Source organism: Spirosoma migulaei (assembly GCF_054776855.1).
The window spans coordinates 1-57671 of record NZ_BAAHBG010000018.1; the positions used below are offsets into that span (position 1 = coordinate 1).

The 57671-nt window shown below is 44.8% G+C and carries 48 protein-coding genes (1 of these 48 running past the window's edge); 24 read left to right on the forward strand and 24 right to left on the reverse strand.

Annotated features, from left to right (window positions below):
* The first annotated feature begins 305 nt into the window (after positions 1 to 305).
* Both ACYVGO_RS19895 and ACYVGO_RS19900 read left to right on the forward strand, forming a co-directional pair.
* Positions 306 to 1154 (forward strand): helix-turn-helix domain-containing protein, encoded by an 849-nt coding sequence (locus ACYVGO_RS19895; RefSeq protein ID WP_460970733.1) that lies wholly within the window; start codon positions 306 to 308, stop codon positions 1152 to 1154.
* A 158-nt stretch (positions 1155 to 1312) separates the two neighbouring features.
* On the forward strand, positions 1313 to 3691 hold the full coding sequence (locus ACYVGO_RS19900; RefSeq protein ID WP_460970734.1) for a S41 family peptidase: 2379 nt from the start codon (positions 1313 to 1315) through the stop codon (positions 3689 to 3691).
* 178 nt (positions 3692 to 3869) lie between these two features.
* Here the strand turns inward: ACYVGO_RS19900 and ACYVGO_RS19905 are convergent, their stop codons facing one another.
* Complete coding sequence (locus tag ACYVGO_RS19905; protein ID WP_460970735.1) at positions 3870 to 4469, reverse strand: phosphatase PAP2 family protein; 600 nt, start codon at positions 4467 to 4469, stop codon at positions 3870 to 3872.
* 165 nt (positions 4470 to 4634) lie between these two features.
* Between ACYVGO_RS19905 and ACYVGO_RS19910 the strand changes: the two genes are divergently transcribed.
* From ACYVGO_RS19910 to ACYVGO_RS19925, 4 genes are all read left to right on the forward strand, one after another.
* On the forward strand, positions 4635 to 4865 hold the full coding sequence (locus ACYVGO_RS19910; RefSeq protein WP_460970736.1) for a hypothetical protein: 231 nt from the start codon (positions 4635 to 4637) through the stop codon (positions 4863 to 4865).
* A 173-nt stretch (positions 4866 to 5038) separates the two neighbouring features.
* Positions 5039 to 5926, forward strand: coding sequence for an NAD(P)H-binding protein (locus ACYVGO_RS19915; protein WP_460970738.1), 888 nt, complete (start codon positions 5039 to 5041; stop codon positions 5924 to 5926).
* Between the two features lie 75 nt (positions 5927 to 6001).
* Entirely contained in the window at positions 6002 to 6916 is a 915-nt protein-coding gene (locus ACYVGO_RS19920) for a helix-turn-helix domain-containing protein (RefSeq protein ID WP_460970739.1), read from the forward strand.
* A gap of 98 nt (positions 6917 to 7014) precedes the next feature.
* Positions 7015 to 7236 carry a TMEM175 family protein gene (locus ACYVGO_RS19925; RefSeq protein ID WP_460970740.1) on the forward strand — a complete coding sequence of 74 codons (222 nt, stop codon included), beginning with the start codon at positions 7015 to 7017 and terminating at the stop codon, positions 7234 to 7236.
* Between the two features lie 119 nt (positions 7237 to 7355).
* Here ACYVGO_RS19925 and ACYVGO_RS19930 read toward each other — a convergent pair whose 3' ends face one another.
* The 3 genes from ACYVGO_RS19930 to ACYVGO_RS19940 form a co-directional block, all read right to left on the reverse strand.
* On the reverse strand, positions 7356 to 8258 hold the full coding sequence (locus ACYVGO_RS19930) for a helix-turn-helix domain-containing protein (protein WP_460970741.1): 903 nt from the start codon (positions 8256 to 8258) through the stop codon (positions 7356 to 7358).
* Positions 8259 to 8273: 15 nt separating this feature from the next.
* A complete protein-coding gene (locus ACYVGO_RS19935) occupies positions 8274 to 9137 on the reverse strand; it encodes an NmrA family NAD(P)-binding protein (protein ID WP_460970742.1) in 864 nt (287 codons plus the stop codon).
* 202 nt (positions 9138 to 9339) lie between these two features.
* Positions 9340 to 9795, reverse strand: coding sequence for a nuclear transport factor 2 family protein (locus tag ACYVGO_RS19940; RefSeq protein ID WP_460970743.1), 456 nt, complete (start codon positions 9793 to 9795; stop codon positions 9340 to 9342).
* Positions 9796 to 10149: 354 nt separating this feature from the next.
* On the opposite strand from ACYVGO_RS19940, the gene ACYVGO_RS19945 reads away from it, so the two are divergent.
* The 3 genes from ACYVGO_RS19945 (at position 10150) to ACYVGO_RS19955 (ending at position 14034) form a co-directional block, all read left to right on the forward strand.
* On the forward strand, positions 10150 to 11220 hold the full coding sequence (locus ACYVGO_RS19945; RefSeq protein ID WP_460970744.1) for an alpha/beta fold hydrolase: 1071 nt from the start codon (positions 10150 to 10152) through the stop codon (positions 11218 to 11220).
* A gap of 260 nt (positions 11221 to 11480) precedes the next feature.
* Positions 11481 to 12290 carry a helix-turn-helix transcriptional regulator gene (locus tag ACYVGO_RS19950; protein WP_460970745.1) on the forward strand — a complete coding sequence of 270 codons (810 nt, stop codon included), beginning with the start codon at positions 11481 to 11483 and terminating at the stop codon, positions 12288 to 12290.
* Between the two features lie 85 nt (positions 12291 to 12375).
* Positions 12376 to 14034 carry a serine hydrolase domain-containing protein gene (locus ACYVGO_RS19955; RefSeq protein ID WP_460970746.1) on the forward strand — a complete coding sequence of 553 codons (1659 nt, stop codon included), beginning with the start codon at positions 12376 to 12378 and terminating at the stop codon, positions 14032 to 14034.
* A gap of 681 nt (positions 14035 to 14715) precedes the next feature.
* Here the strand turns inward: ACYVGO_RS19955 and ACYVGO_RS19960 are convergent.
* The 3 genes from ACYVGO_RS19960 to ACYVGO_RS19970 form a co-directional block, all read right to left on the reverse strand.
* Positions 14716 to 14847: a hypothetical protein gene (locus ACYVGO_RS19960; protein ID WP_460970747.1), complete on the reverse strand. Its 132-nt coding sequence runs from the start codon at positions 14845 to 14847 to the stop codon at positions 14716 to 14718.
* A 37-nt stretch (positions 14848 to 14884) separates the two neighbouring features.
* The gene (locus ACYVGO_RS19965) at positions 14885 to 17353 is read right to left on the reverse strand and encodes a glycoside hydrolase family 9 protein (RefSeq protein WP_460970748.1); all 2469 of its coding nucleotides are present in this window, start codon (positions 17351 to 17353) and stop codon (positions 14885 to 14887) included.
* A gap of 216 nt (positions 17354 to 17569) precedes the next feature.
* The gene (locus ACYVGO_RS19970) at positions 17570 to 18808 is read right to left on the reverse strand and encodes an alpha/beta hydrolase-fold protein (RefSeq protein WP_460970749.1); all 1239 of its coding nucleotides are present in this window, start codon (positions 18806 to 18808) and stop codon (positions 17570 to 17572) included.
* 388 nt (positions 18809 to 19196) lie between these two features.
* On the opposite strand from ACYVGO_RS19970, the gene ACYVGO_RS19975 reads away from it, so the two are divergent.
* The gene (locus ACYVGO_RS19975) at positions 19197 to 19511 is read left to right on the forward strand and encodes a hypothetical protein (RefSeq protein WP_460970750.1); all 315 of its coding nucleotides are present in this window, start codon (positions 19197 to 19199) and stop codon (positions 19509 to 19511) included.
* 659 nt (positions 19512 to 20170) lie between these two features.
* Here ACYVGO_RS19975 and ACYVGO_RS19980 read toward each other — a convergent pair.
* On the reverse strand, positions 20171 to 20491 hold the full coding sequence (locus tag ACYVGO_RS19980) for a hypothetical protein (protein ID WP_460970751.1): 321 nt from the start codon (positions 20489 to 20491) through the stop codon (positions 20171 to 20173).
* A gap of 317 nt (positions 20492 to 20808) precedes the next feature.
* Positions 20809 to 21537 carry a hypothetical protein gene (locus tag ACYVGO_RS19985; protein WP_460970752.1) on the reverse strand — a complete coding sequence of 243 codons (729 nt, stop codon included), beginning with the start codon at positions 21535 to 21537 and terminating at the stop codon, positions 20809 to 20811.
* Between the two features lie 601 nt (positions 21538 to 22138).
* On the opposite strand from ACYVGO_RS19985, the gene ACYVGO_RS19990 reads away from it, so the two are divergent.
* Positions 22139 to 23248, forward strand: coding sequence for a RepB family plasmid replication initiator protein (locus ACYVGO_RS19990; RefSeq protein ID WP_460970753.1), 1110 nt, complete (start codon positions 22139 to 22141; stop codon positions 23246 to 23248).
* A gap of 304 nt (positions 23249 to 23552) precedes the next feature.
* Here ACYVGO_RS19990 and ACYVGO_RS19995 read toward each other — a convergent pair whose 3' ends face one another.
* Genes ACYVGO_RS19995 through ACYVGO_RS20005 form a run of 3 tightly spaced genes read right to left on the reverse strand, consistent with a single transcriptional unit; the run spans position 23553 to position 25247 of the window.
* Positions 23553 to 24470 carry an IS3 family transposase gene (locus tag ACYVGO_RS19995; RefSeq protein ID WP_460970754.1) on the reverse strand — a complete coding sequence of 306 codons (918 nt, stop codon included), beginning with the start codon at positions 24468 to 24470 and terminating at the stop codon, positions 23553 to 23555.
* Positions 24467 to 24859 carry a hypothetical protein gene (locus ACYVGO_RS20000; RefSeq protein ID WP_460970755.1) on the reverse strand — a complete coding sequence of 131 codons (393 nt, stop codon included), beginning with the start codon at positions 24857 to 24859 and terminating at the stop codon, positions 24467 to 24469. The genes ACYVGO_RS19995 and ACYVGO_RS20000 overlap by 4 nt, the downstream gene beginning before the upstream one ends.
* Positions 24860 to 24896: 37 nt before the next feature.
* The gene (locus ACYVGO_RS20005; RefSeq protein WP_460970756.1) at positions 24897 to 25247 is read right to left on the reverse strand and encodes a winged helix-turn-helix transcriptional regulator; all 351 of its coding nucleotides are present in this window, start codon (positions 25245 to 25247) and stop codon (positions 24897 to 24899) included.
* A 68-nt stretch (positions 25248 to 25315) separates the two neighbouring features.
* Between ACYVGO_RS20005 and ACYVGO_RS20010 the strand changes: the two genes are divergently transcribed.
* From ACYVGO_RS20010 to ACYVGO_RS20020, 3 genes are all read left to right on the forward strand, one after another.
* The gene (locus ACYVGO_RS20010; RefSeq protein WP_460970757.1) at positions 25316 to 26257 is read left to right on the forward strand and encodes an NmrA/HSCARG family protein; all 942 of its coding nucleotides are present in this window, start codon (positions 25316 to 25318) and stop codon (positions 26255 to 26257) included.
* A 192-nt stretch (positions 26258 to 26449) separates the two neighbouring features.
* Positions 26450 to 26728: a hypothetical protein gene (locus ACYVGO_RS20015; protein ID WP_460970758.1), complete on the forward strand. Its 279-nt coding sequence runs from the start codon at positions 26450 to 26452 to the stop codon at positions 26726 to 26728.
* Between the two features lie 239 nt (positions 26729 to 26967).
* Positions 26968 to 29352 (forward strand): ABC transporter permease, encoded by a 2385-nt coding sequence (locus ACYVGO_RS20020; RefSeq protein ID WP_460970759.1) that lies wholly within the window; start codon positions 26968 to 26970, stop codon positions 29350 to 29352.
* A gap of 262 nt (positions 29353 to 29614) precedes the next feature.
* Here the strand turns inward: ACYVGO_RS20020 and ACYVGO_RS20025 are convergent, their stop codons facing one another.
* Positions 29615 to 33337, reverse strand: coding sequence for a chemotaxis protein CheB (locus ACYVGO_RS20025; RefSeq protein WP_460970760.1), 3723 nt, complete (start codon positions 33335 to 33337; stop codon positions 29615 to 29617).
* A gap of 18 nt (positions 33338 to 33355) precedes the next feature.
* The gene (locus ACYVGO_RS20030; RefSeq protein ID WP_460970761.1) at positions 33356 to 33796 is read right to left on the reverse strand and encodes a response regulator; all 441 of its coding nucleotides are present in this window, start codon (positions 33794 to 33796) and stop codon (positions 33356 to 33358) included.
* A gap of 238 nt (positions 33797 to 34034) precedes the next feature.
* Between ACYVGO_RS20030 and ACYVGO_RS20035 the strand changes: the two genes are divergently transcribed.
* From ACYVGO_RS20035 to ACYVGO_RS20045, 3 genes are all read left to right on the forward strand, one after another.
* A complete protein-coding gene (locus ACYVGO_RS20035; RefSeq protein ID WP_460970763.1) occupies positions 34035 to 34307 on the forward strand; it encodes a hypothetical protein in 273 nt (90 codons plus the stop codon).
* A gap of 199 nt (positions 34308 to 34506) precedes the next feature.
* Positions 34507 to 34839 (forward strand): hypothetical protein, encoded by a 333-nt coding sequence (locus tag ACYVGO_RS20040; RefSeq protein ID WP_460970764.1) that lies wholly within the window; start codon positions 34507 to 34509, stop codon positions 34837 to 34839.
* Positions 34840 to 35015: 176 nt separating this feature from the next.
* Positions 35016 to 38003 (forward strand): PAS domain-containing protein, encoded by a 2988-nt coding sequence (locus ACYVGO_RS20045; RefSeq protein WP_460970765.1) that lies wholly within the window; start codon positions 35016 to 35018, stop codon positions 38001 to 38003.
* A 698-nt stretch (positions 38004 to 38701) separates the two neighbouring features.
* Here the strand turns inward: ACYVGO_RS20045 and ACYVGO_RS20050 are convergent.
* A complete protein-coding gene (locus ACYVGO_RS20050) occupies positions 38702 to 39253 on the reverse strand; it encodes a hypothetical protein (protein ID WP_460970766.1) in 552 nt (183 codons plus the stop codon).
* Positions 39254 to 39787: 534 nt separating this feature from the next.
* On the opposite strand from ACYVGO_RS20050, the gene ACYVGO_RS20055 reads away from it, so the two are divergent.
* The 4 genes from ACYVGO_RS20055 (at position 39788) to ACYVGO_RS20070 (ending at position 44362) form a co-directional block, all read left to right on the forward strand.
* Positions 39788 to 40996 carry an aminotransferase class I/II-fold pyridoxal phosphate-dependent enzyme gene (locus tag ACYVGO_RS20055; protein ID WP_460970767.1) on the forward strand — a complete coding sequence of 403 codons (1209 nt, stop codon included), beginning with the start codon at positions 39788 to 39790 and terminating at the stop codon, positions 40994 to 40996.
* 222 nt (positions 40997 to 41218) lie between these two features.
* Complete coding sequence (locus ACYVGO_RS20060; RefSeq protein ID WP_460970768.1) at positions 41219 to 41629, forward strand: BfmA/BtgA family mobilization protein; 411 nt, start codon at positions 41219 to 41221, stop codon at positions 41627 to 41629.
* A gap of 20 nt (positions 41630 to 41649) precedes the next feature.
* Entirely contained in the window at positions 41650 to 42471 is an 822-nt protein-coding gene (locus ACYVGO_RS20065) for a DUF5712 family protein (protein WP_460970769.1), read from the forward strand.
* Positions 42472 to 42517: 46 nt separating this feature from the next.
* Positions 42518 to 44362: a type IV secretory system conjugative DNA transfer family protein gene (locus ACYVGO_RS20070; RefSeq protein WP_460970770.1), complete on the forward strand. Its 1845-nt coding sequence runs from the start codon at positions 42518 to 42520 to the stop codon at positions 44360 to 44362.
* A 417-nt stretch (positions 44363 to 44779) separates the two neighbouring features.
* Here the strand turns inward: ACYVGO_RS20070 and ACYVGO_RS20075 are convergent, their stop codons facing one another.
* From ACYVGO_RS20075 to ACYVGO_RS20115, 9 genes are all read right to left on the reverse strand, one after another.
* Complete coding sequence (locus ACYVGO_RS20075; protein ID WP_460970771.1) at positions 44780 to 45058, reverse strand: hypothetical protein; 279 nt, start codon at positions 45056 to 45058, stop codon at positions 44780 to 44782.
* A 141-nt stretch (positions 45059 to 45199) separates the two neighbouring features.
* A complete protein-coding gene (locus tag ACYVGO_RS20080) occupies positions 45200 to 45406 on the reverse strand; it encodes a helix-turn-helix domain-containing protein (protein ID WP_460970772.1) in 207 nt (68 codons plus the stop codon).
* 455 nt (positions 45407 to 45861) lie between these two features.
* Positions 45862 to 46095, reverse strand: coding sequence for a hypothetical protein (locus ACYVGO_RS20085; RefSeq protein ID WP_460970773.1), 234 nt, complete (start codon positions 46093 to 46095; stop codon positions 45862 to 45864).
* Positions 46096 to 46121: 26 nt separating this feature from the next.
* Complete coding sequence (locus ACYVGO_RS20090; protein WP_460970774.1) at positions 46122 to 48350, reverse strand: hypothetical protein; 2229 nt, start codon at positions 48348 to 48350, stop codon at positions 46122 to 46124.
* 24 nt (positions 48351 to 48374) lie between these two features.
* A complete protein-coding gene (locus ACYVGO_RS20095; RefSeq protein WP_460970775.1) occupies positions 48375 to 49451 on the reverse strand; it encodes a radical SAM/SPASM domain-containing protein in 1077 nt (358 codons plus the stop codon).
* Positions 49441 to 49863 (reverse strand): hypothetical protein, encoded by a 423-nt coding sequence (locus ACYVGO_RS20100; RefSeq protein WP_460970776.1) that lies wholly within the window; start codon positions 49861 to 49863, stop codon positions 49441 to 49443. Before ACYVGO_RS20100 ends, ACYVGO_RS20095 begins: the two co-directional genes overlap by 11 nt.
* 5 nt (positions 49864 to 49868) lie before the next feature.
* On the reverse strand, positions 49869 to 50264 hold the full coding sequence (locus ACYVGO_RS20105) for a hypothetical protein (protein ID WP_460970777.1): 396 nt from the start codon (positions 50262 to 50264) through the stop codon (positions 49869 to 49871).
* Positions 50248 to 52890: a hypothetical protein gene (locus ACYVGO_RS20110; protein WP_460970778.1), complete on the reverse strand. Its 2643-nt coding sequence runs from the start codon at positions 52888 to 52890 to the stop codon at positions 50248 to 50250. Before ACYVGO_RS20110 ends, ACYVGO_RS20105 begins: the two co-directional genes overlap by 17 nt.
* Before the next feature lie 223 nt (positions 52891 to 53113).
* Positions 53114 to 53386 (reverse strand): hypothetical protein, encoded by a 273-nt coding sequence (locus ACYVGO_RS20115; protein ID WP_460970779.1) that lies wholly within the window; start codon positions 53384 to 53386, stop codon positions 53114 to 53116.
* Between the two features lie 1115 nt (positions 53387 to 54501).
* Here ACYVGO_RS20115 and ACYVGO_RS20120 point away from each other — a divergent pair.
* The 3 genes from ACYVGO_RS20120 to ACYVGO_RS20130 all read left to right on the forward strand — a co-directional run.
* Positions 54502 to 55884, forward strand: coding sequence for a replication initiation protein (locus ACYVGO_RS20120; RefSeq protein ID WP_460970780.1), 1383 nt, complete (start codon positions 54502 to 54504; stop codon positions 55882 to 55884).
* A 234-nt stretch (positions 55885 to 56118) separates the two neighbouring features.
* A complete protein-coding gene (locus tag ACYVGO_RS20125) occupies positions 56119 to 57063 on the forward strand; it encodes an AAA family ATPase (RefSeq protein WP_460970781.1) in 945 nt (314 codons plus the stop codon).
* Position 57064: 1 nt separating this feature from the next.
* A protein-coding gene (locus ACYVGO_RS20130; RefSeq protein WP_460970782.1) for a hypothetical protein crosses the window boundary here: on the forward strand, positions 57065 to 57671 show its 5' portion. It continues 245 nt past the right edge of the window; the window shows 607 of its 852 coding nt (coding positions 1-607); its start codon is at positions 57065 to 57067; its stop codon lies off the right edge, out of view.

Genomic DNA, 57671 nt, shown 5'->3' on the forward strand with positions numbered 1-57671 from the left:
TGGTTCGAACAGCAGCAACGTCTTGTGCTATTTTTACAAAAGGACCTATTTCACTAGGATAAGTCAACTATCGAACAGAATAAATCAAGAAAAGCGATAATTAATTGTAGCCGTTTTGGAATGAGTTTCGATGAGCTTTTCAGCTATAATTGTCGTCCTATAGAAACGGGCGTTTCTGGCGACACAGTTCAGTGAGAATTTCATAGAAAGCGATTAATAACAGGGAGGATGCAACCTATCGATCAAACAAGAGTCTATACTTATACGCCCTTTCTTCACATAAACTAGAACTGCGCTTGCTACTCATGCGAACACTTGTTATACCCGTCTCGCATCCGCGATTAAAGCCGTATGTGCAATCCTTCTTATTCTTTTGCAAAACAGATCAGGCTTCGTTCACCTATACGACCTTTCCCAATACCAATCTTTGCCTGGCCATTTATAAAAATAACCAGGTTACCTATAATCCTACTTCCGGCCTGAATCAGTGTGGGGTCAAGCCCGGCCAGCAGGTTAGTAGCCGCTTATATGGCTTTCACCAACAGCCCTTTACCGTCAACATTCAGGGCGAGATGGACCAGGTTTGTATTTTGTTTCGGCCGGCAGCCCTACGAGCGTTTACCGCTGAAGCCTACGACCAGCTCGTCCAATCCGAACACGTGTTCAGCGATCTGTTCGGCTCCGCTTCGATGTCACTGTTCGATCAGCTCTTCAGTCTGGACGAAGCCTCCCAACGCGCCAGCGTACTGGAAGCGTTCTTAGTGGCTCGAATCCTGTCTACGGGCTTGAACCCCCTGGCCACCGCTTCGTTGCAACTCATTGGCCAGCGACCAACCGGTCAACCCATTGAGCAGCTAGCCGCGACGCTTCGAATCCATCCCTCCACCTTGTATCGACTATTTATGGAGCAGGTGGGTCAGAGTCCTAAACGGTTTGGACAGACGGTTCGATTCCGTCATGCCTTGACGGGTTTACAGGCCCCCCTTCGTCCCAATTTGACCCAAGTAGCCTACAGCAGTGCGTACTACGACCAGGCACACTGCATCAACCACATCAAACAGTTAACCGGCTACACCCCCAGGCAACTCCAACAAAAAGCAACGGTTGAACAAAACGAGCTCATCTGGATCACTACCCAGATCCGGGCTGCATGATTTTTACAAGTTTAACCCCGTCAACGGAGGTAAGTTTGCAGTCTGTTCACCTCAGCGGAGACAAAAAGGGAAGCGGTTAGCCGGGGCAAATCACCTTGGCGACTGGCTTCACCTAAGCGTCAATCCGCTGATTCATGGACTTCTCCTGAACTCCGCTTATGAATCGTTTCCTTTCCTTGTCATCCGTTGGTTGCCTACTCGTTCTGGTCACCCAGGCACAACCCCCTATCCCGGCTGAAACCAGCTTATTTACCCCCTACAATACGGCGGTTTGGACTGCACCGGCTACCCAACGGGTGGCTGACATCGGCAAACTGTGGGGCACGCTTAAATACTTCCATCCCCAGTTGATGAAAGGCACGCTCCAGGCCGATGAGTTACTGCTCAAAACACTCGATCCCCTATTGGACAATCCATCCAGAGCCAACTTTGTCCGGACCATTCAGGGCATGCTCCGGCTGATCGGCGATACGACTACGCAGATTGAGTCAGCACCGGGCTTCAGTCAACCCGCTCGTACTAGGCCCGTCAAGTTCACGCAACCCTTACCCGCTCCGATGGGCTATATTGCCCTGCCGCAAGAGCGGTTTACGGCTCCTTTCTCACTGGACTCCTTTTTAACAGCCGCACGCCCTAAACCGTACTGGCTAGTTGACCTGCGCAATCAAGCCGAAAACGAACGGTTAGGGCGTCAACAATATACGGCTTTCGTGCAGCCCTTAGTGGCGGGCCTGATTGATCGCACCCTTATTCTACCCACGCTCCGGACGGCTTATTATCATGCCTACTTACGGCAAGACTTTTCCGATGACCTGGATGTGATCCCCGCCCGGGATCGGGGGGGCGATCCCAATTACTGGTATCAGGAACGCTTTGGCCTCAAGAATACCTCCCAGGGAGCGTATCTCTTGAAAGGCAAATCCCGTTTCAGCGGGAAGCGTTTCTGCTTTATCGTGAATCAGTATACCAACGCCAATACGCTAAAAGCCCTGCTGGCCCTGCGAAACCGGAATGGTTGTTACCTGATCGTTGAGGGACCTATGCCTGATTATCTCCAGGGGGACTACTACACCCTGCCGCTGGCGGATCAAGTCCGGGTGAAGATTAAGGTCGGCGAGCAAATCTACGAAGATGGGACGTTAGGCACACCTCCTGACCGGGTGGTAGGGATGGCCAATCCGTTGACAACCGAGGAATTGATCCAGTACTGTCGGACCCTTTTCCAGAAGCCACCGCGCCGAAATCCCACCCCGATTGCCAATACGGTTTATATCCGACTCCCCCAGCCAACCTACTCCGATACCTTGTATCCCAATCGCAAGCTTCGCCTGACGGCCTTGTTTAACTTTTGGAACGTGATCCACTACTTCTGCCCCAACAAACACTTGATCAAGGGGAATTGGGATACAATCCTGACCTACTTTGTCCCTCGTTTTCTGTTTGCCCGCGATTACAAAAGCTATTACTGGCTGCTACGCGAATTGAGTGCCCAGCTGAACGATGGCCATGCGGAGGTGCTTTATCAGCATGGGGTCTTACCGCCCCCGGGGATCAACGAGTTTTATGCGCCCTTCTGCCTCAAATACCTCGAAGGCAAAACCATCCTGGTCCAACTCATTGCCGACTCCACCCATCGAGGGGCCAACGGACAGGTCGGTGATCAACTAATCGCGATCGATGGCATCTCCATCGATACGCTCTATCAGCGCTGGCACCAGTATGCCGGCAGCTCCAATGAGGGCAGTTACCGCGATCTGTTGCACAAGATTCCCCTGGTGAGCCGGTCGGGGCCACAGCCGTTTGCCATCACGATTGTGCGGGCGGGCAAACCAATAACCATGCCCGTAACGCCGGTGGCTAAAAGCGCTTACTTAACCGCCTTCAGCCGCGTTTACTATCCGCCTGTCCCCCAGCCGTATTGGCGCAGCCTGAACGACAGCACGGGTTACGTGCGGGTCAACAGTGTGTATAGTACGCAGGTGGACAGCGTCTGGCAAGCCTTGAAGGGACGAAAATATATCATTCTCGATGCCCGGGGTTACCCCCGCGATGCCGCCATTGTGGGCACCATCGCGGCTCCTTTCATGACGAAAACCGATACGGTCTGCATCAATGCCTTTCCCGAGATTACGCATCCGGTATTGAGCCGTAATGCCGTTACCCTGGAAGCTGAAACGGTCTCCCCCTTGGGTTCGGTCGTGACCGTAGATCGAGATAAGCGTTTCGTGTTGCTGTGTGGGCAAAACGCCAGCCAGGCGGAGACCAATATTATAGCCTGGCAAAACGTGCTTCATCCCACGACGATTGGCTTGCCTACCGTTGGGGCAAATGGGGTGTCGAACACGATTCTGATGGCTGGGGGTTACGAATCTCATTATTCGGGTTTTGCGGTCTACTATCCCGATGGCACGCCGAATCAACGCCTGGGGGTCAAGATTGACGTTCCCGTTTCGCTGACCATTCGTGGCGTTTTAAGTGGTCAAGACGAAGTCTTACAGCGGGCCCTGCTCTTTATAGAGCAACAGGGGTACAAGTAGCTACTGAAGTAACGTCCTGGTAACTTTTCTCTCCTCTCGTCGCTACGGTCAAGTCCTTGTTTATATGACACGCTCACTCAGGATGTCCCATACTCGTTTGCTTATTCTCATGAAAACGCTGATTTTTTTCAAACTGGCTACTTCAATCAGTCGTGTACGTCATGTTGTCTACGTACTTTTATGACATTAAGGCAACTCTGTACAAGCAAGTACCGGCTATCAAGCCAATCAATGCCCCGACTAAGATCTCCAATAAAGTATGCCTCCCCAACACCAGCCTGGAGACGCCAATTAAGATAGCGAAAACCCCCATCAGTAAGCCCAAAGGTTGATTGATACTATAGATCGCCCAAGTCAGAAAAAAGGAGAGCGATGTATGTAAAGACGCTTTAACATACTGATTTACCCCATATGAACTAACAACCAACAGCAATGCGCAGGCTGCTCCGTAGCAGAAGTGGCGGGGTTGATGAGTAGCAAACAAAAGGCCTGTCAACAGAGATATGGCCCCAATCAAGACTGGATAGAATTGAGCGCGTTGTCGTTGATCGGACACATCAAAATTAGTGAATTGACCTCGCTTAACTTTTCGGTAATTGTACCATGAGATCGGTAACACCACCCCACCCAGCAGTCCTGCGGAGATAATAATGGCATTCCTGATGGACAACTGTTGGAACGTTACATAGAGAGCAAACAAGGTAATCGTAAGCAGGGGATGCCCTAGAATGGAGAGTGCCTTCGCTGTGCTATAAATGAAAGGGGAAACAGGTTTCATAAGTACGTACTCGACCACGAAACAGAAGGTGGCGGGTTTGTGATCTTGAGCTTATCGTCAAATTCTTCTGTGATATAATCAGCTATCGGTTTGCCAATCTACAGAAACTTTGAATCTAAGAATGAGATCTCATAAATCGCTCCTCCATGAGACGAGCAAACGTTCATGAATAGGCTCCCGCATGAGACGACGAAATATTCATACATCTGCTCATTAATTCGGGCGTTTGTTTTACACACAAATTTTCTAGTCGCGACCGCCATCGGTGTGTCGACCCAGGCCGGACCGTGGTTTGTCGGAGCCGCTGTCGATGCCGCAACGGCGGACCGGGCCGCCCGTTTATGCCGTACATTTTTTAAAGCACCCAATTTTTCAGCCTTGTTCCAGAAAGTGTAATGCCTAACCCTTTAAACCTGTGGATAGGCCTTCGCTCCATTGATCCGTTTACTTAACACCTCAATAACAGCCCGTCTGATCAGTCAAGAAATAACTACAACATCCTGAGATTTGGCTACGGGTGGGTAGGTCAGTCCAACCAACTTTGTACCCTAAGTAAATCGGAAACATTTATGAAAATCATTATAACCGGTTCGTTAGGCAATGTTGGCCAGCCGCTGGCTACCGAGTTAGTACAGCAAGGGCATGAAGTGACGGTCATTAGTCGCCAGGCCGGTAGGCAATCGGCCATCAACGAGTTGAGGGCTACGCCAGCCATCGGATCTTTGGAAGATGTTAACTTCTTAACGACGACGTTTACCGGAGCGGATGCGGTCTTTTGTATGATTCCCCCCAACATCCACGTACCCGATTCACGGGCCTATTATCAGGGCATTGGGCGTTGCTATGTACAGGCCGTTAAAGAATCGGGCGTCAAGCGGGTCGTTCACCTGAGCAGTTGGGGGGCCCATCTAAGCGAGGGCACTGGCTTTATTGCTGGCTCCCATGATGTCGAGCAGTTACTGAATACACTAATGGATGTCGCCATTACACACTTGCGGGCTGGGTCCATGTATTACAACTTATACGCCTTTATGGGTATGATCAAACAGGCGGGCTTTATGGGTACCAATTACGGGGATGATGACCTAGTAGCGATGGTAGCTCCGGTTGATATTGCCGCGGCTGCCGCCGAAGAACTGGTCCGCTCAGCCAACGGCCACGACATGCGTTATGTCGTCAGCGGGGAGTATACGGCTAACGAAGCGGCCCGTATCCTGGGCGCGGCCATTGGTAAGCCCGATCTGCGCTGGATGACGTTCACCGACGAGCAAACCCAGCACGGCTTGGAGCGGAACGGCATACCGCCCCACGTAGCGACTGGTTTAGTTGAACTGGGAGCCAGCATCCACAACGGACGCCTAGGCGAGCACTACCAACAAGACAAACCCCGTACGATGGGTAAAGTCAAGCTGACCGAATTTGCCCGGGAATTTGCCGCTGTATATGCGCGCGGCTAATTCGCAATTGGCAGCCGGTGAATCGAAAGTCGGCTGACCGTGTTCGGTACTGAAGAAAACAGTAATCGCTGCCTCGTGAAAAACGCCCAACCGCATAAACTAGATACTATCTCAGCGTTTCATCAGTTTTGGGAGCTTCCCAAACCCGAGCATCCGTTAATCAGCGTCATCAATTTTGACGCCCTCAACCACCGGGTGGAACCCTCCTCCCTCACGCTGATCAGCAATTTTTATTCCATCGCCTTAAAACGAATCTCAACGGGTAAGCTCAAATACGGTCAGCAGCCTTACGATTTTGACGAAGGCGTCATGATGTTTATGGCACCCGGTCAGGTGTTGACCATCGAAACGGATGCCCCCGGGAGCTCGGCGGGTTGGTTACTCCTGATTCACCCCGATTTCCTGTGGCATACGCCCCTGGCCAAAACCATTCGCCAATACGCCTTTTTTAGCTACGCGGTTCATGAAGCCCTGCACCTATCGGAAAAAGAAGAGGGCCTGTTGGTCAGCATCATCCACCAGATTGAGCAGGAATACCAGGCCCGGATTGATCTGTTTAGCCAACGCGTTATGCTCAATTTGGTTGAGCTATTATTGACCTACTCAGACCGCTTTTATCAGCGACAATTCATTACCCGCAAAATCACCAACCATCAACTGCTCAACCGCCTGGAGGCCATTTTGACGGACTACTTCAACAGCGATGCCCTAGCCCGCAACGGTCCGCCTACGGTACCCTACATCGCCGATAGGTTGAATGTGTCGCCGAATTATTTAAGCATTCTGTTAAAACTGCTAACCGGTCAGAGCACGCAACACCATATCCATGACAAGCTAATCGAGCGGGCCAAGGAGAAGCTCTCTACCACCGATTTATCGATCAGTGAAATTGCCTATGCGTTAGGCTTCGAGCATGCGCCCTCGTTCAGCAAACTCTTTAAAAGCAAAACGAATTTATCCCCCCTGGCCTTCCGACAATCGTTTAATTAAACGAACCACCCTGTTTACTGCCTAATGACCAAAACTCGATTACAAGCGTTCAGTGATGGTGTTCTAGCCATCATCACGATGATGGTGCTAGCATCAAATTGCTCGAAGGTGGCAACTGGACGGACTTAAAACCGCTGCTTCCCCAGACGCTAAGCTACGTACTGAGTTTCCTATTGGTGGGCATCTACTGGGGCAATCATCATCACCTGATACACACCGTAGTGCGGGTGAGCCCGGCCAGGGAGCTACCTTCTTGTTGTACTTACCAGCCTGGGGAGTGGTCGTTCTGGCTGGAAAGGATCAAAGCAATCTGGTTTTGACGGGCAATCATCCGTCTGCTTAATCTAGCAAAATACTCACGCTTAAGACGAAGAACTCTTCTCCTGAATAGGGCGTTTAGTGCCCCACCTATATACGAACCTGCCACACCACCGCGTGTCTAATTAAATGAGCTTCTGAAGGCAAGCGGAGTGGTGTTGGTTTTTGCTTTAAAAAGCTTACTGAACGATTGCGGATGCTCGAACCCTAACGCATAGGCAATCTCACTCACCGACAGGCCGGTGGTTGACAACTTTTCTTTCGCTTTGTCAATCAGTTTTTCGTGGATGTGCTGTTGGGTACTTTGGCCGGTTAATAGCTTCAGTACACGGCTCAGGTAGCTCACCGATATGTTTAACTGATCGCATACCGCCTGCACCGTAGGCAACCCGTTGTGCATACGCTCCTCATTGTTGAAATAGTCCTCGAGCAAGGTATCCAGTCGGTCAAGTAATTGATGGTTGCTGATTCTGCGCGTAATGAACTGGCGATTGTAGAATCGCTCTGCGTAGTTGAGCAATAGCTCGATTTGGGCCAGGATAATCCCCTGACTGTAAGGATCAATATTGGCCTGATATTCTCCACTGATCTGGGCAATAATTCCGTCAACAATCTTCTCCTCTTTTTCGGAGAGAAATAACGCTTCATCAGCACCGTAGTCAAAAAATTCATACGTCTTTATGGCTTTTGCCAACGGTGTTCCCCACAAAAAATCAGGATGAATCAGCAGCAACCAGCCAGTTGGATCTATAGGTAGGTTAGCTAGTTCAAAACCAATCACCTGACCTGGTGCGGTGAAGAACAATACACCTCCCGTGAAATCATATACCTGCTGTCCATAGCGATAGCGGGCGTCTGGGATGCGTTTAATGGAAATACAGTAGAAGTCGTTAATGCTCAAGCGATCTGGCGCAATGGTTATGTCCTTAATATTGACGACGCTAATCAGCGGATGCGCCGATTGGGGCAAGCCTCTCCGCTGGTGAAACTCCTGGATGCTTTTGACCCGGATGGGCTGGCTCATATCGCTACTAGTCTGTTATTGTTGATGGTACGCTTTAGCAAAGTCCTTGGCAAACTCGGCTAGTTTTGTTTTACCTAGGACCGGCTGATGCCGCAGGTAGTTTTGGTACACCACACCACTATGCGTCGCTGCCTGCATTTTTACCAGTTCATCCGCTAATTGCGCAGGCATGCCCATTTGTAGAAAGCCATTTCGCAACGTTTCATCCGGAACAACGACCCAATGTAGGTCAGGCTTTCCAATCGCTTTACCCAATATGCTGGCCACTTCGTTACAGGTAAGTTCTTCACTGGCTACATAGCGTACTCTATTCCCCGTAAATGAATCCGTTAGTTCTTCGGCTGCCGCAGCCGCAATGTCTTCTGGGGCAACCACCGCAATTGGGTCATTACCACCATAGTTTCCCACGATAGCCCCTTGCTGTTTTATCATGGGGATATACGAGTAAAAGTTGCTGTAAAACACAGTAGGACGCAGTTCAGTAAAGGCGACTTGGCTTAATTGGTCTGCCAACTGAGTTGCTTCAAACGAGCCTGTGAGACCGGCTGCCCAGCCGGTTAACAACACCACTTTTTGTACACCCGTTTGGTTTATGGCCTGCACATAATTATTAACTATTTTCTGGAAATATGCCTTCTGGTCGGCCGCCGTAAGATCAAAAGGGATCATGCAATACACGGCCTCGGCCCCCGTGAAGGTACTAATCAGAAAAGAGGCATCTTCTAATCGGCCTATAGCGGCTTTGGCTCCCAGTTTTTCAATGGCTTGTTGCTTGTCGGGCTTGCTGCTGATAATGGTTATCTGGTGCCCGTTAGCCATGAGTTGGGTGGCTAATGGTTTACTGATGTTACCGAGTGATCCGGTTAGAATAATGTTCATGTTTCTGGCTTTTTATAGGGCAAATTTCAGTGTAGGCAGGCTGATACCTGTAGCCTGATTTTGCTTTATTGTAGCCGAAAATGATTAAGGTGATTTTTAGGTAGGCTTACTTAGTAGGTGTCGATAGGTGCTTATTCTCAAAATACCATCACATATGAGATGAAGTGGCTTTCTCTCCCCTTTATAAACCTTTTTTAGTAGCCTAGGGTGAACAAATGATCGAGGCATGCCTGCCGATCTGTTTCCACTGCCCATTTTTCTTCATCCATACATTGGTAAATCGGCGCTTGGTGGGTTGACCTGCCTTGGCCTCCTGCAGGTCATGTTTTGCCACAAACAACTCATAGCCCATCGTAATGACCAGGTTCTCCTGTACCTGCATCTTCTCAATAACTCGCTCAAAGGAGCTGTAATCAATTAAGCCCTGCTGCTGATTCTTGAAGACGGCGGCTCGATTCTGGGCAATGGTATTGCGGGGCGTAGTGACCATAAATTCAGGGGCCCAAATTTGGGCCAGTAAGTTAGTATCGGCGGTCAAGATACCTTTGACTCCGATCTGCTCTAAATCGTTGATGGTTTTTGGGATGTCATCTGTAGACTGAGCTTGACTGATTAAACCCGTTAGCAGAAATCCATAAAGCAGTAAGTATCTACGCATGGCGGTTAGTGATGTTGAGCGGAATGGGGTTAAGCTGAAACCTGTTCATGCATTCATAGTCTTAAATATGGGTGATGGAGTAGCCGGTAATGAAATCGGCTTAGTAAACGGTAAATCAAAGGTCAACCCTGTTTTAAAAAAGGCCATTGGGTTGCTCAAGGATGACACGTCAGGCAACCTACTCCTGTATTGTTAATCTCTTAAATCGCTCCTCACAATGAGACGAGGACGTTTTCATGTATTGTCTCAGGTAACCGGGCGTTTTAATAGACTGTCTGTTATAATAACTGTCAACTACTATCCGTAGCATACGCAATAGCCCCAAACAGGGCGTCCCAAAAGATCGATACACTCATGGAGGTGGGTGGCTACAAGCTGCATTTTACCATCTGGAAAGGAAAGGGTATTCCTATCCTTTTTGAAGCGGGCGGAGGTGATGACGGATCTGTTTGGAATAAACTAGTAAGACCTCTTGTCCACATCACAGGTGCAACGCTCATTACCTATGACCGGGCCGGTTTTGGAAAATCTACGTTGGATACCAGTAAACATGGTATTGTGAATGGCATTAGAGGACTCGAAATTGGCCTACAAAAATTAAATTATACTGGCGATGTTATGCTAGTGGCTCACTCCCAAGGTGGCCTGTATGCTACGCTCTATGCCCATCGACACCCCGATCAAGTGAAGGCCGCCGTACTATTTGATGCCAGCACAAGCTGTTGGTTTGATGAAAAACGGCTGTCTGTTTTGCAATCGTCAAATGACTTGGAAAAGGAAAAATTTAAAGCGAAACGACCCGGTCTTTATTATCAATTTGGTGACCTGACTAAAAACGTATCCGTCGTTAGACAATCGCCATTTCCCCTGGTCATTCCCGTACTAGATCTGGTAGCTGAAAATCCGCCTTTTACGGACAAAATCGAGATTGAGGACTGGAAACGTTGCCATCAAGAATTTGTAGGCGCTGCAAGCAAACGTAATGGAACGGTTGCGTATGCCAGTGGCCATTATATTTTTGACGATAATCCGTCACTGGCCATTATCTCCATTGTAAAAGCGTATTCCTCAATAGTCGATGCAAAAACAAGGCTTGATGTATTGAATCGGGGGTTGGATTATGCCGTAAAAGCCGTAAACGAAGCCAAAAAAGAGGAAGCTGCTTACCGACATTCGGAAGGCGAGCTCAATTCCTGGGGCTATAGTTTACTCAGCAAAGGTCAACTTGAGCAGGCTTTGGCCGTGTTCAAATTAAACGTTGCGCTCAACCCAACCAGTTGGAATGTGTATGATAGTTATGGTGAAACGCTGTTAAAAAATGGTCAAAAGCAGGAAGCCATCCAAATGTATCAAAAATCAATCGAATTAAATCCAGGCAGTAAAAACGGAAAAAAAGTACTGGACGAACTTTTAAACAAGAATTGAGCTAGGTTTCCTCAGACGCCAACGGTTTGCTTCTACTACGCTGGGTGCCATAACGATTTTGCATTTTTCTAGTATTTCGCTACCGTACTTTGGGAAGTACAATACAAAAATAGTTTGTTACAAGTAAGCCGTCTTTGCCTTATTCTCAAAAAAGGCTCATTCCATGCGATCGCTGTAAGTTGAGCCACACACGGGGACTCATATCCCTAAAAGGCTGATAAAAAAATTAGCTATATTAGCCCATCAACTCGTCCTCCAGCATGATCAACCGGACAACCGGTCAGTTTTATGGCCAAACCAATGAGTTAATTCAGGTAGAAGGACTGACACTGACCGATACCGAGTATACCCATGATTTTGTCGATTGGCATTATCATCAGAACGCCTACTTCACCTTTATTCTGGAAGGGGGCGTGCTGGAAGGCAACAGACAGCAGACCTATCACTGCTCGGCGGGCAGTCTACTGTTTCATCACTGGCAGGAGGCCCACTACAACAAAAAGCCCCCAGGCTTTACCCGAGGCTTCCACCTGGAGCTGGAACCCCACTGGCTGACCCGTTTCGATTTAGATCTAAATCGGGTACAGGGTAGCCTGAATCTCGCCGATCCCCAGCTAAAAGTGTTGTTCTATCAACTCTTTAAGGAGTCCAAAGTAGCCGATATAACTCGGCCCTTAGCCATTCAATCGGTGTTGATTGAGGTGGTTTCCCGCCTGGTCCGAGATGGGCAGGCCACCGACCGAAATCGACCGGCCTGGGTCAACCAGCTAAGAGATGTCCTACAGGATACGCCTACCCAGAACTGGACCCTACCCGCCTTAGCCCAAACGGTAGGCATTCATCCGGTCCATCTCTCGCGCTCGTTCACGCAGTACTTTCACTGTAGCTTGAGTCAGTATATCCGAACTATCCGTATTCAGCACGCACTGGCGCTGATGCCCCAAAAACATAGCTCTTTGACGGATATTGCCTTGTCGTGTGGCTTTGCCGACCAGAGCCACTTTATCCGCTGTTTCAAGGCGTTATGTCAGGATAAACCGTTGGCCTACCGTCGCCATTTACTCCGCTAAGCACCCATGTTAATTTTATTCTATTTTGAGCTGGGCTTGACTCCTACTTTTGTTGGATGAAACTATTCAAACAACCTGCTCAATCGTGATTCGCTCGTTACTTCTTATCCATTTAGTGCTCATCGGCATCCTACCGGCATGGGGACAAGCCCTGGCGTTGGCAACCAATCATTCTCCTGTCTCATCGGTTCACCAAGCTCACCAAGGCCAATTGACGTTTGCGGCCAGTGACATCCGCCTGGAACACTACCAAGCGTCGGACTTTCTAACGGCTTACACCCTAACGCCAAAAAGTGAACTGTTTATCACCGCCTTTCTGGCGAAGCCGTTAAGCGACTATTTGGCGAAGCTAGCTCCTCAACAGTCGGCAACCGAGCGGATCGGTTTGGGCAGCTACCAATTTTCGTTTTATGTGGATCGCAAGCTGGTTTATACGGGCAACCTGCCACCCGATCATATTGAAGCAGTCGCCAAACAAACCCAAACCGTACTCCGCCAGCCCTTCATAGCTTATCCCCGGCAGCGCAAGTGGGGGGAATCGATCTGGAACCTGTTTCTGCGCAACGGTGGCCAGCAGGCGCTGACCGAAGGCAAGCATACGCTTACCCTGGAAATGCGTCCCTTTCTTAGTAATCCTACCCTAAAAGTAGGGCCAATCATAGCCCAGGGCCAATTAGTCTTGGATGTTCAGTTAGACCCCGTGATTGATCCGGCCACGGTTCAGTTAAGCCAGCTGACACCCTATGCGGGCATAGCCATATCCTCAGATAAGATCGATGTGGATCGTTTCAAAACGTTGAAGGGAAAGATTAATGCGTCCGTTTTCAAAGACATTACTAGTGTGGTTGTGCTGAAAAACGGAAAGTTGCTCATGGAGGAATATTTTAACGGGGCCAACCGACAGACGCTGCACGATGTGCGTTCGGTTGGTAAGTCGTTTGCCTCTACCGTAGCGGGCATCGCCATCGGGGAGGACTATTTGATGAGCGAACAGCAAGGCTTGAAGGATTTCTACCGGCTAAACGATTTTGCCCACTACTCGCCCCAAAAAGACAATACCACGCTGAAAGAGCTGCTGACAATGAGTTCAGTCTTCGAGGGGGATGATGATCGGCGGGCGTCGGCGGGTAATGAGGAAAACATGTATCCCACCGCGAACTGGGTCAAGTTTGCACTGGATTTACCCGTTGATTCAGTCCGAAAAGCGGGCGAATGGCACTATTTTACCGCCGGGGTTGTGGTGCTAGGCGACATTCTTGACAAGCAGGTACCCGGCGGCCTGGAACGCTATGCCGATCAGAAGCTCTTTGGTCCATTAGGCATTACGGCGTATAAATGGCAATATACACCCCAAAAGGTAGCCAACACGGCGGGTGGTATTCGGATGAACGCTCTTGATTTCGCTAAGTATGGCCAGTTATACAAGAACGGGGGGGCTTGGCAGGGCCAGCAACTGATTCCCAAAGTCTGGATTGATAAGACGTTCACTCGGCATAAAGCTATCCCTGGCCGCCCCGGCGAGTATTATGGCTATCTATTCTGGAATAGAACGTACCATGTAAATGACAAACTGTTAGAAACTTACTATTGTGCGGGCAACGGGGGCAACAAGATCTACATTTTCAAGGATCAGCCGTTGGTGGTTGTGGTCACAGCAACGGCTTTCGGCACTTCCTACGCTCACACGCAGGTTGATAAGATGATGGAGGAATACATCTTGCCAGCGACCCTAGGTTCTCGCTAGTAAATCGTGTTCCCCAACTCACAACTTTTGACAAATATAGGTCGCTGCTGATGTATGATAAAAGCAGTACGTGTTTGAGCTAACTAAGGCCTGACCACGAGGCTTACTTGCACGAAGTGGCGTTGACATCATTTAAAATAATCGTCTCAAAATATGCTCCTATTTACAGTACGCTCCGCTTCTCATCAGCCAAGTGAGGAATTGCCTACTCGGCATCGTAGTGGCGCTCCACCCCCTCCCGTTCCGCTCAACTACTTAGGCTTCAGCGATCGGTTCAGGTTGGTACGAGCCTGGTTTACCGTGATAACTAAAAGCAGGCCCAATACAGCTCCCGCCAGGAGAAAGGTTATCGACATGTTCTTCATCCGTTTCCATTAGTTAGTTAAAAAGGTAACTCAAAACGGGGTTACTTGTTAGTGGCGCATCCCCTTAAACGCTCCTTCCTGGGACAAACGGGCTTCTTCTCCTCTTTGTAAACCTGGTTTATTAACATCCTGGTGGCGTTTATTTTTTAAAAGGGTCGCCATGCTTGTCGGCGCTAAGCACCCACTTAAGCGCATTGATAACTAGCAGTTTCTGGGTTGCATCCGAGTATATCTCATCGCCAACCGAAAGCTTTTGCAGAAAGTTGATGGATTGGTGGGCAAAAATTACATGATCTCTTTCCGTCCGCTCACTAAACTAAATCAGGGCTTTGAACCGGGGTGCCTTGGCATAGTTGGCCGGGTAATTCGTCGGTACCTGTGCGCTCACTTGAATCAGTATCAAAACCAGCAAGGCTACCGTACTAATCCCTTTTCGATAATAAATCATTGATACGTATCTAGAGTTTACGGATTCTATTCAACCCTTAATATTCGGCTAGTAACGATAACCATTTGCCGGCTGAAGTTACCCACACCTCTTTGTAGGTGGCGTTATTGATGGCCGGCCACCAGGGAACATCCTCATTATTGGCGGTACGGATACCGACCGGTATTGCGCCGGTTATTTCCCCGGACGAGAAACTATCTAGTTGCGGATACCGGTTTCCTTCCCCATAAATGAGCGATTGACAAAAGGGGTTTTTCCCGACCGTCCAGTACAGTTGTTCGCGCCCAATTTGAAGCAACGTTTCATCGGTTAAAAAATGCCCACACAGGGCAGCCGCCTTGCCGGTGGCTAGATGGACAGCCGTATTCCCATTGAAAATGCTGAACCAAACGGGAAATCGCTTCAGGTAATGCGCCTCATCCAGCTTTACCCCTTTGGTTAGTTGTTCCGTATATAATTCTTTGGCGTTGGCGGGCGGAAATAAATGCAATGAATAGAAAGCCGCCGAATCAGCTGCTTCCTCTTTATGGTAGACCCCACTGGGTATCATACCATACGGAGCTGTGTAAACCAGGATGTCTTTGAGGTACTTGCCGTAAAGCTGCACGGCCCGATACCACTTTGGGTAATCGGCATGACTACGCTGGGTTTGGCACAATAAGATAAGGGCCTGCATGTAGACCTGATCCCGGGACTGATGCACGAAATGAACGATGGATTTTCGGGTCGTATCCCGGTAAAAAAAACCGGCCAGCCCCTTCACATCGCCCAGCGGAGTGGTTCGTTGGCACTCGAGTGTGTAGCGGATAAACTCGGCGGCCGTTTGGGCATACTGGGTTTCGCCCGTCAATTGGTACAGCATACTGGCAGCCCAGGAAACCGTGGCCATATACTGGCTTTGCGACGTATTGTAATTGTGTTCATACATCTGGGTGAAGCCCCCATACCCGCTTTTTCGATACGTCTTCATCGCCAGCGAAAAATCCTCGCGGGCTATCTTACCCAGATACTCGCTGTAGGCAGCGTCTCCATCCAGGGTCATGGCGGCATAAGCCTCGTAAGCGGCATAGAGAAACGCATCAAAGGCGTTATTCTGTACCCGCACGGAATGAATATCATCCAGCGTGCCAATCACCCCATCCTGCCAGATCAGCAAGCCCATGCTGCTGGCCCGGTAGCCATCGTCATAGCGGTTTTTCAACACGAAATTAAGCCCCCATTCGGCTTCTTCCCGCAAGCGGGCGGCCAGTAAGGGATTCTGTGTGCGCTGGTTCTTGAACGATTCCAGCAGGGCAAACGTAACATCGGCCGTTTGCAAGGTTTGCTGAGAAAGATCCCCTGCGTCATGCCAGCCACCACTATAGGAAATGCTTTTACCCTTATGTTCCGAAAACAGATCTAGGTGACACTGCCCGTGGATGTTGGGCACCGCATACCCGCACCGCTGGCAGAAAATATAATTTAATACCCGCCACTGAGAAGCGGTCCAGATGCGGGTGCCAATCTCAAAGGCAGCGGTTTTCATGGGACCCAGGACGAGATGGTAGGTACCGGCTTTTTTGAAATCGCTAAAGTCAAGTACCTCATAGGCTCCCGTAGACGTTTGTACTGGCTTTGCGTTTGATTCATACGCTACCTGATGAGTCGCTTCATTAATCAGTTGAAAACGGGAATTGGGTTTATCTTTTGTCCAATTGGTAATAGCCGTTTTTTGGCCCTGAGCCATGTAGCCCGATGTTGAATACACAATACTATTGGGGGCTGGTAGCCACCCATGGCTTATTTCCTGGGTTTTTACCTGTTTTAAAACGGGCTGATCGATATAATAGATGACGGAGTCACCAGTAGTGATGTTTTTTCCTTTAAGCGAGACATAAAAGCCAAGTTGGTCTACCTCATCTCGCCGTATGTCCGACAAATCCAGATAACAGCGGTTCCATTGATAGTTGGTCAAATTAATAAGATGATCAGCCGATGCCATCAGCGTTCCGTTTTTGGCGGATCGGTTTTTATTTCGAACATCCATATTGATGTTTACGACCTGCGCCCCCTGGGCCTGTGGGTAAATAAAAAATTCAAGTCGGTTATAGGCTTCCCAATTCGCCCCATTCAGGTTTAACTGCAATCGGCAATTCCCATACGTAGCATAATCTGGGTCATTGACCGAACCCACTGCCCGCTTTCCGGTGGTTGTCGGCAAACTCAACCGCAACGTAGGCTGCCCTGTCCTAGTGTGATCCGTACTGATGGCCAGTTTTCCATAGCCGATCTGTTTCCAGTTACTGACAACAGACGCTTGGGTCAGGGGCTGCGCTGTTAGAACGGGTTTTGCTAGCTCAATAGCATCGTAAGACCGGGATTGATCAAGGGGTAAGGGCCGATGAATGACACCACTTCGAACAATTTCATTGAATAATTTTATGTCGATTCCACTTGTTGGGGCCTGGGCCCGAAGGATAGAAGCTGTACAGGCTGCTAGAAGCGTAAGGAGTACTCGTAAAACCATTTGTGCTTGTTACTAGAATATGCCAATCAAAAGTAACTATTTAACCCATGTGTGCCCTCCGTCTTTACCAGGGAAACCTCATGCACCAATAGAAGGAGGCAAGAAAGGCCGGTTTAAGAGGCTAGCCAGTTAACGAATTGCGTATGCGACTAATTGAGTTGGACAGGTATTAAAAAGTAGTGTCTCTTAAAACCCTCCCTCATGAGACGAGGGATTTTATTTGGTTATCTGTTTTAGTTTCTTTAATGCGGCTTTTCCTCCCTCATTAGCCGGATTTAAAGAGACTGACTTTTCATAATTCTCAATCGCTAATGGTTTGTCTCCTTTCACAAGGTAGGCCTCTGCCAGACTATCATAGGCGTTCCAGGAGGTTGGATTGTTCTGAATATTCCGTCTGAATAGGGCAATAGCCGCATCCAGATGACCTGCATTCAGTTGCTTGTATCCCAAGTTGTTGACCAGCTCTTCGGGAGGAGTCATGGCATAGCCAAACTCGGTTGACAAGCTATCGAAATGAGCCACCATCTGTTTTTCGGTCAGTAAGGCTGGGTTATAATTGTCCATGAACCAATGCCGATAAATAAACTTTAGCCCATCATACATACTTTTGTAGGTCACCGAAAAATGATTTTCATCGGGGTATTTTTGAAAAGTCCAGGCTAGTCTGGCGGGTGAAAACCTTCTCAGTACTGCAACCAGTGAATCGACGGTTTGCGTATCTTCATGGCCAATCGATATAAATAGTTTCCCGGATAGAGTCGGATGCGTCTGCAGAAAGGGCTTGAAGCGAGTGAGTATTTCAGCATTCCCCCCGTAAATGGCTGGACTCATTAAAATAGTGGATTGAAATAGCTCAGGGGCTGCTTCTTTGGCATACAGACCAAAGAGTCCACCCAACGAATGGGCAGCCAGTACTCGATACGGCTGGGTTCGATACTGGCGGTCAATAAAGGGAACCAGTTCATGCTGGATGAATGTCAAAAATTGAGCACCACCGCCAGTCGTCTTCATGCGCAGGCTGTCCACTTTACCCCCAAACAGTAAGGAATGGATGGGTGTAAAGTCGTGGGTCCGATCCCCATTTAGAATGGCCACCACAATCATGTTGGGCATTCGATTTCGATCATAGCTGGATAGATAGTTTACTACTTCAGACACGTAGTTGAAATGGCCTTCTCCATCCAGTAGGTACAGGACGGGATAGCGTTGGGTGGAAGTAGTATACTCCTGGGGAAGATGGATCCAAATACTCCGTTGTTGGTTGAGGACTTTGGAGTTGATTAAAAAAGCTTTTTCATTGGGGATGGGGATCGGCTCTAGTTGGGCATAACTGCTAGCAGGTTGTATGAATAGAAGTAGTAAAAAGAAGGGGCACTTCTTAATCCAATGGAATAAATAAAACGTTGGCGTTGACAAACTGGGTAATACGAAACCCTTTGGATCTAGCTGATTCATAGTCAAGTTTAGCACTGATCGTAGGTTGTTGATTGAGTCAGGCCACAATAAGTATACCTTTGGCGCAAACCGGCTCAATTAGGCTCCCAGAGTCCTATTTCATGACGGGTGGAGTACAATTTCGGACGTCTCCTGTCCGTTTGAGTACAATTAATGAGATGCCAAACCCCATTAAATCGATCATAATTTCTTAGTCGGCAGGCCTATCTACCCAAAGATCCATGATCTCATAAATCGCTCCTACTTGAGGCTGGACTTGCTACATTATACTGGACAGTAAGTTAAGCATGGTCTTACTGTCCAGTGTAATGTAGCAAGTCCAGCATTAACGCGCAACAAAGTCCCTGAACAGTGAGCGTGTCGCCTGGGTTGTTATAGAAAAAACAATATGCAAACACCCTACGAGTATCTACAAGCACACTTGGTATCTCAGCAACCCCTAATGGAGACCGAAGAAGGGGGGTATTTAGTCTCGGAGGTGACGGTAGTTGATGAGACCACGAATGCCATTACCTTTAGCCTGGCTGGTTATGGTATGATGGCTGGCAGAACGTTGGCCGGAAGCGTAGAGGATTCCCAAGATGTCAACTATCCAGGCACCTACAATTTTGTGGCTGGCGACGTTGATGCAAACAAGCCCGTGCACCAAAACTACAGCCATGACAATGTCCTGTTGTTCTTTACGCAGGGAGTCACCGTCTAGCTTTACACCGTTGCTCGATCAACCAAGCGATCGTCAGCAGCATGACGGTCTTAAGTGACTTCGTCAGTGCGTCCAGCTTCTTTATACGCCCATTCTAACTATAGAGTGGGCGTCCCTGTTTTAAGCCTTCTTCTTCCAACAGCCAGAATGGCCAGACTAGAGCGTACCAGCCGTTGCGAAACCAGTGATACAGGATACCCCAGGCCTCTTAGTAACCTACTTCAAGAATGAACGAAGGGCTTTCATTCGCATGAAAATTAAAGGGTAAATAGGCTACTATTCAGGAGCTTTTGAGCGTTAATTACCCCATTCTAATTACGAGTAAACCCCCGTCAAGGTTGATGGGCTGGTCTGCTGTTGGCTTATCCAATAAGCTGACTCTATTGAAACCATAACGTGTCTGCTTTACGCAACTGTTCAACTAATATATCCTCTCTCTATAGACGCTGTGCAGCTGGAAACGGCCAGAAGTTAGAAAAGCAACTAAGTGTCAAACTTGAGGCTTATTTCACTCCATAAAAGCGGTTTAATGTATGCCGGAGGGCCTGAATTTAGCCTAGGTTAACATAATGAAAGTTATACAACAGGCCGTATGCTACTGGAATTAGTGGTTTATGCCTTATATGACTAAATACAAGAAGGCATTTATTCTGGAAAGTTCAACCCTTTTTTTCGGGTAATATAGTGCCGAGTAATGATCCATTCGATTGAGCCTGACCACTCATTCGTGTATCAGACGCTGGTCGATGGAAACTTAATTGTGGCTGGAGGGCCTTTGACGTCTGGGTGTCCCGTGCTGAGGTTTTTGGCTGCTTTACCTTATCCATCCCCAGTGATTTAGCTAAATATTTATTGCGGTTCTTCACGTCTGGACGCATGCCATTCAGAAATTCAGAATGCAGTCGGAATAAGGTTTCCAGCAGCTCAGGATCGGTTATGATTAGGTCTTTTTGCCAAGGCTTTAGTTGATACTGTGCCATTACTTCATACCCTTTAATTACTACCTCGTGCGGAGCTAAAGCGCTCAACTTTTCAGCATCCTCCTGTACCCCCTCCACTGCCAGCTGCTGGGCCGTTCGTATTTGAAATTCGAGTTCTACCCTTGGCTAACAACCTAAAATAGGTCAATGGCAGGGGCAATCCAACTCGAATTACGTTGCCCCACTCTTATTGTCCGCTGAAGCTACAAGATAGACATTAGGCGGTTGTTTCCCCAAGAGAACTAAGTCTACGAGGCACTTATAAGGACCTGTTAATCAATTGCTTCCCTCCTACCCTAGCGGCGTTAATTTCCCCATTAAATTTCCCGCAGATATAAGGTGGTGATGCCCTGTCGGAGGTGAATAGGAAAGCTTTTGAGTTCTCGGTCAATGATTTTATGGTCATGGGGAACTGCTTCATTGATGTATTCAGGATCAATGAAAATGATATTAAGCCGTTCATGGACCTCATGGCCCACTCGCTCGGTGTGCTTGAGTAAGTGTTCGCTAGACGTGGTCGTTTTCATACTGGCTAGATCATCAAAATAGCGGTAGGTACAATACCAGTAGTAATATTTGTGGTGGTAATTCGAAAAGCAGGCCTGGTAAGTATCGGGTCGCTCCCGTACAGTACGCAGCAGTTCGTCCGTTTCTCGAAGTTCTTTGAGTTGGCTCACACTGAGCTGCTCCATCAGGGATCGGTTTAGTAATTCATCCCGGTAATTTTTGATGTGCTGTACCACATCCCCATGAGTAACTTGTCGTTCAATGGAGTATTTGTGCTTGTAAAAGAAGGAAAGGGAAATAGCGGGCTTGTCATAATTGACCAGTTTGAGGTTTTTCAGAGGCTTACCAGGCCGGTTGTAGGCCTGATACTGCTTCATGAACTGCATGGGAATGAAGTAATACTCCAGGTGGGGATCGGATGGGGGCGGATTGCTAATCTGGTTGATTCCCGGAGAGAGCGCAACCGCCTGGGTTTTGAGGACGGTGCGCAGGCCCTCCAAGGGGGCCTCGTCATTGCGTTTGGCAGGTTTTCTTGGCATGAGTACAAGCTTAAAATGTACGTGCTTTATTTACTATAAAAGTAAATAAGTGATTCTACTTTCACAAATATCTTTTTCCCCTTTTACACAAATTTTTTCGTTTTGATCCTTTATCCTTTTATCAATATTTTATTTGATTGATTTTAGGCCACATAACTATCTGTATATCAATAATTTATTTGTCAAAAAACGAGGTTTAGGCGGTATAAAAACGAGGTTTAGGCGAGAATATACATAGTTTATAACGAGGTTTAGGCGAACAAAAAACGAGGTTTAAGCGAGATCAAAACGAGGTTTGGGAGGGGTAGTTATATGAAAAACGAGGTTTAGGCGGAGCAGAGAATTTGCATGTCTGAAGTAGCAAATTAAACCCGAATCTGACCTTAGTTGGGTCTTTTTGACAATTCGTCCGACAAAAACACATTAATATAAGAAAAAAACAGGTGAGAAAAACGAGGTTTAGGCGGTGTACCTAAATGTAAAAAACGAGGTTTAGGCAGCAAAAAATAAAGCAAAAATCTATAAAAACCAGTTTGTAAAAGCGAACTGGTTTTTATAGATTTGACTAAACTTACTGATATTCACCCTACTTTTTCAGAAAATGCAGCAAAATCCTGAAGATCAGCTGGCCCCTTTGTTTACCAAACGTCCGACGAATTATCAACCAAACTTATTCACGGAATCGAAACAGGAGTTTACCGAGTTGGAAAAGAAAATTGTCGTCCTGGTCGTCAATCAGATAGGCCACATGACTTTAAAAGGAGAATTGCAGGAAAAAGCAAACGTTGTTTTCAGTATTCCATTTTCTGAATTAACCCGTGATCATCATAAACAGATAGCAGATGCAGCTGAATCCCTGCAATCAAAACGCCTGATATACCGTAATGACGCAAAAGGCAAGTTTGATTTTATTACCCCCTTCCCACGGGTTCGTTCCGAAGTGATTGATGGTAAGCGAGTGATTGAGCTAACTATGTTTGCCGATGTAGTTCCTCATTTTGCTGAATTGGGCCAGCGTTACACAAAATATGATATTGACGTAATGTTGTCCCTCTCTTCGGTCTACGCACAACGTATGTTCGAAATCGTTAGCATGTACCATAATCGTGGGCAGCGTGAATTCTCTTATTCAGTAGACCGATTGATGATGATGCTTAATTGTCCCAGCCGGTATACCTTCAATGATTTTAAAAAGAATGCCTTAGAGGTAGCCCAGCGTGAATTGCAGCAGAAGGCAAACCTTTACCTGGAGTGGTCAGCTGCTAAAAAAGTTGGAAAAAAAATTGTTGAATTAGCGTTTATAGTTAAAACACAACAGCAGCTAGCTGCTGAAGCCGTTAGTCAGGATCAACGGACGGTTAATAACATGTCCATTAATGAAGCCTACACAACAGCATGGCAATTAATGAAGAACTATAAGCTAAAGGGCTTTCAAAAAGATCGTATTTTGTCGGATCATAGCCTGCTGGATACCTTTTTCCGGATTGATTCTGAATTAGCCAATGGGGTTCGCCAAAATGTCAAGAATCCAACCGCTTATCTGGTCAAATCGCTGGGGATCGATCAGTTGAAAGACCCCAAACCCAAGACCAAGCCGGAGGCTAAAACAGCCCAATCAACGCTTTCACTTTTTCCTCAGGGGCCAGCTCTTCGCAGTGGATCGGTCAAATCAATAGGGGCCATTTTTGGGGATATGATTATGAATGAATGATAACCCAATTACGAATAGAATAATAGAAAGAATAGTAATCACTTGTACAAATAGCGCGTCCTTATGGTCTAAAAATTGACCAATTTTTAGATAAAGTCTGAATGCCTAGTCAACTTGTAAATTAGTTAACTTGTAGATTTGTAAACCATTCAATTAGTTAACTAATTTACAAGTTGACTAGCACTGTTTTTTCAATAGAAAATTCTACGTTTTATAAATTAAAGTGCTTTATATCAGCTTATTAAAATTTTTATTTAATTAGATTTATTCGTATGCTACTGATTGAGTTGGACAGATATTAAAATCAGCGAAATAAGCCATCGTATTGTACATTTCCGTACCTCACTTTTTTATAAGGGTACCAGCGAAGCTTGGGCTTTCGCTTACGTTGATGCATCTGATGCGGAGTCAAGTAATTCAACGATGCATGGGGACGAACTGTGTTATAAGCATTGATCGCTCTGGACACTGCTTCCTCGGCTGATGAAAAAGAAGTAAACCCACGAGCCAACTTACAATCATCTTTCAGCGAGCGAAGCACCCGCTCGGCCATTGCATTTTCGTTTGGGTCACCTGACTCAGTCATACTGATGGTAGCGTTGGCTTGACGTAACCGCTGCACATATGCCCACGAACAGTACTGCACGCCCCGGTCTGAGTGGTGAATCAGTGGCTGACTGATGTCTTTGCGAGCAGATAAAGCCATTTTCAAGGCATTGAGTGCTCCTTGGGCATGCATCGTCTTTTGCAAGGACCAGCCTACAATCTTACGAGAAAATGCATCCATAATAACATACAAGTAAGCATAGTTGACTCCAACGGGAATATATGTCAAATCACTGACCCACAGCTCATTAATTCGAACAGGCTTAACGTCTTTCGCCTTATTAGGATATTTGTAATGCGGGTGGTTGGACTCAGTCGTCACCACTTTGCTGGCTTTTTTCTTGGCCAGCATGCCGTGTTCTTTCAAGAGCAAGTGCAATCGATCTCGACCTAACTTAATGCGATGGCGAGTTAGAAACTGCTTCAACTCATTATGCAATTTGTGCGTACCCATCCCCGGTACTTCACGTCGTATTCGTCTGACCTCCTGCAAGATAGCATCAGTCTGGAAATTCGTTCTTTCCGCTCGCCTGGTAGCCGCATACCAGGCTTGACGCACCCGGCCAAACAGTCGACAAATCAACTCCATACCCACTAAGGGGTAGCGACGAGTCAATTTTTCGGCCGCTTGGCGCCAGGCTTTTTTACGATAGGGATATGAAACTGCTCTTCAGCGATTTGGATAACCGTTTGATAAGCCTCGGTTTGTAAACGTAAAAACTGATTCTCTTTTTCCATCTCAGCCAGTTTACGCTCCAGCATTTTGACATAATCCGCGTCCCGTTTCATATACTTACGGCGGTTTTTAGGGTGTAAAAGGGGAAGTAAGCGGCACCGGTAGTACCAGCGGTTAAGACGGCGTAATTCCGTCCGAGAGATGCCCAGTTTTTCTTCTAATTCGGAAGCCTGGACTCGTTCAGCGCGATAAGCTTCGACCACTTTCCATTTAAAGAGTCGAGTTTTCTTTTTCCTATGTGCTACTAAGTCATCGAGATACGTATTCATACTGGTTTAGCGACTACTAATTCCAGTAGCATACGCCTTACTCTTCCCGAAGTCGATCATGGTGATTTTTACCCCAGGCAATCATTTCCAAAATCATGGTCTGCAAGGTATCGCAATATGAGGAAGTCGTGTACTCCACGGTGGGGGGCGAGGTGTCATACACCTTGCGCACCACTAGCTTGTTCTGTTCCAAGGCCTTGAGTTCGGTGGATAAGACTTTGGTGGTGATCCCCGGCACGCTCCGCTGGATGTCGCGGAAGCGGCTGTTGCCCTGGTGAACAGCCACCAAGATGGGAAGTTTCCACTTCCCGTTTACTACGTACAGAGTATCCTGAAGATGGCGTATTTGCTGCGCAACGGCGGCTTTGTCCGGCTGTATATCTGGCATCCTTTAGGTAACTGGCATCTTTTGTAAACCAGCTCGGCGTAAATTTACAGAAAGTTTTACCGACGAATATGAATCCGATTCAGAAACCAATCATCCTAGTCGCGGGTGCCGCCGGCCTCCAGGGAGGAGCCGTCGTTACGGCCTTAGTAGCGAAAGGTAATTTCGCCATCAGAGCGATTGTGCGCGATAAGAACAGCGAAGCTTCTCAGGTTTTAGCGGCCAAAAATGTCGAGCTGGTCGAAACCACGTTTGAAGACCTGGAAGGATTGACCAAGGCGGCACAAGGGGTGACCGGTGTCTTCTCCGTGCAAATGGGTAGCCACCCAGGCAACAAGGGGGAGGAAACCCGGCATGCTACCCATTTAGTTTCGGCTGCCAAGGCGGCTGGCGTGCAGCAGTTCGTGCATACCTCGGTGGCGCGGGCTGGGGAGCAAGCACACTTTGTCGACTGGGACAAAGGCCGCTGGGAGCCCTTATATTGGCAGGAAAAAACTGCGGCTATTGAGGCCGTTAAAGCCGCGGGCTTTCCATACTGGACCATCCTAAAGCCTCCGTATTTAATGGAGAACTTGCTCCCCCCCCGGGATGCCGTTATGTTCCCCATGATGGCCCAAGGCAAGCTGAATACGCCCATTGCACCGGATACCAAAGTCGATTGGTTAACGGGGGAGGATATTGGCCGTTTTGCCGCAGAAGCCTTTACTCAGCCGGAGAAATTCAACCATAAAGAACTGTCGCTGGTGGCGGATAAACTCACGATGGCCGAGGTGGCTGAAGCGCTGTCCGCCGTGACCGGCAAACGTTTTGAAGCCACCAGTCTCACCGAGGAGGAAGCGATTTCAAGCGGTTTGTTTAACTGGGGAATCGAGCCCTATATCTGGCAGAACGTGGAAGGCTATAAAATTGACCCCCATGAGGCTGCTGACTACGGTATTCAACCCGAATCGTTGAAAGCCTTTCTAGAGCGCCATAAATCATTCCTGCAAGCCCGATTTGCGGGTTTAGCCTAAGCTAAGGTGTTTATGTAAGACAGATATTAAAAGATCACTGTCTTACATAAACGCTCCTACTTGAGATGAAGCCGCATTTATATATCTGCTCTAAAATGCTTGTCATTAGTAACTAGAAGCTTACTTATTCAAAAGAATTATTCCAACGGATAATCTAGATTCAGGGTCTATACCGCATACTTAATTGACACTATGCGGTACTTGCTATTGCTTGTTCTAGGCAGCACAATCTGCTGTCAATCAATAAAGCCTGAGGAGAAGCCAGCTACTATTCTTGGCAAAGACTTTACATTTTGCGGAGGGTGTGGTGGCTGGATTATTGCCGTTGACTCTGTCCGATATAGGGCAGATCTACTTGCCCCTTTTGATAAGGAAAATACACCCGTGTGGATTCGCTTTGAAGAGGATCAGCGTGACGGGACAAGAAAAAATGGGCGATGGATCAACATCATCTCCATTCGAAACCGATAGCCTAGTTTCGCACAATACACTTTTATTTGAGACGAATCCGTATTCATGTATCTGCTTCAATATTGGGGCGAAAAAAGAGACAAGTTTATGTCTTCAAATTCGGACACAATCATGTCCGATTCCGTACTTAGTATGGATGGCTAACCCTGCTCAATGCCCTAGAACAATGTTGATGGCCTTGGTATGATAGTTGAGCTTAGCCAAGGAGCAATCCCTCATAGATCATACGCCCAAACCACATGTTTCAGAATTACGTTAAGATCGCGCTACGGCAGTTGTGGAAACACAAACTGTTTTCGGCCATCAACATATTCGGTTTTGCCTCGGGATTAATGGTCTGCTTTCTGACCATTGCTCACATCAAAGTGGTCTTCTCCTATGATGACTTTCATCCCAAGCAGGAGCGCATTTACCGCATCATCACCGAGGTAAGCAATGCAAACACCGGCCTCACCACCTACGCAACCACACCTCTGTCGCTGGCCCCAACCCTGAAGCAGGACTACCCCTTCTTGGAAGAGGCCGTTCGGTATATTCCCCTTTCCCGCTTAAACGCTGGCCGTAGTTTCCTAAGCAACGATAAACAACTCAATATCGAGGCTGCGGCCGTTGATCCGGGCTTTTTCAAGCTCTTCGGGTTTCGCTTTGCACAAGGCCGACCCGCCGTCGAGCCATTAACAGCGGTTATTACACCCAAAACCGCCCATCGGTTGTTCGGGGGTGTTGATCCAATAGGCCAAGTTATTCAGCACAAGACCCTGGGCTTAGTGACCATTACGGGGGTATTGACCGAGCCCCCATTAAATTCCCATTTCAAATTTGACGCCCTGTTCTCTTTGGCCTCTTTTCCTCAGGCTTTCCAACCCAGTGACCGCCAGCAATGGAAGTACTACAAACAAGCCTATACCTACGTCTTACTGAAACCGGCCACACCAGTGAATCAGCTTGAGCAGGCATTACCGTCTCTGCTCAAGCGGGCATGGGTGAATTTACCAGCTAGTCAAAAGACAGACTACCACTTCCAGGTGCAGCCACTCACCCAACTCTCGCCCGCTACTCAGCAGTTGAGCGAGCGGATGGTCAATGAGAAAAGCTATACCGAATTAGGGGTGGAATTCCTGATCGGCCTAATAACACTGCTACTGGCCGGTTTTAATTATGTAAATTTAACGGTAGCTCGGTCCATCGGTCGGGCTAGGGAGGTGGGCTTACGTAAGGTGGTAGGCGCCATGCGGTGGCAGCTCATGAGCCAGTTCATGGCCGAATCTGTAATGGTAGCCCTGCTGGCGGTGGGACTGGCCTATGGCATGGCCACCCTGGTCCGGCCACTTCCGGCGGTGCAGCTGTGGTTGATTTCGGGTCAGCGTTGGGATGCCCAATTATGGCTATTCTTGATCGGGTTTGTCCTGGTAGCGGGGGCACTGGCCGGCTGGGCACCCGCCCAAATTTTGTCCGGTTTCCAGCCAGCGCAGGTTCTGAGAAGCTTTTCTGGACTGGGTCTGATGCGGGGGCTCTCGTTTCAAAAAGTCTTGATTGTCGTTCAGTTCATCGTTTCGCTAGTGGCCATGATCTTGCTGGTAACCTTGTACCGGCAGTTTCACTATGTAACCACGGCTGACTACGGGTTTCGGCGGGAGCAGCTGTTAACCCTTCCGCTCAATGCCCAACCCCGGCCGGGGCTGATTCAGGCGCTGAGTCAGGTAGCAGGCGTTGAACAAGTCAGTGCTTCGTCGGCCCTGTTGAACGAGTTGAATCAGATCCGACAGGTGCGCGTCGAGCGAACCCGTAGCGACTCAAGCCGGGTAGTGGTGGTGGATATTGATTCCAATTTTGTCAAGACGATGGGCTTATCTCTGCTGGCGGGCCATAATTTTCCCCATCAGACAGGCCTTGTAGCGTCTCGATTCGTGTTGATTAATGAAGAAGCCGTTCGCGCACTTCGTTTGGGAAATCCGGCCCAAGCCATTGGGCACACGCTTTGGTTGAATGACAGTCTGGCTGTGCAGGTGGCAGGCGTGTTGAAAAATTTTCGATTCTCGTTTCTAGCTCAGCCCATCCAACCCCTGTTAATGCAGTATCAACCGGATCAATTTCGCTATCTCAGCCTGGCCATCACGAAAGGAACCGAAGAAGCGGTGTTAGCCCAAACCAAACGGATCTGGCAACGGCAATTGCCCTATGAACCCTTCCTGGGGACATGGTACGATGCGTATTTGAGCAGTAAGTACGATAACAGCCAGTTTACCGATTTTTTAGCCGTGCTGATTGGCCTTTCGCTCTCGATTGCCAGCTTAGGTTTATTGGGCATAGTAACCTATAATCTGCAAGGGCGCATCAAGGAAGTAGGTATTCGCAAGGTCATGGGAGCGACCGTAGGGCAACTGGTGACCAAGCTATCCTGGGAATTTGGTAAACTACTGGTGACCGCCCTATTACTAGCTTATCCGTTGGGTTATTTGGCCGGCAGTGCCCTACTGCAAAATTTTGCGTATCGGGTGAGCGTCGGCCTGGAAACGTTTGGCCTTTGTGTGGGTGTGCTATTGATACTAGGTGGCTTGACGATTGGGCTGAAAACCTACCGGGCTGCTCAAGCTAGTCCAACCGATAGTCTGCGGACGGAATGAGTAAAGTGGTGAGCATCATACTACCTGCTTAAGAATCTCCAAAAACGCTCCCGCGTGAGACGAATGAGCGTTTATTTATATGTGCTTCAAGAATAGGGCTTTATGTGACGCATTAATCGGATTTAACTCAGCACGCTCTGGAATGAATTTTTCACGCTCAGATAGCTGGACGAACACCATTAAAGCATCTGTTGTGGCAACCCTAGCCGGGAATGATTTAATAAACGATGAAAAGCGGGTTTATCATTGATCCTACTAGCGGCTAAGATCGAATATACATATCAAACTGGGTTCCTTCATTTTGTTCACTGGTCGCCCTAATAATGCCATTGTGATTCTCAACGATTTTTTTCACAATGGCTAAGCCGATACCGGTGCCAGCATATTCTTGCTTGGTGTGCAGGCGTTGGAATAAATCAAATATTTTTTCGCTGTATTGAGAGGCAAAGCCAATGCCGTTGTCTTTAACTGTAATATGACAATAATCAGCATTAGGTGATAGTTTTTCGTTAGTTAAGGTGCGGCCCTTTATAAGGGTGCTTTCTATATGGATGTGAGGTGATCTAGCAGGATTAGAAAATTTAAGCGCATTGCTGATCAGATTAGACAGGAGTTGGCGAAACTGAAACTGGTTGACGTTGGCAAAGCCGAGTTTAGTCGTATCGATGGTGGCCTGTTTTTCGTGGATGGTTTCTTCGAGTTCGCTTCGTATGTCTTCAATGAGTAGGTTGAGGTCCGTGTGTTCAAATTTTCGTTCGGCAGTACTCAGACGGGAGAAGGCGAGTAAATCCTGAATAAGCTGCTGCATGCGAGCGGCTGCTTTTTGTATGCGCTCAAAATAATCCTTGCCATTATCGGTTAATTGATCATGCTCTTTGTCGAGTATACGACTGGCCAGGGTTTGTATTTTTCGCAAGGGCTCCTGTAAATCGTGGCTTGATACATACGTGAATGACTCAAGCTCTTTATTCATTTTTTGAAGGGTCTGGTTTTTTTCGGCCAGTGATTCGTTCGCTTGCTTTAGTTCAGAAGTTCTCGCCACGACTGCTTTTTCTAATTCTTCTTTTTGTTGTTTCTGTTCTTGTATTTCCGTATGGGTACCTACCCATAACATGGACCGTTTTCCGTTTTTACCTTTATAAGCTAAACCTCGGCTTAAATGCCAACGGTATTCGCCTTCTTTATTTAATAACCGGTGTTCCAACTCAAATTGAGTCCCCGTTTCCAGCGAATGCTGCCATTGTTTTTGATAGTTTTTCCAATCATCAGGGTGAATGATCTTTTTCCATCCCCATTCTTTTAGTTCATCTAACGTAAGTCCCGTGTAATTAAGCCAGACGTCATTGAAGAAATCTAAATTACCCTCTTCATCAGTCGCCCATACTTTTTGGGGAATCGTATTGGTAATAAATTGATAGCGTTCCTGTATTTGTAATTGGGCTTCTTCGGCTCTCTTTTGGTCGGTGATATTCTCAATCGCCAGTAGAATTAATTTTTCAGAATTACCTTCCTTTATTTCCCGCGCATTCAGCCGCATGATCCGCTCGCCAACCTTATAAAAGGTATGCGTTAATTCAAAATCATCAAATGTTGATTGTTTAGGGAGAATATTTTCCAGTAATTCTTTCAAGACGGGAATATCCCAATCGTTGTTGCCTAATTCATAGATTAATTTGCCTTCTGTATCGGCTACATCGACCTGAAACGATTGATAATAAGCACTATTGGCCGTTTTCACGCGTAAATGCTTATCCAGTACCAGCAGTGGCTCCCGCACGGTGGCCACAATACCTTCGGCATAATCCCGCGCGACGGTTAACTGTTGATTTAACCCTGTTATTTCCTGGTTGACAACCGTCAGCTCTTCATTGCTACTCTGTAGCTCTTCTTTGCCCGTTTCTAATTCTTCGTTCAAACTTTGCAACTCTTCGCTGCCACTCAGTAGTTCTTCATTGGCGCTTTGCAACTCTTCATTGACAGTCTCCTGATCCTGGGTAATGGCCTGCATGTCTTCTCGGGCCTGCATAAGCTCCTGCTCCAACTGATAGATGCGCAGGTCTTTGTCGTCTTTTTTTGCCTGTGATTTTGGATTTATAAAATCAATCACGGGTGGGGTATAACCCCTTGCATCAGTGTCGTAAAAAAGAACTAGATAATAGGGCTCAACGGTATTGGACAGCGGTACGGCTTCAATGGCAATCGTATGTAAGCGGCCATGTATAGGCAACGGAATAGTTTCTTTGATAACGGGTGCTTGCTCTTTTTTGGCTTTGTGCAAAAGAGTACGCAACTCAAACGCTAACCCGTTACGAGCCAGCCGCAATAGATTATGAGTGGGTTTACCCGCAGCTTGCTCTAAATAGAGGCTGGTAATGCCGCGAAATTGCACAATGTCCATAGCCTCATTGACGATTACACAGGCCGGTGTGTAATGGCTGAGAATCAGGTCGTCGGCTATTTTTTGAAAGTCGGTGCGCAGGCTTTCACTGCTCGAATTTGCCTGGCTTAGATTGACTTCACTGCGTTGGCTGGCCAGATGAATAAACTGGCCAGATCCATCTTTGCGGGTGAATAATTTACCCTTACTGGCGGCTGGTGTAAACAAGTCAGGAACCTGACTAATATCCTCTGATTTGCCCAGTAATAAATAGCCTTTTGGATTTAACGAATAATGAAAGGTCGTAAATACTTTTTTTTGCAGGTAAGGTTCCAAATAAATCAGCACATTGCGGCAACTGATTAAATCCATTTTGCCGAAAGGCGGGTCTTTTAGAAAGTTGTGGGCAGCAAACACACACATATCCCGTATGGGTTTGTTGATCTGGTAATTGCCATTGGTTTTTGAAAAAAACGTTTGTAGGCGTTTGGCCGACACGCCCGCTACTTCGCTTTTTGTGTACATACCGGTGCGTGCTTTAGCAATGGCGGGCTCACTTAAATCACTGGCAAAAATTTGGACGCTTTCTTGGCTATCACCCAACAATTCATGAAAGCCTATCGCCATCGAGTAGGCTTCCTGGCCTGTGCTGCACCCCGCCACCCATATCCGTATCGGTTCACTGGCTGCTTTGTTTTTTACGATAAGTGGAAATACCGTTTCACAAAGATTGTCAAAGACGAGCGGGTCACGAAAAAATGACGTAACGGGAATCAACAGATCCTGATATAAAGCATCCTGCTCAAGTTTATTATCTCGTAAATAAGCCAGATAAATAGCCGGTTCCTCCTGTTTGTTAATCGCCATTCGGCGCAGAATACGCCTACGGATCGTCGTTTGTTTATAGTAGGTGAAATCAGTTCCCTTGCGAACGCGTAGTAAGGAAAGGATTTGGTTAAACACCTCCTTTTTTGGCTCCGCTGGATTTGAGGGATCACTAGCTTTTCCGCTGAGCATACGGGTTATATCCAAGAGTTTTTGGGGTATGTCTTCAGGGGGAAGAATAAAGTCAACGATACCCGCCTGGGTTGCACTAGTGGGCATGCCAGCATACCCTGCCGAGGCTGCATCCTGTGCCATCGTGATGCCACCATTCTTTTTATTGGCTCTTAGTCCCTGCGTACCATCGCTGCCTGTACCCGATAAGACGACCCCAATCGCGTGACTTTGATGAATCTCGGCCAGCGATTCAAAAAAAAGATCGATGGGCAGGTTGAGTTCATTTTTTTTTAGGATGCGGGGGCTTAATTGTAGCACACCATCGTTGGCCACCAACATTTTATTGCTGGGTAAAATATAAATATGGTCAGGCTCTACCTTGATGTCGTCGGTTATTTCCAACACCGGAATGGAGGTGACTTTTTGTAGCAGTTCGGGCAACTGGCTTTCGTGGGTAGGTGCTAAATGCTGTACCAGTACATAAGCCATGCCTGACTGCTCGGGAATGGCTTTTAGTAATTTTTTAAAGGCAGCCAATCCACCTGCTGAAGCGCCGATACCCACCACCGGAAATGAATTAGTGGATTTAATTTTTTTCTTTGCTTGCATGGTGAAATTGGTTTGAATTCACCCTTCAATAACAAAGCGTTCTGTTGGCGGTTGGGGGGTATTGTCTCGCGCGAGTAGCGTAAGTGCCTGCTGAATGACCTGTTTGAGTTGTGAAAAATCAGCCGGTTTGCGGATGCAGTGTTGCGCTCCGTTTTTGTAGAGCAGCTCGGCCACCTCTTGATCGAAAGCGGTGGATAATATAACTACGGGAAGCCGCTTTAAGTTTTCATCCTGTTTTATATCAAACAAACATTCAGATCCACTTTTGCGGGGCATATTGAGATCGAGGAAAAGAACATGGGGCAGGTGTTCAGGATTGTTTGTGAGTAGTTGCATCAGCTGTTCACCGTCATGCACGATAGTGAGCTGTATGGATAGTGGTAACTCACCTAGGGCCTCTTGAAAGAACAGGCAATCGTCTTCGTCGTCATCGGCAAGCAGAATGCGCATCTTATCCATTCTTGAAAGGTAGGCTAAAACTACTTGTCGAACTACTCATCCGACTACAACGTATGGCAATTTAATATTGCCATACGTTGTGGGCGAATGAGTAGTTTTGAAGCAGGATAGGATAAAACGGCTTTCGATCTAACAATAAGGCTAAAATGCTGTTGCAGTGTTGTATCCATTTGGACTCGACTTTTCCGCTCCTGCCTTTTAAGCTGTCGGCCAAGCTACTCCATAAACCGCAGCTTAAATGGTTCCTATCGCATTAATGCCCCCCGATCGGCGCGCCTATACCTCATTTTATGATGGCTATGCGCCTAAATTATGGGGTATTCTTCTATTAGCTAATCTACCAAACTCACAGTCAGAAGAAATTCTTACCCGCACGTTGACAAAGGCCTGGAGTCAACGAGATATACATACTCCAACGGAAAAGCATTTTCTGGGTTGGCTACTTGGTTTAGCTTGTCGCGAAGGATTACCGATTGACTGTTTACAAGACATACTGAAACCAAATTTGTAACGGGGCATACCTACGTCCGATCTCATCCAGACTCCCCTTTGGTTGACTTTTTCGGTCTATTTAATGCGGATATTCTCGGGGTGAGCCTGCCCAAAGAGCTGCTAACAAGCCTATCGCCTGCCATCCAGCATTCACCCGACGGCGAATCCAGTAAATAAATCTAATTGTAAACCGAGAAGCCATATTGCCGGGCTACGTAGTGGACAAATTTGTATTGCCTGACAACCAGGATGTTATCAAAAAATTGCCAACCTCGACTAAACCCTTTACCCTGCTTTATGGCTGGGCTTCCTGGTGTGTTACCTGCCGACGTCATAATCAGGAACGGGTCAAACTCGATCAACTGGTTGATGCGGGCAACTTGCAACTGATTAGGAGATTGCTGCATACCGATAAACAAGCCTGGCTCAACGCGATTAAAACAGCTGGTTTAAGCCGGGAGCAACTTTCTGCCTTTCAAAGATGGGATAACCCGATTGAGGGATGCCGGATCAAGGGTAGCCCCCACCCATCAATGGAGTCGCTTGTCTAGAAAAAAACGGTAACAGAATGGGTACCTTTGCCGTTCCTTTAGAAACGGTTTGGCCCTGAGCGGATGAACAGGAACTTGGCTCCGCCAGGGATACGGGTAAGCGCTCCCAAGGGAGAACGGTTAACCGAAGTAAGCCTGGCATTCACTGATCACGCCTACCTGACCCCAACATCTTCATGATCGAGCCATCATCTCCGCCACCCGAAAACGTCCCTGGCCTATATTCCGATTTACCGTTTCTGGCGGGGGGCGGGGAAATGGGGGAATTGACCCGCACCTTCGACTGGGCACAAACGCCCCTGGGTACGCCTGATCAATGGCCCACCAGCCTGCGCACCACGCTGGGCATTGTGCTGCACTCGGCCTTTCCCATGCTCCTGTTCTGGGGGCCGGAGTTGATTTGTTTTTACAACGATGCGTTTCGACCCAGCCTAGGCATCGACGGCAAACATCCCGCCCAGGGGAAACGAGGCGCCCAACTTTGGGCTGAGATCTGGACGTTTATTGGCCCCCTCATCGACCAGGTGATGCAGACCGGGGAGCCGGTGTACTTCGAGGATCAACTGGTGCCCTTCTACCGTAATGGGCACTTGGAGGATATCTACTGGACCTTTAGTTACAGTCCCGCCTATGGCGATACGGGGCTGATCAACGGCGTCTTTGTGACTTGCATGGAGACGACCGAAAAGGTTAAAACCATCCACCAGCTCGAAGAGAGTAAAAACCAGTTCGCCTTCGCCATTGATTCGGCTGAGCTAGGTACCTGGGAGCTAAACCCCGTCACGGGAGCATTTACGGGTAACGATCGACTGAAGGATTGGTTTGGCCTGTCCACGAACGCTGAAATCCCCCTGAGCTGGGCTATCGCCGTGATGGACGAAGCGGATCGGGACCGGGTGGCTACGACCATTCAGCGGGCCATGGAGTATGCCTCGGGGGGACACTACGATTGTACGTATACCCTGATCCATCCTCAGACTCGGCAGGTCCGCATCGTCCGGGCAAAGGGAAGAGCCTGGTTCAATGAGGACCAGCTCCCTTATCGCTTTAACGGCACGCTGCAGGACGTGACCGAGCAGGCCAGGGCGTTGCAGCAACTGGCCGAAAGTGAACTACAATCCCGCAGTCTGATCGAGCAATCCCCAATACGAACCATCCTGATGACCGGGCCGGAGATGCGAGTTGCCCGGGCCAATGAACCGGTATTGAGGAGCTGGGGGAAAGATGCCACAGTGCTGGGCAAGCCCCTGCTGGAGATCATCCCCCAGCTAAAGAACCAGCCATTTTCCCGGTTGCTTTCGGAAGTGTATGCGACGGGGCAGGCCTATTCCGCTACGGATGCACCTGTTATTCTCCCCCGGGAAGATGGGGAGACTACCCGGTACTTTGATTTTACCTACCAGCCGATGCGGACCACCGCTGGTCAAATTTACGGGGTGCTCTCCACGGCGGTGGATGTTACCGAAAAAGTACGCAATCGCCATAAAATTGAGGAAAGCGAAGCCAAACTGCGTACGGTGGTGGCGAACGTACCGGCTGCGCTGGTGTTGTTGGTGGGGCGAGATCTGATCGTGGAGATGCCCAGCCAGAACTTCATCGATCTGATCGACCGTGGTCCCCACGTGACGGGCAGGCCGCTGCGGGACTTATTGCCCGAGCTGGAAAGCCAGTCCTATCTGCGCATTTTGGATGAGGTGTTTACCTCTGGAAGGCCCTATCAGAGCTACGGGGCACCGGTGGCCATTACACAGGCCGATGGCTCGATGCCCCATAAGTTATTTAATTTAATCTTTACCCCATTAGTAGAGGCTGCGGGGCAAGTATATGCCATTTTGAGTGTGGCTACGGATGTGACAGAAGTGGTACGATCCCGGCAGGCCATCGAAATTGCCCAAATCAGCCTGCGCAATGCCATTGACATAGCTGAGCTGGGAACCTGGAGTTATTCGATCAGCACCCGCCAAATGACCTACTCCCAGCGCATGTTGGACTGGTATGGTTTTGCGCAACCCATTGTAGGGATCGAGGCCATTATTGGTCGTTTTGCCGATGCAGATCAGGGGCGGCACCAATGGCTGTTAAACGCGGAGGTTGACTGGCCTGAGGGGGATTTGATTGACGATGAGCATACGATTATCAACCGACGCACGGGCCAACGTCACATCATTCACTCGGTTGGCAAACCCATCCTTGATGACGCGGGTCGGGTCGTGCGCGTCGATGGAACGTCGCGGGAGGTGACGCTGGAACGCCATATGCAACAGGCGTTGGAAAGTCAGGTCCAGCAACGCACCGAAGAATTGGCCGTGGCAAACGACGCCCTGGCGGCCATCAATACGGAATTAACCCTCAAAAATGAGCGACTCCTGACCGCCAGTAACCAGATCGCTCAGGCCAATCGGGGCCTTGAAGAGGCCAATCGGCATCTCATCCGGTCGAATCAGAACCTGGAGCAGTTCGCCTACATTGCCAGCCACGACTTGCAGGAGCCCCTGCGCAAGATTCAGCAGTTTGGTGATTTACTCCGGACCCGTTATGGGTCTCCTGACGGGGAGGAGTCGCTTTACCTGGAAAGGATGCAATCGGCAGCTAGCCGCATGTCGCAGCTCATCAAAGATCTACTGGCCTTTTCGCGAATCTCCACCCGGCAGGCGGCTACGGACTCGGTTCCCCTGAACCGGATCGTGGAGCAGGTCCTGGAAAACCTATCGGTGGTTATCGGGGAGACCAGGGCCCAATTTCAGGTCGATCCGCTACCGGTCGTGCAGGGGGATGCCTCTCAAATGGAGCAACTTTTTCAGAATCTCCTGAGCAATGCCATCAAGTTTAGCCGAACGGATGCTTCGGGAAGCCGGATTCCTCCCCAGATTACGATTCGTTTTAGCTCGCTGCCAGCTCACAATCTGCCAGCTTCGATTCAGCCCGCCCAGGCAGCTGCTACCTATCAGGCTATCGAGGTCACCGACAATGGTATTGGCTTTGAGGAGAAGTATACGGATCGAATTTTTCAGGTCTTCCAACGGCTCCACGGGAAGCATGAGTTTGCGGGCACCGGTATTGGGCTGGCCATTGTGCAGAAAGTCGTTATGAATCATGGGGGCGCGATTGGGGTAAGCAGTCAACCGGGGCAGGGGTCTACCTTCTGCATTTATTTACCGGTATGAGTGGCTATGTCCCAAGGATTCCGTTACTAGTTATTGCATAGTGTCGAATCATGGTGGAGCGATCATGGCGAATAGTCAACCAGGCAAAGACGCTACATGCTGCGTGTATTTACCTGCCTGGCACGTGTTGATTCATGGGGAAGATCGCTAGAAACACTAGGCTATTTTTAATTAGTAACTAACCTTTGACTCATTCTCTTTAAAGGCTCTATTTGTGCAATGGCCTTTTGCATTGTTTGAGGCAAATGAATATTTTTTCCCCTATCCCCAAAACTACCCAGTATTATACTAAAATGTAAAATCTTTGTAAACTTATCAATTTGTAAACTTGTTTATCATTTTACAAATTAACAAGTTTACAAATTACCCCATATTATAGCACGAAATATACTGTATCTGATACTACTAAGTTCAGTACAATTGCCCAACTTGTAAAGAGCTTCAGACAAATCTTCCCTATCGCCTAAGTCGTTCAAAAAGGCCAAGTATTGGCATCGTTAAAACTAAAACAATCGTTATCAGGATCAACTTAGTATCCCGGCTGAAACTGCGTTCGACGACTACCAGCGAAAGGAGTAACGAAAAGCCAACAGCAAACACGAGAATACATAGGGTCACAAGTAACCGGGCAACGGGGCCACCAGGTCGGCGTTTCTGTAAAAATATAGGAACCATAGAAAGGTCTGGGTAAGGCCGTATTATTCGACTAACAGCAAATCAAATGTGCCGGTAACGGCGTAATCCTTGGTCGAAGGAAGGCCAACCCCTGTGCCAAACAGGGCGGTTTGAAATGTACCCTGAATGCGGTAGAGCTTATCAACGCCCTCTGTTTTGATGAGTGTCGACTCGGCAATGGTTAAAGTACCGTTTCTCGCCTGGTACAGCTGAGGGCCGGGCAGGTTCAGGATCAGATCCGCCTGCGCGCCGATAGGCGTTGGCTTGGTTTCAAAGCCCATTGGGTAAGTGCCTGGCTCAATAGCGTGGATCGTCAAAAGCTGGCCACTGGATTTATATGCATCCGGAACGAACGAGGTCTCCTTATACGCCCTGGGCTGCCCAACGGTGAAATTGGCCGTGATATCCCCGATAACGATTTTGCCCGATACACCCGTATAGGTCTTTGTCGAGGCATCCTGAGCCTCTGGACCTTCAGCCAGTAGGTTTAGTCCACCGCTGATGGCAATACGGCCCGAACCAACATAGCCGGTCAAGGTAGCTGGTATTCGGAGGTAACCGGGTAGCTGGGGCACAGGCGGTGAATCCTTAGTACCGCAGGACCAGAGACTTACCCCTAAAAGAAGGCTAACAATATAAGCAAAATATCCTTTCATTTCCCTTTCCAACCGTGCGACGGTCACTACTTTTTAGGTCCGTATAAAATCGTTTCATTGCGCGATTGCGTAATGTTCTCATAGCGTTTCTTCACCTCTGAGTTCATGTTTGCCCGAAGGGCCATGCCCTTCTGAAAGCATTCAGATATACGCGTATGCAACTCATCGATCATTTTAAGCGGCCCTGTACACCCTCTCCCCTATCCAAGCAGTAATTGTGTAAAATGGAATAAATGACTTCAATCAAAAAGTCATTTCAATATAACTATATCTATAGTTTACACTTTTATTTTTCTATTTTCATTTACCGTTTAATCAACTTTTAGTAACTTAGAATATGTGAAAAAGCTTTGGATTTTTAACAAGAAACTGTCAAAGCTGATCTTAAGTCAGTTAGTTCATATTGCCTGATGTGCATCCTGAAAATGGGCCATCTTTTTATCTCAACGTTCTATGAGTTTACTAGAAAAGTTAACCGGTAAAAACCGTGGCCTTAGTGCGTATGGCCAGTATCAAAGCGAATACATTTATCCTATCCTAGAAGGGCCCTTAAAGAGCCGTATGACCTTCAAAGGCCGGGAGGTTATTGTCTGGAGTTTTAACGATTACCTAGGACTGCAATCGGATGATAAGGTCATACAAACGGAGACCGAGATCGTTAAAAAATATGGTGCTGGCTACCCCGCCGGGTCACGACTCCTGACCGGAAATACCATCTACCACGAACAGTTAGAAGCCGAAATTAGCCAGCTACTAGACAAGGATGTTTTGCTGCTCAACTTCGGCTACCAGGGTATCTTTTCCGTCGTCGATAGCTTAGTGGATCGGCATGATACCGTCATTTATGATCAACAAGTACACGCCAGTTTAATTGATGGCGTAAGGCTTCATCAGGGGCCAAAGTTCTCCTATAAACATAATGATATTCATCAACTAGAAAGGCTCCTATCTAAAGTACAGCCCGGTAGTGAAGTATTGGTTTTAGTCGATGGCGTGTTCAGTATGCGAGGGGATACAGCCAATGTAGCGGATATTCTTAGGCTGAAAGAGACCTATGATTTTACCTTGCTAGTAGACGATGCCCACGGGTTTATGAGCTTTGGTGAACATGGATCAGTAGGGAATCTGATGCCCCAAGTCGATATTTACATCAGCACCTTTGCCAAATCACTGGCCACTACGGGAGGATTTGTGGCTGCTCGTAAAGAGTTTATCGACTACTTTAAGTACAATTTACGGTCGCAGACATTTGGTCGAACCCTCCCCTTACTAACCGTAGCCAGTGTGCTTTTCAAATTAAAGTTGCTGGCAGAAGAGGGTGCCGAGAGACGAAACAAGCTCTGGAAAAATACTCGGTTATTACAGGAAGGCTTGAAAACGCTGGGGTACGATATTGGCAATACCTGTAGTCCCATAACCCCGATTTACCTGACCTGTTCGGAAGAAACAGCTACTGCCTTTCTGGGAGAGCTTCGCTATACCTACGGGGTATTTTGTAGTCCGGTAGTGTACCCTGTTGTGCCAAAAGGGACCCTGATTCTTCGGCTCATTGTAACGGCCTTGCATGAAGAGGAAGACATCATCCAAACCTTGGATGCCTTCGCTAAACTACAGCAAACGTATGCGCTGAACAGCGAACTGGAATACAGTGAAGACCAGTAAAAGCCGCTACTAATTTTCCCTAATTTAAGGAGCGAGCGGGAACAGTACCAAGCTCATTTTTGACTCGCAGTATTGTTGATAAGATACTGATATTCAATTCTTTATCTTATACATAGAACTCAGGTAAGTATATTTAGTAGCATTAAAAACTCAGTTTGAAACTGAGTTTTTAACCTAAACTGCTGATTATCAACTGTCAAAAACTAATTTATAACTGATGTTATGGAAAAAAGTAAGGAGAAAGACAAGCAGGTTTTGATTTCGGCGGATTTGTTTGCCGAGTTTGAACGGATGGCCGATAGTTACGGCCTGTCAAAAAAAGGGCTGTTAGAGGCCATGATTTTCTATTTCAAAGCGACCCATGCGGACCCCAGAGACCCCAAAGCAGACAACCCAACGGACGCCATAAAAGCCTTGGATAAACGCTTAGTCTCCTTCATCCGCCAGCAGGAAAACGAACTGCTTCGCCCTATTAGCGACGATATAAAATTACTCCTTCAACTCATCAGTCAGGACTTACCCAAAACGCTGCGTCAGTCGCAGATACGCACCATTGGCGGAGCATTTAAGCCCGAATTCCAGACAGATCGATTTCGGGCCGTCTATGAGGAGTTGATGAAAAAGACAAACTAATCTACTAATGTTTTCCTAAGATGATAGCCAAGATTACGAACGGAGGCAAAGGGAGCTGTATTGGATTAGTACAATACTTAGAAAAAGAAGGTGAGGGCAATTGGTTCACACACGACAAGGGGAATATGGATGCATCGCAGGTGGTATCCACCATTGACGCGAACCGGAAGCACTTAGGGCAACAGGACGATAAATACTATCAGGTCATTTTGAGTCCGAGTCAATCAGAGCTAACTCACTTGGGTAATAACCGTCACCAATTGGAGTCGTTTACTCGGGGAGCCATGGACCAATACGCTTCACAGTTTGGAAAGGGGATAAAGAGTGCAGACCTCGTTTGGTTCGCCAAGATCGAGCAAGCGCGAACCTTCTCTCATACTGATAAAGCTGTGCAACAACAGCAACGCATCGAGGGTGAATCCAAGGAGGGACCCCAAACTCACGTGCATATCATCGTAAGCCGAACGGAGGATTTAACCCGGTATCAACAAAAAAAACAGGCTGGCGAAATTGACCGTAATCACCCGCTAAAATTAAGTCCCGCTACCAACCACCGGGCGACTAGTCAGGGAGCCGTGCAAGGCGGGTTTGACCGAACCGAATTTAAGCAAGCAGTGGAGCAACAGTTTGACCGGCAGTTTGGCTATGAGCGGCCCTTAAACGAAACGTTTCAGTATGCCAACACCTTGCAGAAAGGCAGTCAGGAAGAACGCCTAGCCATGCGTTTAGAAGCCCTAAGACAACAACCCAATTACCTCCTCTCGGAGCGATCAAATCAACGCAGCGAGAAAGCCGAACAAGAACAAATTCCGCAGCAAAAAAAAGAGGACTTATCCCTCTAATAATCTTTATCTAGTAGCTTCTTCTCAACGATAATTTAGTATCTACATGACTGTATTAATTTATGCCATTGGTATCGGTATACTCTCGGGAAATTTGATCATGATGGCGATGGGTTTTCTGCGGCACTTAGGAATTGATTTTATTCCTGATTTGGCCCTGCGCATGGTTTTCTACACGCGGAAAACCCATTTCAATAACCATGTACTTTGGAATAAACTGTGGTTGCGTTTTGGGGTAATGGCCCTTGTGATGATTTTTTGCGGGATGATGCTTTCCCCTATCTTAAAATTCTTTTTGGGCAAGGGTTCCACCTTTACAGCTTGGTTTTACATGACCCTGGTGGTAACCGGTGTATATGGCTATTGGATTCATACCGGTAAGCCCCTGTTTCATTGGCAGGCAGAACCTGAGCCGGTACCCGATGATCAGCCCCGCTTTTCGTTTATGACGGTAGATGGTATTATTGAGCTTCGTAATATTTTCCGAGGTATTTTTATTTGCGGAGGTCCGGGCACCGGCAAAAGCAAAAGTCTTATTGAGCCCATTATCCAGCAGTCCGCAGCCGCCAACTTTACGGGTATTTTATATGATCGAAAATTCCCAACCTTGTCCGAGGAAGTAGCAGGTGCATATGCGGCCAGTAGCGTTACCACTTATTACGTGAATTTTACGGACTTGACCCGTAGCCACCGGATTAACCCCGTTAGTCCCAAAATCATTATCAATGCCAGTTACGCCCGTGAAGCAGCCCTGACAACGTTTAGTAATCTGGATTACAAATCAAGCTTAAAACGGGACATTTGGCTACAGACCGCCGAAGCCTTATTAACCGGTAGTCTTTGGTTTTTGCGCAATAATTACCCTCAGTTTTGCACCCTACCCCACGCGAGTAGCCTCATCATTGAAACGCAACCAAAGCCTTTGCTCGAACTGTTAAGCACGGATGAGGAAGTACGTGGATTGGTCGCTGCTATTACATCTAGCCAGGAATCAGAAAAGACCCTGGCCAGCATTTTCACAACCGTTCAAAGTTATTTAGCCGTGCTAAACACACCTGAAATCTTTTGGGTTATGAGCGGGGATGAAGTACCCTTAGATTTAAACAATCCTGAGAAGCCAAGCTTTTTAGTGGTGGGCAACGATGCCGACTTACCCACTACGTACTCCCCATTAATTTCTCTTATCATTGCAACAGCTACCAAGCGAATGAATAAACCGGGCAGGTTGCCTAGCATCATTATTTTGGATGAGGCCCCTACCCTATTCATTCCGAACTTCCACGAGCTACCCGCCACCGCGCGGTCTAGTAAAGTGGCCACCGTGTACGCCGTACAAGACATCTCACAAATGGAAGGCCAATTAGGGCCGCAGCATTCAGAGATGTTACTAGGTAACCTGTCCAATCAGTTTTATGGCCGCTCAACCAACCCTAAAACCCTGCAACGGGTAACAACTCTGTTTGGCAAACAGGATGTAGAATATCAAAGTGTATCCTCTGGCAGAAGTTCGGGGGATCGAAGTTCCTCCAGTAGCCAAAACGTAAGCACCTCCATTCAGCAACGGGACCGCTTACCCATGCAAACGATTCGAGACCTCCAAACGGGCCAGTTCGCGGGCTTTATTGCTGAGGGAAGTACAAATGAGTTTGTCACTCAGTTTATGGCCCCCCAATCAAAAGCGAAAACCATCGAGCCGTTTACGACGGTCAGCGAGGCCGAAAAACGGGCCAACTTTCGGCAAATTAAGGAGGATGTTCGCCAAATTGTACGGGATAATATGAAACCGTCTAAACCTGATTCCCCCACTGAACCCCGCAAACCGGATCAACCCGAGGGCCCAGAACCGCCTGAAGGTCCAGAAAAGCCCGACGGTTGGGAGCATTTTTCTTAACTAAATTGATAGACACAGCTTTAATATATGGGTAGCCGTGTTAACGGCTACCCATATATCATATTAGCCTAACTAGTTTTCAACTTTTTATATCTTTAACAAAGCGCCCCGGATAGGATTCCGTTTTCTCATGGCATGAATGGCAAAGTGTTCGCCCATTGTTTATGTCCCAAAGAGCATTACAACAACGCGCCGACTCTATACTAATCACCCTGTTTTCTTTGACCAACAAGGTAATACTTATAATATGGTCAGCCTCTATAACCCGCTTACGCCCATTTCTGGCCCCGCAGTGCTGACAGGTGAATCGGTCCCGTATAAACACTGCCCGTTTCCAATTTTCATATTCATCCATCTGGCGAATAAGGCGGATAAGGTTGCTTACTGAAACAACCTTATCCAATGATTTACTTTTCATTATTCAGCCTCTTCCAAATGGGACGCTATAGCCTCTTTAATTAGAGGGTCTAACCCATCAATAAGAATTTCAAGTTGGCGCGAAAGCGTGTGCACCTCATCGGCCAGTAAGCGGCCATGTTTGGCTACCATGCAGGGGTTTTTGGCCAGTAGGTAAATATTGCGAAGGGTCTCGATTTGGACGTAGAAACTGCCAGTAGAAACCAGGGGCAAGCTAACCACTTGCTCATAGGGGTTTGGTACGCAGTCAGAAACAGCGTAATTTTGCAGCGGTTGCATTTGACTAGATAGTTAAGTGTGACATTCGCCCCTTCGCTTCCTTCCGCCAAGATGTCAGCGTTAGGGGCTTTTTTGTTGTCGTTTGACTCTATAAATATAGAAAAAATTATGGATATATCCATAATTTTTTATGAAAAAAATTTAACCTAAAATAATGTCAAAGGAAACACCCAGAGTGTCTGCAACTTTTTGGATTGTCTCTATTGTAAGATTCTGTTTACCTACTTCATATTGATTTACAGTGCCAACCGATAAGCCAATCTTGTCGGCTAATTCTTTTTGGGTTAACCCTTTCGCTTTTCGAGCCTCCCGTATCCTTTGGCCAACCCGCTGTTTTACGTCTTCCATTTTTTATTTAACAATCAACCTATTAAGGCAATGTTATTCTCGTAAAATTACGAATTATGGAACGTTCCAGACTGTATACCTTTCATTTTGTAGAAGATACATTAGGTTCGAGCAAACGGTATAATTGACGTGGCCACATGAATCCACCCAAGACCGTACTTAAGCGCATGGCGAAACCAGCCAAGATTCGGTCCAGACGCAAAGTCAAATGATTGAGCGTAGTTACGCCCAGCGTAGCGTGGCCGGATACGGATTCAGGACGTGCTAGAGCTAAACACAAAGGAAATCTATGGCCAACTGGTCGAGTCGCAGTCTTCGGCTACCCCTTAGTATATCCAAACTGCAAAGTATCAATGTTCAGTAAAAAAGAAATAATAATTATTGACATAAACCCATGAAATAAGGTTAATACATATCCTTATTTGAGCAAATAATATGTCGTCAAAATAATAGGACTACATACAAAAATCAAAGGTGATTTTTCCACCAGAAGTAAGTCCACATAAACGTTCCAAATCTTGGAAATTGATCAAATGAGCCTTTTTCACTGTTAACGTCTGATGTGGCCCTAATTCATCAATAAGATGACTTATTTGTCTAGCCGAAAAATCTTCAGCCGACACAACTGCATTCTGTACATTTTTGAGTACAGTACTTACACCGAGTTGAAGTTGATCACTAGTGTTCATAATATTGAAAAGTAAAATTGGCGATATTAATTATTATTGGAAAAAGTATTTGGCTCGTTATTATAATTTATGTCAAAAACCCAAGGAAAATTATAGTATTGAACACAAGTGGTTTCCCACCAAGAACCATTGGACTTTTGCTGTTTAGCCAGTCCGATCCAATACCGCTTCTTTGCTTGATATTTTCTTAACAAGCTATACGTCTCCAGTATTTGATTTAATGTAGCAGTAGTTGTATCATAGGTTACAAAGGTTACTCCCAAAGGTTCTAAGGTCGAACCTAGGGAGGTTATTCCGATAATTTCTTTTTTGTATTTCTTACTGTAAGTCTCTTGTATGCGCTTAATCAATCTTTTACGCATTTCAGAAGAAATATTTAACAACTGCTCTGTTATTTCACTAAATCCTGGAGTTCCAATTTTTTCAATATGCATTATAAGACTTACCCATTCATCTTCAACTATAAGTTTAGGCTTATCACCCTTTTTTAAATAGTGCTCATCAAATTTTGTTAAATAATCAGTATCGATACTAATATGAGTAATATCTTCATACTCTGGATCGGATGGCTTTTTTATGCAACCCATCTCTAAATACCATCCAAATGGCGTTAATTCGTCGTGAAAAACAAATAAGCCTTCATTTTGAGAACTGATCCTTTGTTTGATATAATGTAGTAGTATTGAAGGCGAAGCAGGTAAGATTGATGTTATAGTATCTAAATCATATATAGACATTGCTAAAGGGTATTCATTAGATTTAAAAAGCCCTAAAAAACGTAACTCCTTTATTCTCGCTGACAAAATACCTAACGATTCTAGTGTTAAACTAATAAAAATGTAATCTGTTAATTTATGAATTTCAGTATTAGATTGAAAAACAAGCTCATTGTTCATTTGCAATCTAAAACTAGTATCTGGATTGGTCTCTATATAATCTCTCACTCTTACTCCTTGGTAATAAGAATCTTCAACAAGTTTTTTAATGGCATTTTTAAATGATTTTTCTGCTCCCCTACGTGCAGCATAATTCAGAGAACCTGACTTAGCTTGAACTATAATTAATTTATTATCATATGGTATTAACAAATCAATTTCTTCAATATTTCCATTAAAATTATATATTACGTTTTTGTGTACAGAGGCTTTTGGAAAAATCCTCAAAAAATATTCCTCAGCTTTATCTTCTACAAAATATGCTTTAGCTTTCTGGTAACGGTCCCATACTCTTGTAGGTGGACTCGCTAATTTCTCATCTTCTAAAATCTTTTCAAAAAAAGCCGGTAATGACGATATTACATCAGTTGGAGCAGGACAGAAGTATTTTCTGTTCCAGCTAATAAAAGGTTTATAAATTAATACACTGTCAATTAAAACATCGCTATTAATTAATTGATCTCCTTGTTTGCTACTGTATGTATTTAAATATTTCTCAATTTTATCACTTTCTACGTATTTGAAACTGGCATCTTGTATTAATTCATCAATGGTAAATTGCAAATCTTTGTATGTATATAATGAATCTAAGTATCTAACATAAAAATCAAAATATTTTTGTGAATCTTCCTCATTCTTTGAAATTATTACTTTTGTAAAATCAGTATCAGCTTCGGGATTATTTAAAAACTGTACTACTACAGAGTTCATATGAGATAGCCTTCTATTATTATTAATTTTATTTATTGTATATTCATTTATAAGCTTTCCAATTGTTAAAAAATCCTTTGGAGATAGCCCGAATTTATTTATAAACATATCTGAAACTCGGTTGTCAATATAATTGACAAAACTTTCTGTTTGGTGATGATAACGCTCTGGGTTTAATGGACGTATCATCTTCATAGTTTGCCTATGGCCTTGAATTACAAATGATTTATTTTTTTCTTCTTCATCTGTTACACTTAAATATGGACTATCCTTGAGTAAATAACTGATCGATTTATTAATTAATGTAAATAAATTTTCAGCACTTATATCTGGCTTAACTTCCCATTCGGACATTTGCAAGGAAAGACCACATAGTAAATGAATTATTGGTAATTCTCTCAAATTATAAGCTATGCTATACTCATATACATCTTCATCTTCTCTAATATAAAAACTCATCTTTGTAAGTTGAGTCAATAAATTAAAAGTGTTAACAGAAGATATAATTTTATTTATATCTTGTAAAATTAGTATAGCTTCTATTTTGTTTTTTTCTTTTAACTCTTGCCAGCTTAGGTTATTAAGTAACTCGTCAGTCGAATTATCCATTAGAATAACATTAAAGTTTAATTTTTAATTAAACGACAGTCCAAGTCTCTCATCTTTCCAATCACATTGAGATAATTCTTCTATAAAGGGACACCCTCCCATACAAGTTTTTTGAAAAGCGCAAGAATTACATCCGTTGTTGATAATATTATTTCTATATTTTTTGAAATAAACATTATTCTGCCAAATATCTAACATGTTCGTAGTTTTCAGATCACCAAACCAATCTGTATTAGTCATAAAAGAACAAGGCATCATTCTCAAATTTTCGTCTATGTAAGCAGAAAACCTACCTGCATCACAACCTTCATAAAATTCTGAATTAACGTTTACATACTTTACAACCCCTGAAATACTACAACTATCAAAGCCTATTTTTAAAGCTCCTGCACATTGATTTACTAGACTATAAAATTCCTTTATTTTATTTTTATCTTTAAGTAATAATGATAAATCAGGTTTTCTTCCAATCGGTTTATAGTTTAAAAATATAAGTGAATTAATGCCTTTCAAAAAACTAGGCGGATTTCTAAGCCAGCTTATTGCTGTATCGATGGAGTTACTATCTGTTACAAAATGAACATTTGCCTTGATATTATATTCAAATAGTTGTTCGAGAGAATTTCTAAATTCTGTATATGGTTCATATGCACTAATAGCCACTGAACCACACAGTTCCTTTGTTGCTGTTAGTATTTCTTTATTCAACCCTCTACCGTTTGTTGTGTAACAAGGCACAATCCCATTTTCAACAGTCATTTGCAGAATATCTACAAAATTTGGATGTTGATTTGGGTTTCCTCCTCCAATAGCCACTTGGAATACATCAAGTTCTCTTGCTTGATTCATAATTGATTTGTAGTCATTGAGGAGCATATGACTACCTTTAGGAGTCGATTTCCTGTAACAGAAAGTACAGCCTTTATCGCACCAATTTGTTATACTTATATCTAATAATTCTGGACCATGCATTGACCATAGAGGTTCAGGAAAGCCCTCATTTTCAGCTCGGACAAAGTATCCTGTCTTTTTGTTGAAAAAAACAGAGTAATGCTGATCGTCATACTTTTTATGTACAATATGATTTTCTTTACCAACCATCTTCTTGAGCGTCTATATATAACTTGTCACTTTCGATAATAAACTCGTCTGTACAGAAAAAACTCTCTGTCTCGTCATTGTCACTGCTTAATTGCCCAATGTACACAATTTTACCCTTACTTTCAGCATCTAAAATCTTAGGTAAGATTTCTTTTCCACTCTTCCAAAGTCTATGCTCTACGAATTCCTCGAAGCTTGAGTAACTGTCTGAGTAATTTCTTTTGTAATATTCACGGGCAGATTTCAAATCTTTGCTAAATGCCCTAAATAATGCTTTATACACATCTAGAAATTGTGAGTCATCTTTAATACCCACTGCATCAATAAAGTCCTTAAAATTAAATTCACCATCACTAATTATTACAAATGATGTTGAAGAACTGTTGGTAACAAAATCATATCGTATTTTCATCGTATTTAAATTTTAAGCATCAAAATATTAACTATTCTGTCATACATCACTTCTGAAAATGTAAATTGAACTAGACCATAGTCACCATATGAATTGTCATCTTTCCTGTAAAGCTGACAATCGGGATACTTTTCTTTTTCATTAATTATAAGACTAATATCTTCCTGTTTCAAATTATATTTCTTAAAAAGAAAGGTCTCTAAACTCTTATATTCTGTAATATAATATGTTTCATATTCCTTTTCTACATTTATTAATTCTGAAAATACACTATCATACATTTTAGAAAACATTTGTAAGGAATAACCATCCTTTACCCCTGCTTTATCTAAAAAGATTTCTTTTGTTAATTTACTATCTAATAGTAATAAAGACTTATAAAAATCATAGGCTAATTTCATAATCTTCGACAAATTGATTTATCTCCTTAACGAGTTCTGAATTTCGGCTAGTTAGTGCTCTTGTCAATTGTGCTGCACCAATTTTTCCATTTTGAAAAATATATCTTTCATATAGTTCTGTCACCTCCCACCTGTTTGAATTAATGAACATATATATTAATAATTCAAAAAGTTTATGGTGATCAGATTCATCGGTGAATTCTTTATTCTCTAATAGTTTTGCTAGTTGATTTAATAAGTTAGTTTGATCTATTCTTGAAGAATGTCGCCAATTCACTTCTCCAAACTTCTCTATAAAACAATTTTGATATTGTTTTTCGTCAAGCTCTCTTAAGATACTGAACAAAAAACTAATATTCAAATTCTTATAATATTCTTCTTTGAATCTAGTTATTAAATTGAAAATTAGTGAGTTGCCAAATTCAGTACCGTTAATAATATTTTGTTTTAATAAATTCTTATCTTCCTGAGTTACTTGTGAGTCTTTAATGGAAAATATACATTTAGAAAAAACGTAGTCAAACCATTTTTGATTTGAAATAATACTATTCAGCGTTTTGTCTGTCGTTCTCCGAGATATGTAGAAAAGAAAAGTACTACAACCCTCTAGTAAAGCGGATTTTTCATTAATTTGTGATTCTATGAATATTATAAAGTCATCTTTAGAATCTCTATATAGCTTTTCAATTAAGTATCTAGAAATTAAGAAGTCTCTAAACTCATCGAAAGTAAAGTTGACAGATTCAGAAGGTGTAAAAATTCCTTTTTCACTATCTTGAATGTCTCTTTTAACAAGTATATTCTCGTCTAAAAAGCGGACATACATTTCTCGATCTTTAGGATCATTAATAATTTCATCAAGGGGAATATTAACATATTCTTTTCTTTCGATCATACGAGTTATTATACTTGTTATGAAATTTTTTATGTCAAAAGTTCCTTGTATTTTAAAATCATCGTTTTCTTTTAAATGATGATTTATTTGCTCGCTCTTTTGAATGTAGTATTTTTCAAATAATTCTTCTTTATAAATATTATCTATATAGTCCAATTTTTCATTCTGATATACTTCGCAAAAAATTCTAAGTAATAAAAAATTAGATACAAGTTGATTATAAGCTTTGTCGCTAATGCTTCTATATTCTATATTGAAATGATAAAAGTATGTTTCAAATAGTTTTTTCTTCAATTCGTTATCAGGATTACGGCTAATAAGAGATGTTATCTTTTGCATTTCTTTTGCAAAAGATGATGTTTCGAAGTTTACAAAGTTTTTTTCATAGTACTCTGTTCTACAACTCATAATTATTCTTACAAAATCGTTTTCAAGTAATTCAGAAATTAATATCTCTAAGTTCTGACTTAGTAATCTGCTATTAACATTCTCATTTAACCCATCAATCACTATTACAAAAAATTTATTCTGGTCGTAGCAAATATTTTTTAAACAACTTAACAAATCTGCAAACGAAAAGTTATTCGAGTCAGGAAAGATTCTTTTTAATATTGAGGTTCTTAAATCTGAAGCTTGTATTTCGTTTCCTGTTAAAAATATTGTAGGAATTTCCCTCGTTAATAAGAAATTTTCTGTAAAGTCACATAGAAAATTAGTTTTCCCTTGACCTGCTGTTTCATTAATTATAATGACTTTAGATATTAAAAATTTTAACGAATCAACCCTATCTCTGAACTTATTTTCAAATTTGTATTTATCATTCGAACTAATATCAAGTTCTTTAATTTCTTGCTGTTTTATTGATAAGTGCTTAAACCATTCATTCAATAACCTAGCTGAATTACTAATGGTAATTGTCTTTTCAAAATCACAATATTTATGAAAATCTAGGTTAAATTCATTTTTTCCTAGTTTTTTTAATAATTTATTCAAAAGACGAAAATCCATACCTATTATCTCTTCAAAACATTTTTTTGAAAAAAGTATAGAATCCGATGCGTATCTTAAATAGTCCTTTTGCTCGCCCGTTTCAATGAACGTATCATTAATGTATTTTCCTGAATTTATTTGTTTTTTAATCTGTCTTTTTACTTGTTGACTTAATGACTCTAGAGTTTTTTCCGGTGTTAAGGTTTTAGACGCTGTATGCGCAGCTAAGGATTCTACTACGTCCTTAGTAGTTGATGTATCATCTTTTATAGATGATGTTATTTCTATTAATGCGTTAATTGTTTTTGTAATTTCGTAAATTTGTCTTTTATAGTTTTCATCTATAAATTTATTTTTTAAAATTTTATCTTCACTAATTTTTTTGAGGAATAATGAGTAAAAAGTTTCTAATTCATCTTGAGTTGGCGGTATGACGTTAGGGTGTAAGTTAAATTCACTTTTCAGCTTAATGACTGACCCCTTATCAAAGAGGACGAAAAACGTTATATGCTCAAAGAAATATTCAGAATGGTAGAATGGATATTTTTTATTTTCTTTTTTGTATGTATAAGTTTTTTCATATTCTTCTATAGTTTCATAAATAATCTTAATTAGTCTTTTTCTATAAGTTAATGCTGGAACTAGATAAAAAAGTAGACGTTTTGTCCAAACTTCGTCTTTTATTATTTGGGCTAATATCTTATCACCCACATATAATACAATAGCTGCTGTAACACTCATATTTCTACAAACTATTATTTTTTGTTTGTTATTATGTAAATGAACGTATTCGTAATCACTTTTTAGGTCGGCCTTGCGTTCTAGGTTGTGCAAATGTGAAGGCCCATCGTGGTTCCTTCTTCAATAGAAAGTCTTCTCCAAATTTCATAAAGAAGGGCTTGACGGTTTTCTGACCAACCTTATATAACCTCATTATATCCATTTTAGCTTTAAGTGAATCATGCTAAGCTTGGCTAGATACTTTTAATTGATTGAAAGTAATAGTATTGGCTTCTGTTCCCTTCTTTTCATTAGGAGCGTCCAGGCTTTCGTTTTGAACCGTTAGATCACCTCCTTTGGTCCCCAGCAGCATTTGGGCGTTCGGAATTTTATTTAGAAAAATTCTTAGCGATGGCAATGCTTTCCTGTAAATATGGCAATTCTCACCTTCTTTTTTAAAATCTTCTTTGAGTTGCTCGTGCAGTGAGTCTGAAATAATGTAGTCAATTTTACGCATAAGATAACTTGATATTATTAAAAGGTTATTTTTTTGCTTGGCTACTTTGATAGTCCCTAAGTATAACTGTTTTCAAATTTTTGGTTTTATCAACCAATTGATGGGATGCTATGAATCACGACGGAACTTCAAAGTTCTGGTACTGAATAAACGTTCGCATGATACTTTATTAGTTAATGCATTAGTCACCCTAATTATCTCACCTTTTTGAATGGCTTGTAAGGTCAAGTTCTTTGGCATTCCCTGTTAAAAGCCTTGTACCTTCTTTTGTGCCAGGGCAGCGCGTGTACGTTTAGAAGTACGATTTGCCTCGTATTGAGCAAACGTAACTATCATACCTACTGTAGGTGTATTGGCACCCGGTAAATCTCAGGCTACAAAACCTACTTCTGAATCTCTTAAGGTCATCACAAAAGCTAAATTGCGGCTCAGGCGGTCAAACTTGGCAGTCAGAGCAGCCCATTTCGCTTTAGATAACCATCTTAATTAACATCAATTATAACCTATAACACGTAGCTACTACGCAGTTTCATTAATCTGAACTCTCATCGTAAAATCGCCACTATCCAGTTATAATAATAGCATTCTTTTCGGATAACACATACATTAGTTCTTTAGTGTGTTACTTTTTATTACTTTCTTAATGTTTCTTTTTAGACGCGAACAATACACTGACAGTCAAATAGTTAACCTCAATAAGATAACCTATATCACGTCTAATTATAACTCATATCACGTTTATATATAACTTATATCTCGTAGGACTATAACCTGATTCTCGTTTAAACATAACCTAATTCACATAGATTTATAACTTATATCTCGCATTCACCAAAGCGCCCTTTGAGCTAATATTCATGAGTTTGAATACCTCATGAGCTAAAAAAGCTGGTTTCTGCCATCAGTTTTTCCTGTACTTATATAAAACTAGGTGTAATAATTTACTCAGTCTTGCTGTGCTCACATCTCAACTATAACCGGTAACACGTAATTATAACCTAAAACACGCATGCCCGAAAAGTTAGGATTAAACAGCATTTAAAAGTCAACTTAAAATTTTTGTAGTCCAATCATATTGGCGTAAGTTGATACAGTTTTTGAGTATATTTAGTAGTATGGCGAAAGAGACTACAGTACGAAGACGCTCAGATATAGGTGAACGAACAATCGCCCGACTGAAAGCGGGTAAGAACGGTATCGTAGAGGCTACGTACCGCATGGACGTAGTGGAATTCCGCGTGTTTTTCACAATGCTTACCATGATTAGTCCAGATGACGTAACCTTCTGTGAGTATGAATTACGCGTTGCAGACATTATCCGATTATTCAGTTTAAGTCGAGACGGGCGCAGTTACGAAAGCATAAAAGATGCAGCGGAACGGCTGGTAAACAAAACAATGGTACTTTATCATACAAAGGAAGATGGTAACCGGTATCGTACAGTTATTCCCTTACTAACTAGTGCTAGTTCGCAAATCGGCAATACGAAGTCTGACTCGATTCGTGTTACGTTTCATCCTGAATTAAAACCGTATTTGCTTCAACTTCGCTCGGAGTACCTTGAATTTGACGTACGTAATCTCTCAGGAGTGCATAGTCAGTTTTCTATTCGCTTGTACATGATGCTACGCCATCAGATGAACTTAAAAAAGACCTCTATTCGCTATACGGTGGAGCGGCTTCGAGATGTCCTTGAAATTGGTGAAAAAGAATATCCGCTTTATGGAAATTTCAAGCAAAAAGTACTGCTTAGAGCTTGCAATGACCTAAATACATTTACGAATATTCGTATTAATGAAATGAAAGAAGAGCGTAGTAACCGCAAAGTTGCTGCCGTTATCTTTCATATGTCTACCCAAGCCTCACCCCTACTTCCAGCGGCCAAACCCACTATCTCAGTCAGTAAGAGTAGAGAGGCCAAAAAGATTACTCAAGAAGAGCAAGAAGTTATAAATGGAGCCAATGACTCTGGAACTGAGCATCTTGCTGATCAATTGTATGCTTCTGTTGCGCAATTTGTTAGTCGTGAAGTTGTAATAAACTGGCTTCAAAAAACATCGGAAGATCAAGTGCGTACCGCTATTAGCTACACGTTGAAGCAAATAAGACAAGGGACGGTAATTAAAAATGTAGCGGGCTATATACAGAAAATGATCAATACGCCATTACCAACCTTCAATGATGTTGCTGATACACAGATAGATCCGGTAAAGCAACAACTTAAAGAACAGGCGCAAGCCCGACAGCGGCAACAGGCCATTGAAGAGGCAAAATTGCAGGCGCTAACCGAAACGAAACACCAAGTAGCTTGCCAACTACTGATTGACCATCCCGAGTGGCACGAACCGGTTCGCCAACATATGCAATCAGGCATGTTTGGGAGATTTTATAATAATACGCTATCCCTTTTCGAGAATATTCAAAACCCAGTTATGTACGGCCCATTTTTTCAAGCCATTGAACGCCTTCAGCCATTAGTATTTAAGGATTTAGAATAGATAGTTTCCAAGCCCCCAAATGGCCTCCCTCCTATTCCGGCAGTTTTGATGTTAGCGCTTAGGGTTATCAGTCTTAGCAATTCCAATGTAAATTCTGGTACTATTATAGACAATAGCTTATTTTTCAATCATTTAAACAATTAGACGTACCTAGAAAGAAAAGTTCTTTATTTTGTTTTGGATAAAAGAAGTTCTTTATACTTTTACAAAAGATAAAATTTTATCCTTAACCCTATGATTAACCAGGACAAACTAGTTCGGTTCCTGCGTTCCAAACCTGCCTTAAATCTGTCTCAGATTGAAAAGGAAGCGGGTATTCCCTCTAAGACGCTGCATAAAGCCCTATCCGATCAAAAAGACATCCCGGCCAAACACTTGCCTGCTTTAGACGAAGCGGTACGAAAGTATGGCTATTCAGAAGCCCTTTTTGATAAAGCTAAAGTGATTTCGATTGTGAATCACAAAGGGGGCGTTGGTAAAACGACGACAACGATCAACGTTGGAAAGGCCTTAAGTTTACTCGGAAACCGGGTGTTACTCGTTGATATGGATTCACAGGGGAATTTGTCCCAGTGCTTTGGTATTCATGACCCGGATGAACAGGTTATTGACGCCTTACTAACGGGAACAGACCTACCTTTGGTTGAGATTTCCCCTAGTTTATTTCTTTCCCCTTCCGATATACGGATGGCATACCGAGAATCAGAATTGGCTAATTCTATTGGAGCCGACCGCCGATTGGCCTTAAAGCTGGAAGATGAACGAGATAAGTTTGATTATATTCTTATTGATTGCCCACCTAGCTTGGGAATTTGTACGACCTGCTCGCTCGTAGCATCGAATTATTGCGTTGTTCCGATTCAACCCGAGGCCAGTGCCTACCACGGCGTAGAAAGCCTGTTTAATCGAATTGCGGAGGTTCGCAAATACATTAATCCTACTTTATCTGTGAAAGGAATTGTGTTTACGATGGTGCATAAAAATCAGAGTATTCATAAAAGCATGATGACCCATATTCGGGATACTTACCGAAACTTTCCCATTTACGAAGCGATCATTGAGGTATCGACGGTCATTAAGCAATCCCAAGTTGCCAAGGAAGATTTGTACACTTACTCTAACAAATCAGTCTCCTGGCAGCAGTATCACCATCTTGCCACCGAAATAATGACCATCTGATATGAAAAAGGACTTCATGAGTTCGATGCGCGAGAAGACCTCTACCCTACCGACATCCCTTTTATCAACCGAGGAAAATATAAAGAGCCAGATTCAGGTCCTTGACCAGCTTCGGGATTTAATTCCGCCCCTCGCTGAGGAGGAATACAGGCAACTTCAGCAAAATATCCTCAAACACGGGGTAAAAGATCCGCTGAGCGTTTGGGAGACAACCTCAACAATTTTACACCTTGATGAGGAAAACCGGCCGGTTTACGTCCTTATTGACGGGCACAATCGGTACCGAATCAGTCAGGAGCATAAATTGGATTACCGGATTAACCTGCTTCGATTTACCAGCTTAGACGAGGCCAAGGATTACATGATCGATTTTCAGTTAGGAAGACGCAATCTTTCAACTGAGCAAATCGCTTATCTAAGAGGTTTACGGTATCTACAACAAAAGACAGTTAGGGGTGGAAATAAAGTGTCAACTACTCCCGTAGTTGATGTTTCTATCACGCTAGGAAAAGAGTATGGCGTTAGTAGTCGTACCATTAAGCGGGATGGGGATTTTGCCGCAGGTTTGAACAAGCTAAACCCTGAGCAAAAACAGGAGATTCTAACAG

Bases quoted from the DNA above. Each gene is read 5' to 3' on its own strand.
- ACYVGO_RS20125 (WP_460970781.1), top strand. From the start codon at position 56,119: ATGATTAACCAGGACAAACTAGTTCGGTTCCTGCGTTCCAAACCTGCC.
- ACYVGO_RS20085 (WP_460970773.1), bottom strand. From the start codon at position 46,095: ATGAACACTAGTGATCAACTTCAACTCGGTGTAAGTACTGTACTCAAA.
- ACYVGO_RS20065 (WP_460970769.1), top strand. From the start codon at position 41,650: ATGATAGCCAAGATTACGAACGGAGGCAAAGGGAGCTGTATTGGATTA.
- ACYVGO_RS19970 (WP_460970749.1), bottom strand. From the start codon at position 18,808: ATGAATCAGCTAGATCCAAAGGGTTTCGTATTACCCAGTTTGTCAACG.
- ACYVGO_RS19965 (WP_460970748.1), bottom strand. From the start codon at position 17,353: ATGGTTTTACGAGTACTCCTTACGCTTCTAGCAGCCTGTACAGCTTCT.
- ACYVGO_RS19895 (WP_460970733.1), top strand. From the start codon at position 306: ATGCGAACACTTGTTATACCCGTCTCGCATCCGCGATTAAAGCCGTAT.
- ACYVGO_RS20100 (WP_460970776.1), bottom strand. From the start codon at position 49,863: ATGAAAATACGATATGATTTTGTTACCAACAGTTCTTCAACATCATTT.
- ACYVGO_RS19905 (WP_460970735.1), bottom strand. From the start codon at position 4,469: ATGAAACCTGTTTCCCCTTTCATTTATAGCACAGCGAAGGCACTCTCC.
- ACYVGO_RS20015 (WP_460970758.1), top strand. From the start codon at position 26,450: ATGCGGTACTTGCTATTGCTTGTTCTAGGCAGCACAATCTGCTGTCAA.
- ACYVGO_RS20045 (WP_460970765.1), top strand. From the start codon at position 35,016: ATGATCGAGCCATCATCTCCGCCACCCGAAAACGTCCCTGGCCTATAT.
- ACYVGO_RS20035 (WP_460970763.1), top strand. From the start codon at position 34,035: ATGGTTCCTATCGCATTAATGCCCCCCGATCGGCGCGCCTATACCTCA.
- ACYVGO_RS19900 (WP_460970734.1), top strand. From the start codon at position 1,313: ATGAATCGTTTCCTTTCCTTGTCATCCGTTGGTTGCCTACTCGTTCTG.
- ACYVGO_RS19990 (WP_460970753.1), top strand. From the start codon at position 22,139: ATGCAGCAAAATCCTGAAGATCAGCTGGCCCCTTTGTTTACCAAACGT.
- ACYVGO_RS20090 (WP_460970774.1), bottom strand. From the start codon at position 48,350: ATGGATAATTCGACTGACGAGTTACTTAATAACCTAAGCTGGCAAGAG.
- ACYVGO_RS20000 (WP_460970755.1), bottom strand. From the start codon at position 24,859: ATGAATACGTATCTCGATGACTTAGTAGCACATAGGAAAAAGAAAACT.
- ACYVGO_RS20060 (WP_460970768.1), top strand. From the start codon at position 41,219: ATGGAAAAAAGTAAGGAGAAAGACAAGCAGGTTTTGATTTCGGCGGAT.
- ACYVGO_RS19930 (WP_460970741.1), bottom strand. From the start codon at position 8,258: ATGAGCCAGCCCATCCGGGTCAAAAGCATCCAGGAGTTTCACCAGCGG.
- ACYVGO_RS20095 (WP_460970775.1), bottom strand. From the start codon at position 49,451: ATGGTTGGTAAAGAAAATCATATTGTACATAAAAAGTATGACGATCAG.
- ACYVGO_RS19915 (WP_460970738.1), top strand. From the start codon at position 5,039: ATGAAAATCATTATAACCGGTTCGTTAGGCAATGTTGGCCAGCCGCTG.
- ACYVGO_RS20075 (WP_460970771.1), bottom strand. From the start codon at position 45,058: ATGCAACCGCTGCAAAATTACGCTGTTTCTGACTGCGTACCAAACCCC.
- ACYVGO_RS19935 (WP_460970742.1), bottom strand. From the start codon at position 9,137: ATGAACATTATTCTAACCGGATCACTCGGTAACATCAGTAAACCATTA.
- ACYVGO_RS20105 (WP_460970777.1), bottom strand. From the start codon at position 50,264: ATGAAATTAGCCTATGATTTTTATAAGTCTTTATTACTATTAGATAGT.
- ACYVGO_RS20025 (WP_460970760.1), bottom strand. From the start codon at position 33,337: ATGCAAGCAAAGAAAAAAATTAAATCCACTAATTCATTTCCGGTGGTG.
- ACYVGO_RS19940 (WP_460970743.1), bottom strand. From the start codon at position 9,795: ATGCGTAGATACTTACTGCTTTATGGATTTCTGCTAACGGGTTTAATC.
- ACYVGO_RS20005 (WP_460970756.1), bottom strand. From the start codon at position 25,247: ATGCCAGATATACAGCCGGACAAAGCCGCCGTTGCGCAGCAAATACGC.
- ACYVGO_RS19985 (WP_460970752.1), bottom strand. From the start codon at position 21,537: ATGCCAAGAAAACCTGCCAAACGCAATGACGAGGCCCCCTTGGAGGGC.
- ACYVGO_RS20115 (WP_460970779.1), bottom strand. From the start codon at position 53,386: ATGCGTAAAATTGACTACATTATTTCAGACTCACTGCACGAGCAACTC.
- ACYVGO_RS19910 (WP_460970736.1), top strand. From the start codon at position 4,635: ATGAATAGGCTCCCGCATGAGACGACGAAATATTCATACATCTGCTCA.
- ACYVGO_RS20020 (WP_460970759.1), top strand. From the start codon at position 26,968: ATGTTTCAGAATTACGTTAAGATCGCGCTACGGCAGTTGTGGAAACAC.
- ACYVGO_RS20110 (WP_460970778.1), bottom strand. From the start codon at position 52,890: ATGAGTGTTACAGCAGCTATTGTATTATATGTGGGTGATAAGATATTA.
- ACYVGO_RS19945 (WP_460970744.1), top strand. From the start codon at position 10,150: ATGGAGGTGGGTGGCTACAAGCTGCATTTTACCATCTGGAAAGGAAAG.
- ACYVGO_RS20120 (WP_460970780.1), top strand. From the start codon at position 54,502: ATGGCGAAAGAGACTACAGTACGAAGACGCTCAGATATAGGTGAACGA.
- ACYVGO_RS20030 (WP_460970761.1), bottom strand. From the start codon at position 33,796: ATGGATAAGATGCGCATTCTGCTTGCCGATGACGACGAAGACGATTGC.
- ACYVGO_RS20055 (WP_460970767.1), top strand. From the start codon at position 39,788: ATGAGTTTACTAGAAAAGTTAACCGGTAAAAACCGTGGCCTTAGTGCG.
- ACYVGO_RS20070 (WP_460970770.1), top strand. From the start codon at position 42,518: ATGACTGTATTAATTTATGCCATTGGTATCGGTATACTCTCGGGAAAT.
- ACYVGO_RS19980 (WP_460970751.1), bottom strand. From the start codon at position 20,491: ATGGCACAGTATCAACTAAAGCCTTGGCAAAAAGACCTAATCATAACC.
- ACYVGO_RS19975 (WP_460970750.1), top strand. From the start codon at position 19,197: ATGCAAACACCCTACGAGTATCTACAAGCACACTTGGTATCTCAGCAA.
- ACYVGO_RS20080 (WP_460970772.1), bottom strand. From the start codon at position 45,406: ATGGAAGACGTAAAACAGCGGGTTGGCCAAAGGATACGGGAGGCTCGA.
- ACYVGO_RS19950 (WP_460970745.1), top strand. From the start codon at position 11,481: ATGATCAACCGGACAACCGGTCAGTTTTATGGCCAAACCAATGAGTTA.
- ACYVGO_RS20010 (WP_460970757.1), top strand. From the start codon at position 25,316: ATGAATCCGATTCAGAAACCAATCATCCTAGTCGCGGGTGCCGCCGGC.
- ACYVGO_RS19960 (WP_460970747.1), bottom strand. From the start codon at position 14,847: ATGATTTATTATCGAAAAGGGATTAGTACGGTAGCCTTGCTGGTTTTG.